The 49775-nt window shown below is 74.7% G+C and carries 45 protein-coding genes; 22 read left to right on the top strand and 23 right to left on the bottom strand.

All coding sequences use genetic code 11. The annotated features are described in order from the left end of the window. Nucleotides 1-83: 83 nt before the first annotated feature. From ACERUJ_RS14230 to ACERUJ_RS14190, 9 genes are all read right to left on the bottom strand, one after another. Nucleotides 84-1736, bottom strand: a complete 1653-nt coding sequence (locus ACERUJ_RS14230; protein ID WP_370249327.1) for an ABC transporter permease subunit — start codon at nt 1734-1736, stop codon at nt 84-86. An 86-nt stretch (nt 1737-1822) separates the two neighbouring features. After that, the gene (locus tag ACERUJ_RS14225) at nt 1823-3346 is read right to left on the bottom strand and encodes an ABC transporter substrate-binding protein (RefSeq protein WP_370249326.1); all 1524 of its coding nucleotides are present in this window, start codon (nt 3344-3346) and stop codon (nt 1823-1825) included. Further along, nucleotides 3343-4155, bottom strand: coding sequence for a dipeptide/oligopeptide/nickel ABC transporter ATP-binding protein (locus ACERUJ_RS14220; protein ID WP_370249325.1), 813 nt, complete (start codon nt 4153-4155; stop codon nt 3343-3345). The genes ACERUJ_RS14225 and ACERUJ_RS14220 overlap by 4 nt, the downstream gene beginning before the upstream one ends. After that, nucleotides 4152-4874 (bottom strand): ATP-binding cassette domain-containing protein, encoded by a 723-nt coding sequence (locus ACERUJ_RS14215; protein ID WP_370249324.1) that lies wholly within the window; start codon nt 4872-4874, stop codon nt 4152-4154. Before ACERUJ_RS14215 ends, ACERUJ_RS14220 begins: the two co-directional genes overlap by 4 nt. Before the next feature lie 125 nt (nt 4875-4999). After that, nucleotides 5000-7543, bottom strand: coding sequence for an OpgC domain-containing protein (gene opgC, locus ACERUJ_RS14210; protein ID WP_370249323.1), 2544 nt, complete (start codon nt 7541-7543; stop codon nt 5000-5002). Next, entirely contained in the window at nt 7540-7968 is a 429-nt protein-coding gene (locus ACERUJ_RS14205) for an ATP-binding protein (protein WP_370249322.1), read from the bottom strand. The genes opgC and ACERUJ_RS14205 overlap by 4 nt, the downstream gene beginning before the upstream one ends. Further along, nucleotides 7961-8296, bottom strand: coding sequence for an STAS domain-containing protein (locus tag ACERUJ_RS14200; RefSeq protein ID WP_370249321.1), 336 nt, complete (start codon nt 8294-8296; stop codon nt 7961-7963). The genes ACERUJ_RS14205 and ACERUJ_RS14200 overlap by 8 nt, the downstream gene beginning before the upstream one ends. Continuing rightward, nucleotides 8293-10446, bottom strand: a complete 2154-nt coding sequence (locus ACERUJ_RS14195) for a glycosyltransferase family 2 protein (protein WP_370249319.1) — start codon at nt 10444-10446, stop codon at nt 8293-8295. The genes ACERUJ_RS14200 and ACERUJ_RS14195 overlap by 4 nt, the downstream gene beginning before the upstream one ends. Next, the gene (locus ACERUJ_RS14190) at nt 10446-11639 is read right to left on the bottom strand and encodes a PP2C family protein-serine/threonine phosphatase (RefSeq protein ID WP_370249318.1); all 1194 of its coding nucleotides are present in this window, start codon (nt 11637-11639) and stop codon (nt 10446-10448) included. Before ACERUJ_RS14190 ends, ACERUJ_RS14195 begins: the two co-directional genes overlap by 1 nt. 211 nt (nt 11640-11850) lie before the next feature. On the opposite strand from ACERUJ_RS14190, the gene ACERUJ_RS14185 reads away from it, so the two are divergent. The 6 genes from ACERUJ_RS14185 (at nt 11851) to ACERUJ_RS14160 (ending at nt 17341) form a co-directional block, all read left to right on the top strand. Further along, the gene (locus tag ACERUJ_RS14185) at nt 11851-12552 is read left to right on the top strand and encodes a response regulator transcription factor (protein WP_370249316.1); all 702 of its coding nucleotides are present in this window, start codon (nt 11851-11853) and stop codon (nt 12550-12552) included. A gap of 324 nt (nt 12553-12876) precedes the next feature. Next, on the top strand, nt 12877-13803 hold the full coding sequence (locus tag ACERUJ_RS14180) for a glucosyl-3-phosphoglycerate synthase (protein ID WP_370249315.1): 927 nt from the start codon (nt 12877-12879) through the stop codon (nt 13801-13803). Beyond that, nucleotides 13804-14667, top strand: coding sequence for a dihydropteroate synthase (gene folP / locus ACERUJ_RS14175; RefSeq protein WP_370249314.1), 864 nt, complete (start codon nt 13804-13806; stop codon nt 14665-14667). Beyond that, nucleotides 14664-15194, top strand: coding sequence for a hypothetical protein (locus ACERUJ_RS14170; RefSeq protein ID WP_370249312.1), 531 nt, complete (start codon nt 14664-14666; stop codon nt 15192-15194). Before folP ends, ACERUJ_RS14170 begins: the two co-directional genes overlap by 4 nt. A 75-nt stretch (nt 15195-15269) precedes the next feature. Continuing rightward, complete coding sequence (locus ACERUJ_RS14165) at nt 15270-16217, top strand: SGNH/GDSL hydrolase family protein (protein ID WP_370249310.1); 948 nt, start codon at nt 15270-15272, stop codon at nt 16215-16217. Between the two features lie 77 nt (nt 16218-16294). Next, on the top strand, nt 16295-17341 hold the full coding sequence (locus ACERUJ_RS14160; RefSeq protein WP_370249309.1) for a hypothetical protein: 1047 nt from the start codon (nt 16295-16297) through the stop codon (nt 17339-17341). A gap of 69 nt (nt 17342-17410) precedes the next feature. On the opposite strand, the gene ACERUJ_RS14155 is transcribed toward ACERUJ_RS14160, so the two are convergent. After that, nucleotides 17411-18817 carry a hypothetical protein gene (locus tag ACERUJ_RS14155; protein WP_370249308.1) on the bottom strand — a complete coding sequence of 469 codons (1407 nt, stop codon included), beginning with the start codon at nt 18815-18817 and terminating at the stop codon, nt 17411-17413. 114 nt (nt 18818-18931) lie between these two features. Between ACERUJ_RS14155 and ACERUJ_RS14150 the strand changes: the two genes are divergently transcribed. Then, the gene (locus tag ACERUJ_RS14150) at nt 18932-19294 is read left to right on the top strand and encodes a DUF3054 domain-containing protein (protein WP_370249307.1); all 363 of its coding nucleotides are present in this window, start codon (nt 18932-18934) and stop codon (nt 19292-19294) included. 21 nt (nt 19295-19315) lie between these two features. Here the strand turns inward: ACERUJ_RS14150 and ACERUJ_RS14145 are convergent, their stop codons facing one another. The 4 genes from ACERUJ_RS14145 to ACERUJ_RS14130 form a co-directional block, all read right to left on the bottom strand. Then, nucleotides 19316-21061 (bottom strand): ATP-binding protein, encoded by a 1746-nt coding sequence (locus ACERUJ_RS14145; protein WP_370249306.1) that lies wholly within the window; start codon nt 21059-21061, stop codon nt 19316-19318. Nucleotides 21062-21113: 52 nt separating this feature from the next. Further along, on the bottom strand, nt 21114-21713 hold the full coding sequence (locus tag ACERUJ_RS14140; RefSeq protein ID WP_370249305.1) for a hypothetical protein: 600 nt from the start codon (nt 21711-21713) through the stop codon (nt 21114-21116). Between the two features lie 81 nt (nt 21714-21794). Beyond that, on the bottom strand, nt 21795-23321 hold the full coding sequence (locus tag ACERUJ_RS14135) for an acyl-CoA synthetase (RefSeq protein WP_370249303.1): 1527 nt from the start codon (nt 23319-23321) through the stop codon (nt 21795-21797). Nucleotides 23322-23427: 106 nt separating this feature from the next. Then, on the bottom strand, nt 23428-23706 hold the full coding sequence (locus tag ACERUJ_RS14130; protein ID WP_370249302.1) for a metal-sensitive transcriptional regulator: 279 nt from the start codon (nt 23704-23706) through the stop codon (nt 23428-23430). 144 nt (nt 23707-23850) lie between these two features. Between ACERUJ_RS14130 and ACERUJ_RS14125 the strand changes: the two genes are divergently transcribed. From ACERUJ_RS14125 to ACERUJ_RS14115, 3 genes are read left to right on the top strand one after another with little or no spacing between them, the layout of a single operon-like run. Then, nucleotides 23851-26013, top strand: a complete 2163-nt coding sequence (locus ACERUJ_RS14125; RefSeq protein WP_370249300.1) for an MMPL family transporter — start codon at nt 23851-23853, stop codon at nt 26011-26013. A gap of 42 nt (nt 26014-26055) precedes the next feature. Then, nucleotides 26056-26223, top strand: coding sequence for a hypothetical protein (locus ACERUJ_RS14120; RefSeq protein WP_370249299.1), 168 nt, complete (start codon nt 26056-26058; stop codon nt 26221-26223). Continuing rightward, nucleotides 26220-26423, top strand: a complete 204-nt coding sequence (locus ACERUJ_RS14115; RefSeq protein WP_370249298.1) for a DUF2892 domain-containing protein — start codon at nt 26220-26222, stop codon at nt 26421-26423. Before ACERUJ_RS14120 ends, ACERUJ_RS14115 begins: the two co-directional genes overlap by 4 nt. Nucleotides 26424-26501: 78 nt before the next feature. Here ACERUJ_RS14115 and ACERUJ_RS14110 read toward each other — a convergent pair whose 3' ends face one another. Continuing rightward, nucleotides 26502-27728, bottom strand: coding sequence for an FAD-dependent oxidoreductase (locus ACERUJ_RS14110; protein WP_370249296.1), 1227 nt, complete (start codon nt 27726-27728; stop codon nt 26502-26504). 175 nt (nt 27729-27903) lie between these two features. Here ACERUJ_RS14110 and ACERUJ_RS14105 point away from each other — a divergent pair, with 175 nt between their 5' ends. Genes ACERUJ_RS14105 through ACERUJ_RS14090 form a run of 4 tightly spaced genes read left to right on the top strand, consistent with a single transcriptional unit; the run spans nt 27904 to nt 31379 of the window. After that, nucleotides 27904-28695 (top strand): GntR family transcriptional regulator, encoded by a 792-nt coding sequence (locus ACERUJ_RS14105; RefSeq protein WP_370249294.1) that lies wholly within the window; start codon nt 27904-27906, stop codon nt 28693-28695. After that, entirely contained in the window at nt 28692-29054 is a 363-nt protein-coding gene (locus ACERUJ_RS14100; protein WP_370249293.1) for a rhodanese-like domain-containing protein, read from the top strand. The genes ACERUJ_RS14105 and ACERUJ_RS14100 overlap by 4 nt, the downstream gene beginning before the upstream one ends. Beyond that, entirely contained in the window at nt 29051-29935 is an 885-nt protein-coding gene (locus ACERUJ_RS14095) for a sulfite exporter TauE/SafE family protein (protein WP_370249292.1), read from the top strand. The genes ACERUJ_RS14100 and ACERUJ_RS14095 overlap by 4 nt, the downstream gene beginning before the upstream one ends. Before the next feature lie 40 nt (nt 29936-29975). After that, nucleotides 29976-31379 carry a rhodanese-like domain-containing protein gene (locus tag ACERUJ_RS14090; RefSeq protein WP_370249291.1) on the top strand — a complete coding sequence of 468 codons (1404 nt, stop codon included), beginning with the start codon at nt 29976-29978 and terminating at the stop codon, nt 31377-31379. A 23-nt stretch (nt 31380-31402) separates the two neighbouring features. On the opposite strand, the gene ACERUJ_RS14085 is transcribed toward ACERUJ_RS14090, so the two are convergent. The 6 genes from ACERUJ_RS14085 to ACERUJ_RS14060 all read right to left on the bottom strand — a co-directional run bounded on the left by ACERUJ_RS14085 (nt 31403) and on the right by ACERUJ_RS14060 (nt 37883). After that, nucleotides 31403-32686, bottom strand: coding sequence for a S8 family serine peptidase (locus ACERUJ_RS14085; RefSeq protein ID WP_370249290.1), 1284 nt, complete (start codon nt 32684-32686; stop codon nt 31403-31405). Further along, the gene (locus ACERUJ_RS14080; RefSeq protein ID WP_370249288.1) at nt 32680-34143 is read right to left on the bottom strand and encodes a type VII secretion protein EccB; all 1464 of its coding nucleotides are present in this window, start codon (nt 34141-34143) and stop codon (nt 32680-32682) included. Before ACERUJ_RS14080 ends, ACERUJ_RS14085 begins: the two co-directional genes overlap by 7 nt. Nucleotides 34144-34145: 2 nt before the next feature. After that, nucleotides 34146-35498, bottom strand: coding sequence for a type VII secretion integral membrane protein EccD (eccD, locus tag ACERUJ_RS14075; RefSeq protein ID WP_370249287.1), 1353 nt, complete (start codon nt 35496-35498; stop codon nt 34146-34148). Between the two features lie 162 nt (nt 35499-35660). Next, on the bottom strand, nt 35661-35954 hold the full coding sequence (locus ACERUJ_RS14070) for a WXG100 family type VII secretion target (RefSeq protein ID WP_370249286.1): 294 nt from the start codon (nt 35952-35954) through the stop codon (nt 35661-35663). Between the two features lie 32 nt (nt 35955-35986). Then, nucleotides 35987-36304 (bottom strand): WXG100 family type VII secretion target, encoded by a 318-nt coding sequence (locus tag ACERUJ_RS14065; protein ID WP_370249285.1) that lies wholly within the window; start codon nt 36302-36304, stop codon nt 35987-35989. A gap of 130 nt (nt 36305-36434) precedes the next feature. Beyond that, nucleotides 36435-37883 carry a hypothetical protein gene (locus ACERUJ_RS14060; protein ID WP_370249283.1) on the bottom strand — a complete coding sequence of 483 codons (1449 nt, stop codon included), beginning with the start codon at nt 37881-37883 and terminating at the stop codon, nt 36435-36437. A 169-nt stretch (nt 37884-38052) separates the two neighbouring features. Here ACERUJ_RS14060 and eccCa point away from each other — a divergent pair, with 169 nt between their 5' ends. Both eccCa and ACERUJ_RS14050 read left to right on the top strand, forming a co-directional pair. After that, nucleotides 38053-42243 carry a type VII secretion protein EccCa gene (eccCa, locus tag ACERUJ_RS14055; RefSeq protein WP_370249282.1) on the top strand — a complete coding sequence of 1397 codons (4191 nt, stop codon included), beginning with the start codon at nt 38053-38055 and terminating at the stop codon, nt 42241-42243. Nucleotides 42244-42331: 88 nt separating this feature from the next. Next, nucleotides 42332-42811, top strand: coding sequence for a hypothetical protein (locus ACERUJ_RS14050; RefSeq protein ID WP_370249281.1), 480 nt, complete (start codon nt 42332-42334; stop codon nt 42809-42811). 29 nt (nt 42812-42840) lie between these two features. On the opposite strand, the gene ACERUJ_RS14045 is transcribed toward ACERUJ_RS14050, so the two are convergent. Next, entirely contained in the window at nt 42841-43311 is a 471-nt protein-coding gene (locus tag ACERUJ_RS14045) for a nuclear transport factor 2 family protein (protein WP_370249280.1), read from the bottom strand. A 116-nt stretch (nt 43312-43427) separates the two neighbouring features. Between ACERUJ_RS14045 and ACERUJ_RS14040 the strand changes: the two genes are divergently transcribed. The 4 genes from ACERUJ_RS14040 to ACERUJ_RS14025 all read left to right on the top strand — a co-directional run bounded on the left by ACERUJ_RS14040 (nt 43428) and on the right by ACERUJ_RS14025 (nt 45325). Next, entirely contained in the window at nt 43428-43664 is a 237-nt protein-coding gene (locus ACERUJ_RS14040) for a hypothetical protein (protein ID WP_370249279.1), read from the top strand. 283 nt (nt 43665-43947) lie between these two features. After that, nucleotides 43948-44250: a type II toxin-antitoxin system VapB family antitoxin gene (locus ACERUJ_RS14035; protein ID WP_370249278.1), complete on the top strand. Its 303-nt coding sequence runs from the start codon at nt 43948-43950 to the stop codon at nt 44248-44250. Then, nucleotides 44247-44753, top strand: a complete 507-nt coding sequence (locus ACERUJ_RS14030) for a LytR C-terminal domain-containing protein (protein ID WP_370249277.1) — start codon at nt 44247-44249, stop codon at nt 44751-44753. The genes ACERUJ_RS14035 and ACERUJ_RS14030 overlap by 4 nt, the downstream gene beginning before the upstream one ends. Continuing rightward, entirely contained in the window at nt 44750-45325 is a 576-nt protein-coding gene (locus ACERUJ_RS14025) for a DUF1697 domain-containing protein (protein WP_370249276.1), read from the top strand. Before ACERUJ_RS14030 ends, ACERUJ_RS14025 begins: the two co-directional genes overlap by 4 nt. 13 nt (nt 45326-45338) lie before the next feature. Here the strand turns inward: ACERUJ_RS14025 and ACERUJ_RS14020 are convergent, their stop codons facing one another. Further along, the gene (locus ACERUJ_RS14020) at nt 45339-46832 is read right to left on the bottom strand and encodes a potassium/proton antiporter (protein WP_370249275.1); all 1494 of its coding nucleotides are present in this window, start codon (nt 46830-46832) and stop codon (nt 45339-45341) included. A 113-nt stretch (nt 46833-46945) separates the two neighbouring features. Between ACERUJ_RS14020 and ACERUJ_RS14015 the strand changes: the two genes are divergently transcribed. Both ACERUJ_RS14015 and ACERUJ_RS14010 read left to right on the top strand, forming a co-directional pair. Then, the gene (locus ACERUJ_RS14015) at nt 46946-48457 is read left to right on the top strand and encodes an FAD-binding protein (RefSeq protein ID WP_370249274.1); all 1512 of its coding nucleotides are present in this window, start codon (nt 46946-46948) and stop codon (nt 48455-48457) included. A 72-nt stretch (nt 48458-48529) separates the two neighbouring features. Continuing rightward, complete coding sequence (locus ACERUJ_RS14010; protein WP_370249273.1) at nt 48530-49714, top strand: pyridoxal phosphate-dependent aminotransferase; 1185 nt, start codon at nt 48530-48532, stop codon at nt 49712-49714. Nucleotides 49715-49775 lie beyond the last annotated feature (61 nt).

Below are 49775 nucleotides of genomic sequence, written 5' to 3'. Positions count from 1 at the left end.
CTGCGGCTCCCCGCCTCCCGTCGTCACCCGCGGAATGCACCGGTTCGGGGCGGAAACGGGGGCATTCCGCTGGTGACGTCGGGCTACCGAGACCGGGGCTGCCACACCGACGCCGCCACGGCGGTGACCGCCACCAGGACGAGCGCCCCGAGCGGGGCGAGCACGGTCCACGGGGCCCGTTCCAGGTAGGGGCTGCCCTCGGCGAGCAGGCGACCCCACTCCGGCGACGGCGGCTGCGACCCGAGACCGAGGAAGCCGAGCGAGGCCAGCGCCAGCGCCGTGGCGGGCAGCCGGACGACGGCGTGGCGGGCGAGGGGCGGCAGCACGGCGGGCAGGACGTGGACGACGAGGCCGCGCACCCGGCCGACCCCGAGCACGGGCAGGAGCGCCACGTGGGGCTGGGCGCGGCTCTCGGTCACCAGGGCGGCGGCGTGCGCGGCGAGCGGGGCCCAGCCCACCGCCACCACGGCCACCACGGCACCGGGCAGGGAGGGGCCGGCGATCGCCGCGACCACCAGTCCCGCGAGCACCGGCGGGGCGGCGTTGGCCACCTCGGTCGGGCCCGTGCCCACGCGCTGACACACCCCGACCACCAGGCCGAGGAGCAGGCAGGCCAGCACGGCCAGCACGGCGGCCCCGAGCGTGCTCAGCGCACCGTGGGCCACCCGGGCCAGGAGGTCGCGGCCGCTCGCGTCGGCACCGAACGGCAGCGCCGCCGACGGGCTCGTGAGTCGGCCCCGGTCCGGAGCGAACGGGTCGCGCACCAGCCCGGCGCCGAGGATCACGAGCAGCACGGCGAGCCCGAGCAGCGGGACGACGGCGTCGCGACGGCGCACCACCACGACCGGCGGGGGCAGCGGCAGCGCACCGGCCCCGACCGCCGGCCCGAGCAGCGCCCGACGCAGCAGGGCCACCAGCAGCCCCACCACCAGCGCGGCGGCGAGCACGAGCACGAGCGAGCCCTGCAGGGCGGGCAGGTCCTGGGCGATGGCCGCCCCGAGCATCGCGCGCCCCAGCCCGGGGACCGCGAAGACCTGCTCCACCGCCACCGCGCCGCCGAGCAGCCCGACGACGACCAGGCCGAGCTGGCCCAGCACCGAGGGCAGGGCGCGCTGCAGCAGGGCGCCCGCCAGCGCCGGCGCGGGGCAGCGGGCGACCCGCCACGCGGCCACCCAGGGCTCTCCTGCCACGCCGGTGAGGGCGGTGGCCAGCAGCCGTCCGAGCAGCCCGCCGGCCGGCAGGCCGAGGGCGAGCGCCGGGAGGACGACGTCGGAGGGGCTGTCCCAGCCGTAGGGATCGAACCAGCCCAGCCCGACCGCGCCCACGAGCAGCAGCGCGAGGGCGAGCACGAACTCCGGCACCGCGGTGAGACCGACGCCGATCGCGCCGACGCCCCACCGCGGACGTCCCCGCACCGCCGCCCGCAGCGACGGGAGCGCGAGGAGCACCGCGAGGACGAGCGCCACGCCGAGGGCGTGGGCCATGAGGGTGAGCGAGACCCCGAGGGCGTCCAGCAGGCCGGCGGTGACCGGGCGGCCGCTCACCCACGAGGTGCCGAGGTCGCCGCGCAGCAGGCCACCCAGCCAGTCGCCGAGGAACGCGAGCGGCCCGGCGTCGAGACCCAGCTCGGCCCGCACCGCGGCGACCGCCTCCGGGGTGGCCTCGCGTTCGGCGTAGCGCGCCCGAAGCACGGTGGAGGCGGGGTCGGTCGCCGCCACCCACGGCAGCAGCGCCACGAGACCGATCAGACCGGCGATCGCCCCCGCGCGGGAGGCGCCGACGAGGACCGCGCCACCCAGATCGGCCCGGGACCCTCCCGCCGTCACCGTGCGGTGACGGCGGAGATCGACGTCACCAGCTCCCGCTCCCGGGGATCGCGGGCGACGTCGGCGACCCCGGCGGCCTCGCCCTGCAGCACCCGCTCGTGCAGCAGCGGCACCACCGCGTCGCGGGCCAGCAGCAGCGACTCGATCTCCATCGTGGCGGCCTGCCGCTCCGGCCCCGGCGCGAGCCCGGCGGCCCGCTCGATGGCGGCGTCGACCGCGGGGTCGCACAGCTGGGCGATGTTGAAGCCGCCCTCGCAGGAGAAGTCGCTGGCGAAGTAGGCCACCGGGTCGCCGGTGTCGAGCAGGGTGGCGCGGGAGAGCACGAAGGCGTCGAACTCCCCGGCCAGGGCGTCGGCCTCGATGAACTGGTACTCACGCACGTCCTGGGTGACCTCGAACCCGGCCACCTCGAGGGCCTGCTCGATCAGCACCGCGACCTCGGGCAGCTCGGCCCGGTCGGTGAAGGTGCCCAGGGTGATCTCGGCGCCGCCGACCTCGGCGGGGCTCGCGGGCTCCGCACCGGCCACGGGTGCGCGCAGCTCCGCCGCCCAGGGGATGGCGGGCCCGAGCAGACCCTCGGCGACGTCGGCCCGCCCCTCGTAGACGTCGCTCACCAGCAGCGCCCGGTCGATGGCCGCCCGCGCGGCCGCCCGCACGGCGGGGTCGGCGAACGGGCCGGTGTCGTTGTTGAGGTAGAGGGTGTTGGTGCGCGGCATCGCCACCTCGTGCAGCAGGTCGTCCCCGATCGCGGCGGCCTGCGCCACCGGCACGGCCTCGACGACGTCGGCGGTGCCGGTCCGCAGCGCGGCCGCGCGCGCGGTGCCGTCGGGCACGAAGGTCACGTCGATGCCGTCGAGCACCGCGGGCTCGCCCCAGTAGTCGTCGTAGCGCTCCAGCGTCGCGCCGGTCGTGCCGGCGACCTCGGTGAGCTCGAACGGCCCGGTACCGGTGCCGACCGGGTCCACCGGCCCGCCGTCGTAGGCCGCCGGGCTCAGGATCGTCAGCTGGGGGCTGGAGAGCCGGTTCGGCAGCAGCGGGTCGGCCACGGCGGTGGTCACGGCCACCGTGTCGTCGTCCACCGCGGCGGCCTCGAGGTCGACCCCGTCCAGCACCCGCGGGACCGGATCGGCGGCGGTGACGGCGTTGAGCGCCGTCACGACCTCGGCGCTGGTCAGGGCGGTGCCGTCGTGGAAGGTCACCCCCGCGCGCAGGTCGAGGTGCCAGGTGCGCGGGTCGTCCTGCTGCTCCCAGGCGGTGGCCAGCACCGGCTGCGCGACGCCGTCGGCGTCCAGGCGCACCAGCGTCTCGCCGGTGCTCCAGCGCGAGAGCTTGAAGGCGTCGTCGCTGAACGGGCTCAGGCCGGAGCGGGGCGGCAGCAGCATCGCGAGCCGGAGCCGCTCCTCGCCGGCCGCGGCCGGCTCCTCCTCCCCACCCACGCAGGCGGTGAGGGTGGTCAGGCCGAGCAGGCCCGTCAGGCTCAGGGCGGCGGCGCGAGCGCGGGAGGCACGGCGTCGGTTCATGGGTTCTCCTCGGAGTGGGCCCGCGCCGCGGCGGCGCAGGCGGATCGGGGGGTGAGGCCGCGCGGCAGCGGCAGTGCGGCCGCCACGAGCGCGGCGGTGGCGGGGTGCGACGGGGCCTCCACCAGGCCGGGGCCGCCGCGCTCGACGACGACGCCGCCGTCGAGCACGACCACCTCGTCGGCGCAGCGGCGCACCGCGGCGAGGTCGTGGGAGACCAGCAGCAGGCCGAGGCCGCGGTCCCGGCGCAGAGCGACGAGCAGGTCGTGCCACCGGTCGCGGCGCACCGGGTCGAGGGCGCTCGTGGGTTCGTCGGCCAACAGCAGGTCCGGGCCGGTGACGAGGCTGCGGGCCACGGCGGCGCGCTGCGCCTGCCCGCCGCTGAGCCGACCGGGCTGCAGGGCGGCGAGGTCCGGGTCCAGCCCGACGGCCTCCAGCGCGGCCGACACCGCGCGGCGCGCCTGCGCCGACGACCCACCGACGAGGCGGTGCCACGGCTCGGCGATGCTGCGCCCCACGCTCCAGCGGGGGTCCAGGCTCAGGCCGGGGTCCTGCGGCACGTACTGCACGCGGGCCCGCAGGCGCCGCGCCGCGCTCCCGCGGCCCACCGGCAGTGGCGCGCCGTCGGCCTCGACCCGACCGGCCGCCACGGGCTGCAGCCCGAGCAGCACCCGCAGCAGAGTGGACTTGCCGGCCCCGGAGGCGCCGACGAGGGCGACGGTCCGACCCGAGCCCACTGCGAGGTCGACGTCCTGCAGCAGGGTGCGTGCCCCCACCCGGACCGTGACGCCGTGGGCGGCCAGCAGCGTCACCGGGCCCCACCCGCGAGTCGGTGGGTGGCCTCCAGCAACGCCGTGGCCGCGGGCGCCCGGGGCGTGTCGTGCCACCGCCGCCAGTCGACGTCGTCGACCAGCCGGCCGTCGTCGAGCACCAGCAGCCGGTCGCACAGCGCGGCGGCGAGGGCGAGGTCGTGGGTGATGAGCAGCAGCGCGGCGTCCAGGCCGTCGAGCGCCTCGCGCACCCGCGCCGCCGCGACGCCGTCGAGGGCGCTGGTGGGCTCGTCGGCAACCACCACCCGGGCCGGGAGGGCGAGCGCGAGGGCGATCCCGACGCGTTGGCGCTGGCCGCCGGAGAGCTCGTGGGGGAAGGCGCGCAGGGTGGGCTCGGGGTCGAGGCCGAGCCGCTCCACCAGGCGCGCGGCAGCGGCGCACGCGGCGGCGGGCGAGTCGCCTCGCGCCCGCAGCGGACGGCGCAGCTGGGACCCCACCCGTCGCAACGGGTGCAGCACGGCCGCTCCCGACTGCGGCACCCAGGCCAGCGCCGAGCGGTCGACCTCCACCCGCCCGGAGACCCGCAGGTCGGGCGGGAGCGTGCCGAGCACCGCCCCGGCCGTGACCGACTTCCCCGACCCCGACGCCCCGAGCAGCGCCACCCGTTCACCCGGGGCGAGGGTGAGCGTCAGGCCGTGCAGCAGCCGCGCGCGCGGGGCGTCCACGCACACGCCGTCGAGCAGCAGGGCAGAACCAGGCACCCGCAGATGCTAATGGGAATCACTCTTATCAGGCGAGTGGGGGGTACGGCTCCCCGTTGTCACCAGCGGAATGCACCATTTCCTGCCGGAAACCGGTGCATTCCGCTGGTGACAACGGGAGACGGCTACCGCGGGATCACCTTGAAGAGGAACTTCGAGCGCACCATGGCCCAGATCAGCAGCACGACGACGGTGTGCACGGCGGTGCCGACCCAGTAGTTCTCCACGGGGAGGAAGGTGAGGCTGCCGACGGCGATGACGAAGAAGACGTGGACGATGAAGACGTAGAGGCTGTTCTCGCCCAGCGGGGTCCAGAACCAGCCGACGGCCTTGTCGATCGGCTTCCAGCAGGTGGTGAGCACCGCGTAGGGCACCACGATCATCAGCAGCAGGTCGAAGAGCCGGCCCGGCTGGAGGAAGACCCGGATGTAGGCGTTGTCGTAGAGCCAGAGGTAGGTCGAGTCGGGCAGGAACACCGGGCTCCAGCCCTCGCGGAAGCACACCCACAGCCACACCAGCACCGCGGCGTAGGCCACGACGACGAGGCCGACCAGGATCTTGCCCCAGCGGCTGGTGAGGGCGGCGGTGATCTCGCGGCGGTACCAGCCGATCACGAGCCCGTGGGCGAAGGGCAGCTGCCAGATCAGCAGCGGGAACACGAACTCGAACTGCGAGTTCAGCGGGTGGTAGTCGGTGATCGTGCCGACGACGTAGGCCGTCCACGACAGCGCCAGCAGCGCCCACCACAGCCGCCGCTTGATCAGCACCATGAGCAGCGGCAGCAGCAGGCTGAGCACGACGAACAGGCCCATGATGTTGAAGACCCAGGGACCGATCTCGAGCAGCAGCAGCGAGCGCACGGCGTACCACGGCGGCGGGTAGTCGAGCAGCCGCTCGACGTTGGGGTAGAGGTCGTAGACCTGGCCCAGCGCGGCGGCCCCGTTCTCACCGGTGCCGCGGTCGGTGAAGGTGCTCACGACCTCGGCCCTGACGTACGGGATCAGCCCCAGCAGCGGCACGAGCAGCACCACCACGACGGCGGTGACGTACTGCTTGCGGGCCCGGCGCCACATCGTGACGGCGGTGACCCACTCCCCCATCCGGCGCACGGCGGGCCGGTAGACCATGCCGAGCACGATCCCGGAGAGGAGCACGAACAGCTCCGCACCCGTGATGGCGCCGATGCCGTTGAGGGTGAGGTAGCTCCACAGGCCGTTGACCTCGGTGTGGGTCACGACCACCGCGATGATGATCCACCCGCGCAGCAGGTCGAGCCGGCGGTCGCGGGAGGCGTTCTCGTCGGGGTAGCGCCACGACGGGACGAAGCGCCCCGCGAGCCCGGCGAGCAGGTAGAGCACCGCGAGCGCGGCGGCGCAGAACACGATCCACCCCATGCCGGTGGCGGCCCCGGAGTCCTCGCCCTGGGGCAGCCGGCCCTGGGCGGTGGCCAGGGAGTTGGTCTCGGTGTCGAGCACCCGGGTGACCGCCCCCAGGGTGAGGTCGCCGGCCTCCAGCCCGGCCCGCAGCGCGGAGGCCAGCTCCTCGGTGCGGGTGGCCTCCCAGGAGGCGCGGTCGTCGTCGATCTCGGCCTCGGGGCGGGTCAGCTCGAGCCAGCTGATGCCCCGGATGAGGGGGTAGTCGCTGTCGGCGTCGAAGACCTGCTCCCACCAGGCGCGCTTGATCGCCAGGTCGCCGGGACCGACCGAGGCCTGCAGGTTGAACAGGGCGGAGGTCTCGACCAGCATCGGCAGGTCGCGGTCCTCGGCGTAGCGCTCGTAGAACGGCTGCCGCACCCCGCCCGTGCCGTAGCCGGCGGTCTCCTCCAGCCGGTCGCGGTACTCCGTGGGGTCGGGCAGGGTGTTGGGACCGAACGGCGGTGCGTCGCCGAAGCGGTACAGCGACAGGCCCACCCAGTCCACGGCGTCGTCGCCGGGCCAGTAGGGACCGTAGGCGTCGTCGGCCTCGGTCACCTCGCCGTCGCCGTCGGTGTCGAGCAGGTCGGTCTCGCGGGGTCCGGCGGAGGGCACCTCGCCGTAGGCCGCGCCGTAGGGGTAGCCCGACCCGTAGGCCGGCGACCACACCATCGCGGCGTGCTCGGTGGCGGCGTGCACGGCGTCGGCGACGGTGCGGAACGCCGTCTTGAACTGGCGGGGCTGCTGGCCCCAGATCACCCAGGTGCCGTTCATCTCCGGGGCGAAGCGCACCAGGAAGTAGACGTCGTACTCGGTGTGGAGGTCGGCCAGGATCCCGGCGAACCGGGTGGCGTCGGCCTCGGTGAGCTGGTCCAGCGCGAGCTGGGGCTCCATGCTCACCACCGCGACGGCGCCCTGGCTCGCGGCCTGCTGGGCGAACTGGCGCAGGAACTCCTCGTCCTGGGACGTGACCGGGTAGTGCACCCGCTGGGCGTAGAGCGAGGGCGTCGTGCCGAGCCGGTCGGCGTAGGCCTGGGCGGAGTCGGCGCTCCAGTCCAGACCGGGGCCGAACCACGGCCGACCGGCCTCGGGCAGGGCCGGCACCGGGTCGGGCGAGGGGTCGCCGGCGTCACCCGCGGCGGCACCGGCGGGCGGGGCGGCGAGGCCGAGCGCGAGCGGCATCAGCACCGCCAGGGCGGCCAGCAGCGCCAGCAGCCGGGCGGGGACGCGAGGGAGTCGGGTGGGGGGCGTGGTCACCGCAGGCACACCAGCGACCAGCGGTTGCGTTCCCCGTCGCGCTCGTAGCGCAGCTCGTCCAGCGCCGCCAGGGCCATCGCCAGACCACGGCCGGACTCGGCGTCGTCCTCGGGCAGGGCCACGGTGGACAGGTCGATGCCGGTGGGGCGGCCGTTGTCCCACGCCGAGGCCGTCACCCGGCCGGGGGCGACCTCCACCACCACGGTGATCTCCCGGCCCGTCTCGGCGGGGTCGTAGGCGTGCTCGACGATGTTGGCCACGATCTCGACCAGCCCCAGCTCCAGGCGCAGCGCCACGTGCGGGTCCACCGCACCCTCGCGCCACAGGGCGACCAGTCCGTCCTGCACGGTGTCGACGACGGCGGGCTCGGCGGGGGCGGTCACCTCCCACCGCAGCGGGCCGCCCGGCGGGGCGTGGTCAGACATCGAAGGCGGTCTCCGCGGACTCGCGGGGACGCAGCACCTTGTCGAGGTTGGTGAGCTGCAGGACGGCCAGCACGGCGTCGGTGGGGGAGGCGATCCGCAGGTCGCCCCCGGCCTGCCGGCAGGTCTTGAGCCCGGCGATCAGCGCCCCGAGGCCGGAGGAGTCGAGGAACGTGGTCTCGGAGAGATCCACCACGACCTTGGGGGCCCCGCCCGCCACGAGCTCCTCGACGGCGGTGCGCAGGCTGCGGGCCGACACCATCGTCAGCCGCCCCTGGGGGGTCACGACGCCCACGCCCCGGCCATCGATCCTCACGGCGAACTCGGTCATGCTGCTCCTCGGCTTGCAGGTCCGCCGGCCGCTCCTGCGGCGACCGGCTCGTGGGGATCGGGGGCGGCGCTGGCGGGCTCGAAGCCCTTGTAGCGCGCCGCGCGGATGATGACGGAGAAGATGGCGAGGTCGAAGACGACCCAGACCATGTTGAAGATCGTGCCGAGCGGGCCCGCCTGCCCCACCGCGATCCGGATCGAGCCGACGACCAGGGCCAGCACCAGCAGGCCCATCGCGATCAGCTGGGGCCGCACGAGGTCCCAGCGCGGACCGGTGTCGGCCTGCTTGGTCTTGGGGGTGACGGCGAAGTCGAGGTCGCGGCCCAGCACGACGTTGCCGAACGCCGAGGTCACCGAGGCGATCCAGGTCGGGAACAGGGCGAGCGAGTACTGCTGCCCCCGCCAGGTGGGTCTGCCGTCGGCCACGACGAAGAACAGCAGCTGGTTGACGATCAGGAACGGGATGAGCCGGACGAAGAAGTCGGTGCTGATGGCCTGTACGGGCAGCACCCCGATCATCAGGTAGGTGATGGGGGCGGCGAGGTAGACCAGCGCGGCGAAGCCCGAGAGGTAGCTCCACATCGTGGCGAAGTACATCAGCCGCTGCGGCCAGCGCAGCCGCGACTGCGTGAGCGGGTTCTCGCGCAGCAGCACCTGCATCGTGCCCTGCGCCCAGCGCAGCCGCTGGGTGAGCATGGTCTGCAGGTCCTCCGGCGCGAGACCGTGGGCCAGCACCTCGTCGTGGTAGGCGCTGCGCCAGCCCAGACCGTGCATCCGCATGCAGGTGGCCATGTCCTCGGTGACCGAGATCGTGGCCATCGGCATGATCGGCTGGGCCTCGCCCGCCCGGCCCACGTCGACGGCGTCGACGAGCGCGCGCACGGCGTCGATGGCCCCCAGCGGCGACCACGCCCGGTGGGCGATGGTGTCCAGGGCGCTCTCGCTGACGTCGGCCAGGGAGTCGGTGGGGTCCTCCGCGACCGCCTCGAGCTGACGGATGAAGGCCAGGTCCTCCTGCAGCGCCTGCACGTCGGCGGCCACGAGCTGGCGGTGCACGTCGTCGACGCGGCGCTGGAAGCGGTAGGTGACGTCGAACAGGGCGACCCCGCGGGCCAGCTCGCGACGGGCCTTCTTGACGTCGTACTCCAGGGCGTCGAGCGCGGGCGCGAGGTGCTGGTCCTCCGGGGTCAGCGCGGCCCGGGCCTCCTCGAGCACCGCCCCGGCCGTGCGCAGCGCCTTGCCGACGCCGACCTCGATGTCGTGGGCGTAGCGGGAGACGCCGATCTGCATCAGCGCCTCGCGGCGGATGACGGCGTTGGAGCCGCAGAAGAAGGCGGCGTTCCAGCCGTCCTTGCCCTGCTGGATCGGGCCGTAGAACAGCGGCGCCTGGCTGCCGAGCGGGTCGTGGTCGGGCACGTTGACGAAGTACTGCGGGGTCTGGACCAGCCCCATCTGCTCGTCGGTGAAGTAGCCCAGCGTGCGGTCCAGGATCTCCGGGGTCGGGATCTGGTCGGCGTCCAGGATCATCAGGAACTCACCGTCCGTGGCGAGCAGGGCGTTGTTGAGGTTGCCGGCCTTGGCGTGGCGCGGCATCCCGACCCAGTCGGCGGAGCGGTTGATGACGCCGATGCCCTCGGCCTCCGCGGCGGCGCGCATCTCGGGCCGGTTGCCGTCGTCGAGCACCCACGTGCGGTGGGGGTAGCGGATCGCCTTGGCGGCCCGCGCGGTGGTCATCACCAGCTCGATCGGCTCGTTGTAGGTGGTGATGAAGACGTCGACGGTGAGCCCCTCGGGCGCCGGCGGCGGCTCGCCGCGCTCGCGCAGCCGCCAGACCGTCATGCCGAAGAGCAGGGAGTCGATGAGGCTGTAGGTCTCGGCGATCACCAGCGGCACCGCGATCCACCAGTAGGGCCAGTTCACCGAGAACAGCCAACGCCAGGCGACGTAGTTGATGCCGAGCAGCGCGGTGAGGATCACGATGATCCGGATGAGCAGCAGCCGGCGCGTCAGCGGGAGCCGCTCGGGGCGGCCGCGCTCGGCCACCAGCGCCGCCACGCGCCGCTGCTGGTCGCGGCTGACGCCCGCGGCGTCGCGGTCGTCGGCGGGACCGGGGGACGGCTGGGCGTGGCGACCGCCCTCGCGGCGGGCCATCAGCCGTCCTGCTCCGGCTCGCGGATCACCGCGATCACGGTGACGTCGTCGGTGGCGGGGGCACGGCCGTTGAGGTGGGCCACCTCGGCCAGCAGGTCGGTGGCCGACCCGGCGCCGCGCAGCATCGCGCCCAGCTCGTTCCACCACTCCAGGGGCTCCTCGAGCAGGTCCAGCAGACCGTCGCTCACGACGGCGAGCCGATCGCCGGGCGCCAGCGTGGTGCCGTGCTCGGTCCAGTAGGAGTCCTGCAGCACCCCGATCGGGAGGTCCTCGCCCCCGAGCTGCTCGACGGTGCCGTCGGCGCGCACGACCACGGCCAGGCCCAGCCCGGCGTCGACCCAGCGCAGCCAGCCGTCCTCGACCTCGATCGCGGCGCTGAGGATGGTGGCGAAGGAGTCGGCGCGCTCGAGGTCGGCCTGCAGCACCCGCGCGACCTGGGTGGTCGTGACGCCGAGGTCGACGCCACCGGCGACCGCCGCCCGGGTGCCGCGCAGCGCGCTGCGCACCCCGGCCCCCACCAGCGCGGCGCCGGTGCCCTTGCCCATGACGTCGCCCAGCACGAGGGTGATCACGCCCTGGTCGACGGCGTAGTCGAAGAAGTCACCGCCCACCGCGGCCGCCGGCAGGCACAGGCCCGCGATGTCCCAGCCGGGCACGGCGAGCACGTCGCCGGGCAGCATCGAGGCCTGGACCCGCCCGGCCGTGGCCATCTCGTGGGAGGAGATCAGCTCGGTCTCGGCCCAGGAGGCCAGGTCGAGCAGGCCCTGGGTCAGCTCGGGGCCGACCTCGCGGGTGCGCTGGTCGGTCACGCAGAGCACGCCGAGCACGGTGCCACGGCCGTCGCGCAGGGGGGCGCCGGCGTAGAAGCGCACGCCGTCCTCGACGACCATCGGGAGGTCCTGGAAGCGCTCGTCGCGCTCGGCGTCCGGCACGATCATGACGTCGTTGACCATCGTGGTGGTGGCGCAGAAGGTGTCCAGGCGCGGGAGCGGCTCGCCGTCGAAGCCCTGGGCACCGAGGTAGCGGGCCTGGTCGCCGTCGAAGACGGTGATGGTGGCGACCGGCACGTCGAAGAGCTGCCTGGCCACCCGGGTGACGCGGGCGAACCGCTCGACCGGGCCCTCGTGGTCGATCAGCCCGTAGGCCTCGACCGTGCGCTGACGGACGTCGTCCGACCCGGGAACCGCAACCACGTCGCCATCCTGACAGGACCGAGGCGGGTTGCGCACGACCGAACCCCGAGTGTGACCGGATCGTGAACCCCGGTCCACCGGACGCCGACCGCAGATCACCCGGAGAACGCCCGGGGATCCTCCGGACCCCGCCGCGGCACAGGGGCGGTGATGGCACCATGGTCCCGGCACGGCACCACCGGGGGCCGCGGCGACGAAAGAGGACCAGGCAGTGACACAGGAGCGGCGCCGGGCGCTGGTCATCGACGACGATTCCGAGATCGCCGACCTCCTCACCATCACCCTGGGCCGCGCGGGCTTCGACGTCGACACCGCCTCCTCCGGCGACGCCGCCCTGGAGCACGTGCGGGTGCAGCCGGTGGACCTCATCACCCTCGACCTGAGCCTGCCCGACATGGACGGCACCGAGGTGTGCCAGCGGCTGCGCGAGTTCAGCGACGCCTACATCGTCATGATCACCGGTCGCAGCGACGAGGCCGACCGGCTCGTCGGCCTCGACGCGGGCGCCGACGACTACCTGGTCAAGCCGTTCTCGCCGCGGGAGGTGCGGGCCCGCGTCGCCGCCCTGCTGCGTCGTCCCCGCGAGCGCAGCGCCCCTGCCGCGGAGGTCATCGACGTCGGCGGCGGGCTCGTGATCGTGCCGGCCGCCCGGTTGGCGCTGCTCGAGGGCAGCCCGCTGCCGCTCACCGGCAGCGAGTGGGACGTGCTCGCCCTGCTCGCCCGCACGCCCGGCTCGCCGTGGGCCCGCGCGGCGCTGGTCGAGTCGGTGTGGCGCGGGGAGTTCATCGAGTCCGACTACCTCGCCGACCTCACCGTCGCCTCGCTCAAGCGCAAGCTGCGCCAGGCCGACGGCGGCCGCTCCTGGATCGCCACCGTGGGCGGCTCCTCCTACCAGCTGACACCGCCGGCCTGAGGCCGGTCGCGCGCACGCACCGGCGCTCAGGCGTCCGGCAGCAGCAGTCGCATCCCCAGCGACAGCACCGCCGCGACAGCGATCAGGACGAGGAGCAGGACGGGTCCAGCGGGAGGGGCCATGTCCCCCACTCCACCCGCCCGCGGGGGTGTATCGCCAGAGCGCCGCGACCATCCTGATGCGACCCTGACGGCCCGTGCGCCGCGTCCTGACGGCGTCCGGGCCACCCCGAGCGGACCCCCGGCCCGGCCGTGCGCCCCACCCCGAGGGCGGACATCCGAAGGGATGGGGGCGCGGCCCGCGCGGGCTGCCTAGGCTCGTGAGGTGCTCACAGGCCGCTGGAACGACTGGTCGCTGGCCGACCTGCAACGCCTCAAGGGCGGGCTGCGGGTCTCGCTGGTCGTCCCCGCGCGCAACGAGGCCGCCACCGTCGGCGACGTCGTCACCCGCAGCCGCGAGGCGCTCATGGAGTCGGCGCACCTGGTCGACGAGATCGTCGTCATCGACTCCGACTCCACCGACGCCACCTTCGACGTCGCCACCGACGCCGGCGCCCGCGTGTTCCGTGCCGCCGAGATCCGCCCCGACCTCGGCAGCTTCCGCGGCAAGGGCGAGGCGATGTGGAAGTCGCTGTTCGTCACCACCGGCGACCTGTTGGTGTTCATGGACGCCGACCTCACCGAGTGGGACACCCACTTCGTGCCCGGCCTGCTCGGGCCGCTGCTCACCCACCCCGAGGTGCTGCTGGTCAAGGGCTTCTACGAGCGCCCCGGCGAGCACGGCGCCCTCGACGGCGGCCGGGTCACCGAGCTCGTCGCGCGCCCCCTGATCTCCCTGCTCCACCCCGACCTGGCCGAGCTCGTGCAGCCGCTGGCCGGGGAGTGGGCGATCCGCCGTGACCACTTCGCCTCCCTGCACGTGCCCACCGGCTACGCCGTCGAGCTCGCCGCGCTCATCGACACCGTCAACCTCGCCGGCCCCGGCGCCCTGGCCCAGGTCGACCTCGGCCGCCGCGCCCACCGGCACCAGCCGCTGCTCGACCTCGCCGCGATGGGGCTGCAGATCACCGCCGCCAGCCTGGCGCGCTCGGGCCTGCCCACCAAGAACGACGACGCCCCGGTGCTGCGCCAGTTCCACCCGCGCCGCCCCGGCGGCACCCCCGCTGCTCCCTCCGCCCTGCCGGCCGTGCACCCGCACGACCGGACCGTCGACGTCACCGAACGGCGTCCCGCCCAGGAGTTCCTCGACTAGATGACCCTCCAGCTGCGCCGTCACCAGTTCGCCGACGAGGACACCCTGGTGATGGCCATCGTCAACCGCACGCCCGATTCCTTCTACGACCAGGGCGCCACCTGGGCCGAGGACAAGGCCTTCGAGCGCGTCGCCACCGTGGTGGGCCAGGGTGCGGAGATCGTCGACATCGGCGGCATCAAGGCCGCGCCCGGCGTCGAGATCGACGCCGCCGAGGAGAAGTCGCGCGTGGTCGACTTCGTCGCCCGGGTGCGCGAGGCGTTCCCGCAGGTCGTGATCTCGGTCGACACCTGGCGCGCCGAGGTCGGCGACGCCGTGTGCCGCGCCGGCGCCGACGTGCTCAACGACGCCTGGGGCGGGGCCGACCCCGAGCTGGTCGACGTCGCCGCCGCCCACGACGCCGCGATCATCTGCACCCACACCGGCGGCGTCACGCCCCGCACCCGCCCCTACCGGCTGGAGTACGACGACGTCGTGCGCGCCGCGATCGACGACACCCTGGCCTACGCCCAGCGGGCGCTGGACGCCGGCGTCAAGCGCGAGGCGATCGTGATCGACCCCGCCCACGACTTCGGCAAGAACACCTTCCACTCCCTGGAGATCACCCGGCGCCTGGACGAGATGGTGGCCACCGGCTACCCCGTGCTCGTGTCGGTGTCGAACAAGGACTTCGTGGGCGAGTCGCTCGACCGGCCCGTCGGGGAGCGCCTGATCGGCACCCTCGCCGCCACCACCGCCTGCGCCCTCGCCGGGGCGCGCATCTACCGGGTCCACGAGGTCGTCGAGACCCGGATGACCGTCGACATGGCCAACACCATCGCGGGGCGTCGTCTCCCCGCCCTCGCGATTCGAGGACTCCAGTGACCGAGCTGATCCCCACCCCCGAGGTCGTCTCCACCCCGGACCGCGTGGTCCTCGTGCCGGGCGCCCTCGCGCTGCTGCCGGCCTACGCCGCCCAGCGCGACCCGCTGGGTGCGCTGCGCACCGCCGCGCTCACCGCCGTCACCGCCCTCCCGGCCGAGGTCGACGTCATCGCCACGCCCCAGGGCGCGCGGGTGGCCGAGCACCTGCTGGCCGCCACCGCCGGCGCCCGCAGGGGCGCGGGCCGAGGGCTGCTCGTGGTCGGCAACGGCTCGGCCAAGCGCACCGAGAAGGCCCCCGGGCATCTCGACGAGCGGGCCCACGCCTTCGACGACGCCGTGCGCGCCTGGCTGCACGGCGACGGCGAGGCCCCCGAGGCCGGCCTCGGCGAGGAGCTGTGGGCCGAGGTCGACCCCCTGCTGGCCGCGGCCAAGCTCGTCTCCTGGGCCCCGGCGCGGGTGGCCTACGACGACGACCCCTACGGCGTGCAGTACTGGGTGATGACCTGGGACGGCCTCAGCCCCCGCTGACCTCCGGGGCCGGGTGCGGCCACGATCCACCTCGGGACGGGGACGGCGCGGCGCTCCATGGGTGAGGATGGCGGGGTGACCCGCCCCTCGCCGCGCCCCTCGTCCCCCCTGCCGACCGTGCTGCTGAGCGTGCTGCTCCTCGGCACCATGCTCGGCGCGCTGCTCGCCCCGACGTCGACCGCCGCCGCGCCGTCGTCGCCGCGCGCGGGTGAGGAGCGGATCGACTACGTGGCGATGGGCGACAGCTACTCGGCGGCCTCGGGCGTGCTGCCGGTGGCCACCGACGCACCCCTGCAGTGCCTGCGCTCGACCCGCAACTACCCCGCCGTGATCGCCCGGGTCACCGGCGCGGTGCTCACCGACGTGACCTGCGGCGGCGCGCAGAGCAAGCACTACTTCAGCCGCTTCTACCCCCAGACCCCGCCGCAGCTGGCCGCGCTGAGCGCCCGCACCGACCTGGTGACGATGACGATCGGCGGCAACAACAACGGCGTGTTCATCGGCTCCATCCGCGACTGCGCCGTGGCCGGACTGAGTGCCGGCTACCAGGGCCGGCCCTGCACCGAGCAGCACCAGGCCGACTACCTGCGCACCGTGCGCACCCGCACCTTCCCCCAGTTGGTGAAGGCGTTCCGGGCCGTCCGCGCCGCCGCCCCGAACGCGACGATCGCCGTGCTCGGCTACCCCTGGATCACCCCGGAGCGCGGCTCGTGCGTCGGCCTGCCGATCGCCCCCGGCGACTTCCCGTTCCTCCACCGGCTGCAGCGGGTGCTCAACGACACCATCGAGCGCGCCACCCGCCGGGCCCGCGACCTCACCTTCGTCGACTTCTCCCGCGTCTCCCGCGGCCGCGACGCCTGCGCGCCGGTGACCCGCCGCTGGATCGAGCCGGTCGTCGGCACCACCAACCCCGTCGTCGTGCACCCCAACGCCCGGGGCGAGGCGGCGATGGCCCGCCACGCCCTCGACGTGCTCGGCCTCGACGACGGCGTCGTCATCACCGCCCCGCCGCTGCGCCGCTGACCCCGGATCTCAGCGGCCGACAGGCCTGCGGCGGCGACCCTGGACAACGAAACGAGAACACGTTCTACTCAGCGTCCATGAGCGCCTCCGACCGCCCGCTGCGGGTGATCCAGTGGACCACCGGGAACATCGGCTCCCGGGCCCTGCACGCGATCCTCGCCCGCCCCGACCTGGAGCTGGCTGGGGTCTACGCCCACAGCCCGGACAAGGTCGGGCGCGACGCCGCCGAGCTGTGCGGCTGGCCCGAGCCGACCGGCGTCCTGGCCACCGACGACGTCGACGCGCTGCTGGCACTGGCCCCCGACGCCTGCAGCTACAACCCGCTGTGGTGCGACCTCGACGAGCTCGAGCGGCTGCTCGGCGCCGGGATCAACGTCGTCTCGACCGCGGCCTGGATCACCGGCGGACGTCACCCCGAGGCCGACCGGGCCCGGATCGCGGCGGCGTGCGAGCGGGGCGGCGCGACGATGTTCGGCTCCGGCGCCCACCCGGGCCTGACGAACATGGTCGGGATGGTGCTCTCCGGGGCCTGCGAGCGGGTGGACGAGATCCGCATCACCGAGTCCGTCGACTGCTCCACCTACGAGTCGGCCGGCACGATGAGCCACATGGGCTTCGGCCGCGACCCCGGCACCCCGGGGCTGGCGGACTACGTCCGCACCGAGTCGGAGGTGTTCGCCGAGTCGGCCGCGATGATGGCCGACGCCCTCGGCGTCACCCTGGACCGGATGACCTTCGACGTCGTCTTCACCCCCGCCCACACCGACGCCGACCTCGGGTTCATGACGATCCCCGCCGGCACGGTGGGCAGCGTGTTCGGCTACCACCGCGGCTGGGTGGGCGAGCGCAACGTCGTCTCGGTCGGGTTCAACTGGACGATGGGCCTGGTCGACCCGCCCAAGCCGTTGGCCCACGGCCACGTGGTCCAGGTCTTCGGGCGCCCCAACTACCGCACGGTGCTGCACTGCCTGCCGCCGCAGGACTGGGACGAGCCCGGCTTCATGGGCGCGGGGATGATCTACACCGCGATGCCCGCGCTCAACGCCGTCCCGGCCGTGGTGGCCGCACCGCCCGGCGTGGTCACCCTCCGCGACCTCCCCGTGGTCACCGGCCGCCACTACTGACGCCCCGCGTCCCGCGAGGCGCCGGTCCGAGCGTCAGTCCGGGCGTCGGTCGGGCGCGTCAGCGGTCCGTCAGCTCCGCACGCGCAGCGTGGCCGTGGCCGGTGCGTAGTCGCCGGCCTTGGTGGCGCTGACCCGGAGGCGGCCCGGGCCCCGCGGGGCGAAGGTGAGGGTGCACTTCCCGTTGGCGGCGGTGGTGCAGCGGGCACCACGCGCGCTGATCCGCACACCGGCCACCGGGGCTCCGGCATCGGTGGCCCGCGCGGTCACGCGGGTACGGCGGTCGCCGTCGAAGGAGCGCGGCGACACGCGCAGCGTGAGGCCCGGCAGCACCTGCTGGTGGAAGACGTTGCCGTCGGTGACGGCCAGCAGGTCCAAGCGCGTCGGCTGGGCGTCACCGCCGATCGGGTCGACGGTCTCGGGCAGGGCCTGCAGCCGCCGCAGGGCGCCGAAGGTGAAGCCCGTGCGCGAGGTGCGCACCGCACGGACGATCCGGTCGCTGCCCACCCACGCCACCCACAGCCGGCCCGGAGCGTCGACGGCGAGCATGATGTTGCGGGCGTCCGCCGAGCCGGGCACCTTGACCACCTTCGTGCCGCCGGCCCACAGCCCGACGTAGTCGCAGTCGGGGTAGCCCACGCAGTAGGCGCGCACGACGCTCGAGCCGCGCACCACCGCCGGCACCGCCTGCTGGTTGCCGCTGGCCGCCCCGCCGACGCTGGAGCTCGGCGCCTTGATCGGGTCGCTGACCCAGAAGGCCACGTTGCGCGTGAAGGTGCCGGTGGTGCCCGGGGCACCGCCGTTGAGGGTGTAGGTCAGGTCCACCGACTCGTCGGCGAGGGCGGTGAGGGTGACGTTGTCGATGCAGGCGCCGCAGGGCGAGGCGAAGGAGCTGGGCATCTGGGCAGGGCCGTCGACGAAGACCGTGCTGGCGTCGGAGTACCCGGCACGGGAGGAGCCGCCGGGCGTCGCGACGACGCTGAGGGTGTCGGTGCCGTTGGGGACCGTGTCACCGAAGGCCGAGGACACCGCCCCCCAGGTCAGGCCGCCGTCGGCGCTCGACGCCGACCAGATCGCGTTGACCCCGGCCACGTCGGGGTCGTTGCCCACCCAGTAGGCGATGAGGCCGTTCCCGGGCTGGGGCAGCAGCTGCACGGTGGAGGCGATGGCGTCCCATCCGCTCACGATGACCGACTCCGAACCGAGCACCGCCCGGCCCTGGCGGTCGATCGTCACGTGCGTGAGGCGCTTGCCGCCGCTGGTGTCGCCGACGGCGACGACGTGCAGCCGGCCGTCGTCGCCACGCGCGGAGGCGATGCTGCGGCCGGTGGCGGCGACGTTCTCGAGCACCCTGCTCCACGTGCCGGGCGGCCCCGCCTGCACCGGAGCGGGGAGCAGCAGCGTCGAGGCCGCCAGGGCGACGGCACTCACGAGGACGGCGAGGCGCCGCGTCGTCGGACGGGGGCGGAGCAGGCTCATGGGGCGATCCTTCGTCGGCGCGCCGGAGCCCCTCGCCCCGGCGTGGCGCCCAGCCTGCCGTGCCCGACGGGGCCGCGGTAGGGGGGAACACACGGATGTTGGGAGGATGGCGGCATGTGGTGGTTGCCGATCGACGTCGTGGCGGTCCTGCTCTTCGCGGCCGTGGGCCGCAGCAGTCACGAGGAGGGTCTCAGCGTGCCCGGCGTGCTCGAGACCGCGGGCCCCTTCCTCCTCGGCCTCGCCGTGGCGTGGACCGCGCTCGTCGTCGTCGGCCGCCCGCGCGGCTGGCACCCGGCCGACCTGGCCCCCGGCCTACTGGTCTGGATCGACACCGTGGTGCTCGGCATGATCGCGCGCCGGGTCGCCGGCGAGGGCACCGCGACGTCGTTCGTCGTCGTCACCACCGTCGTGCTGGGCGTGCTGCTGCTGGGCCCGCGGCTGCTGCGGCGGGGCCGCCGGTCGTCCCGGCCGGCCTGAGCAGGGACCGGATCGGGGAGGTCAGCCGCGCAGCTGCGGCAGGCTGAAGCGGAAGGTGGCGCCGGGGGTCGTGCCCTGCTCCAGCACCTGCAGGTCACCGCCGTGGGCGCGCGCGATCTCACGGGCGAGGTAGAGCCCCAGCCCGAGCCCCGGCGCCCGCCGGTCCAGGCGGGCGAACCGCTCGAAGACCCGCTCGCGCTCCGCGGTCGGGATCCCCGGCCCGTGATCGGCGACGTCGATCTCCATCCGGTCCTCCACGGCCCGCAGGGTCACCTCGATCGGCGCGTCCGCGGGTCCGAACTTGGCGGCGTTGCACACGACGTTCTCCAGCACCTGGCTCACGCGCAGCGGGTCGGCGGCCACCCAGCCGCCGGACTCCTGGCGCAGCAGCAGCCGGTCCCGGGTGAGCAGGTGGCCGAGGTCGCCGGTCACCCGGTGCACGAGCAGGGCCAGCTCGACCGGCTCGACGACGATGTTGAGGGAGCCCGCGCCCGCCCGGCCGGCGTCGACCATCGCCTCGACCAGCTGCTGCAGACGGCGTCCGCTGCCGCGCGCGCGCTCGACCAGCCGGCGGTCGGCGTCGACGAGGGTGTCGCCCTCCAGCAGCAGGTCGGCGCACAGCAGCTGGGTGGTCAGGGGCGTGCGGAGCTCGTGGGCGTAGAGCGCGACGAGGTCGGGGTCGCCGCCGCGGGCGGCCGGCGACACGGGCACGCTGAGCGCACCGGCCCGGGTGCGCTCGGGGAAGAGCTGGTCGATCACGGCGGCGAAGCGGCTCAGTGCCCCGCCCTTCTCGAGGTAGGCCGAGGCGCCGTGGCGCAGGGCCTCGCCCGCGACCTGGGCGCCGGCGTAGCCCGAGAGGGCCACGATCCGCACCTCGGGATCGTCCCGGCGCATGGCGCGGATCGCGCCGAGACCGTCCAGCCGCGGCATCGAGAGGTCGCACAGCACCAGGTGCGGCCGCAGCCGACGGGCCGCCTCCACCGCCTCGACGCCGTCGGCCGCGACGCCGACGATCTCGACGCCCTCGATCGAGGCCAGCACGGCCTGCACCTGCGCCCGCACCACGGCGGAGTCGTCGGCCAGCAAGGTGCGCACGACGCCGCGGTGCGCGGAGGCACGGGCCGTCCCGGGATCCACCGCCCCCGCAGCCTCACCGGTCGCGGCGCGACGGGGCCGCGAGGCCCGGAAGGGGGCGGGCAGCGACCGCAGGATCCGGCGCGCGCCGAGCGCCGCCCGACCGATGGCGTCGGCGACGTCCTGGTGCTGCCCGCGCTGGTGGGCGTAGGAGGCGGCGGCGAGGTCCTGCAGCACCGCGTCGTTGATCTCCGCGATCGCGGCGGGCACCCCGGCGTCCTCACGCGGCTCGACCTCGCGCAGCCACACCACGACACGACCCGGGATCCCGGCGTCGGCGAGCCAGATGCGCACCGGAGTGACGGCGCCGTCGGGGTGCAGCAGGGCGACCTTGAATCCCGCCGCTCGGCGGCCGCCGACCGCGGCGGTCCACTCCACGCGCTCGCCCAGTCGCGCGCGGTACTCCGGGGCCACCAGGTCGGCCAGGCACCGGCCGCGGCAGTCCGCGGGGTCGCGCCACAGCAGCCCGGCGGTGCGGCTCGAGGCGTGGTGCACCGTGCCGTCGGAGCCCACCAGCAGCGCGGCGTCGGGGGCGGAGTCGAGCAGGTGGAGCAGGAGGTCGGCCGGATCGGCCGGCACCGCCGCCGCGGCAGGGCCCGCCAGGCAGGCCGACGACGGTGGGGCGAGGGTCATTCCCCCTCGATCGGCTCGCGCGCGATCGATCTGAGGGGTCCCGCCGGGCGCGTCACACCAGGGCGTGCACGAGGAGACCGAGCCCGACGCCGAGGCCACCGAGGACGACGTAGGCCAGCAGCCACCGGGCCCGGATCCCGCGCGCCGACGGCGCGTCGCCCGGGCGCGCGCGCAGCGCCGCGAGTGCCAGGAGGAGACCCGGCAGCGCCATCACCAGGAACACCCCGCCGACGACGCTCGCCGCGGTGCCGTCCTCCTGCAGCAGGCCGACGCCGAGGGTGCCGAACAGCCCGGCCCACATCGGGAAGGCCGGCAGCGGGGTCCGGCTGCCGGCGGCGGTGACCAGGCCGAGCATCGTGGCGACGATGAGCAGCGGGATCGCCGCCCCGAGCCAGCCCGCACCGCTGGGGCACGCGGCGCGGCTGACGTACGGTCCGCCGCTCGCGCAGGCGCCCCCCACCTCGGACAGGGCCTGCTGCCCCAGCGAGACGAACACGAGTGCCATCCCGAGGACGACGGCACTGAGCGCCTGCACCACCACCGCGGTGCGGGGTCGCTCGGCGTTCGCCAGCGGCCCGGGTCGTCCGCCGCCACCGGAGGGAGGGGCAGCGGTGAGGGCGACGACGGGGTCGGCGGCGGGGTCGAGCGTCATGGGGGACCTTCCGAGGCGGGGGACGCCCCGGAGTCAACCACAGCCCGAGCGCAGATTAAAGACGGGTCTTAATGAGGCCGGTCACGCCGTCAGGGCCTCCAGCCGACGCTTGACCAGCTTGCCCGTGGGCGTGCGCGGGATCGCCTCGAGGAACTCGACCTCCCGCGGCACCTTGAACCCCGCGATCCGCTCGCGCACGTAGCCGCGGATCTCCTCGGCCAACTCGGGGGTGCCGACGACGCCGGCGCGCGGCTGCACGTAGGCCCGCACCCGCTGGCCCATCTCCGCATCCGGCACCCCGATCACCGCGACGTCCTCGATGGCCGGGTGCAGCGCCAGCACGTTCTCGATCTCCTGGGGGTAGATGTTCACCCCGCCGCTGATGATCATGAACGCCTTGCGGTCGGTGAGGTAGAGGTAGCCGTCGGCGTCCACGAACCCGATGTCGCCCACCGTGGTCCACGTCGGGTGGGCGGGGTGCTGCGCGGCGGCGGTCTTGCCCTCGTCCTTGTGGTAGGCGAAGGGCACGGCGTCGCGCTCGAAGTAGACGGTGCCGATCTCGCCCGCCGGCAGCTCGGTGCCGTCGTCGTCGCAGATGCGGATGACGCCGAGCAGCGCCTTGCCCACCGAGCCCCGGTGCTCGAGCCACTCCGCGGAGCCGATCATGGTCAGGCCGTTGGCCTCGGTGGAGGAGTAGTACTCGACCAGGATCGGCCCCCACCAGTCGATCATCGCCTGCTTGACCTCGGGCGGGCACGGCGCCGCGGCGTGCACGGCCATCCGCAGCGTGTCGACGTCGGCGGCCGCGCGACGCTCCTCGGGCAGGTGCAGCAGGCGCACGAACATCGTGGGCACCATCTGCAGCAGCGTGACGCCGTGGGCGGCGATGGCGTCAAGCGCGGCCTCGGCGTCGAAGCGCTCCATCATCACGACCGTGCCGCCGTTGGCGTGCACCGAGCCGCACCAGCGCAGCGGCGCGGCGTGGTAGATCGGCGCGGCGCTCAGGTAGACGGTGTCGGGCCCCATCTGGAACGCCATCCCGAGCAGGGCGTACACGGGGTCGCCGGGCTCGTCGACCTGCAGCGGCATGAGCGCGGCCCGGATGCCCTTGGGCCGGCCCGTCGTGCCGGAGGAGTAGAGCATGTCGGCGCCGCGGGGCTGGTCGACCAGCCGCTCCCCGGCTCCGGCGACCAGGGCCTCGTAGGAGGCGTGGCCCTCGATCGGGTCGCCGACGACGAAGCGGTGCCGCACCCGCGGGGTGAGCGGCACGATCGCCGCGGCGAGGTCGGCCAGCCCGTCCACCGCGATCAGCACGCCGGCGTCGCTGTCGTCGACGATGTAGGCCACCTCCTCGGCCGAGAGGTGGTGGTTGATGGCGGTGATGTAGAGCCCCGAGCGCAGCGCCGCCCAGTACATGACCAGCGCCTCGGGACGGTTGTCACTCAGCATCGCCAGCACGTCGCCGGGGCGCAGGCCCAGGTCGTGCAGGGCACGCGCGAGGCGGGCCGAGCGGTCGTCGAGGTCGCGGTAGGTGAGGGTCTCGCCGCTGCCGGCCATGATGACGGCCGGCTTGTCGGGGGTCGTCGCGGCGAAGGTTCCGGGGTACATCGATGGACTCCTGGAGGGCTCGGGGCGGGCTCGGTGCGGTGAGCCCCGAGCATCGCCGCCGCCGCGCGGCGACACAAGGGTCCCGAGTCCCCGATCAGGCCCGCGCTCAGGCCAGGGACAGGAAGAGCTTCTCCATCTTCGCGATCTTGGCCGGGTCGACGCCGTCCTGCCCCTCCTCGACCTCGGCCAGGCACTGCTGCATCCCGGTGGCGACGATCGCGAAGCCGCTGCGGGCGACGGCCTTGTTCACCGCGGCGAGCTGGGTCAGCACCGACTCGCAGTCGGTGCCCTCCTCGAGCATCCGGATCACCGATCCGAGGTGGCCGTGGGCGCGCTTCATGCGCGTGATGATCGCCTTCATCTCGGCGGGGTCGAGGTCGGTCATGGCGGGGCTCCCGGGTCTGGGTGAGGGTCGCGCGCGGGTCGACGGCGTCGTCGCACGCATCGATTGTACAACCCCCCGGGGGGTTGCTACGGTCACCCAGGAAGCTAACCCCCCGGGGGGTTAGGAGCACTCACTGGAGGATCCATGACCACCACCCGACCCGCGCCGGTCGATCACGAGGCGCACCACGGCGGACGACCCGGCCCACTCGGCCGGCTCGGCGTCGCCGTCACCCACCACCGCAAGGCCGTCGCGCTGATCTGGGTCGCCCTCGTCATCGGTCTGGGGATCTTCGCCCCGCGGGTCGAGCAGGACCTCTCGGGCGCCGGCTGGCAGGCCGACGGCTCGGAGTCGGTCGCCGTGCGCGAGCTGGCGCGCGCCCACTTCGGCGGCAACGCCTCCTCGGCGATCCAGGTGGTGCTGCGCAGCACCGACGGCACCCCGCTCGATCAGGGCGACGGGCCCGCGGTGATCGCGGACGTCACCGCGCTGCTCGAGCGCGACGACCGCATCGCGACCGTCGTGGCTCCGCAGCCCGGCGCCACGGTCAGCCCCGACGGCACCACGGCGGTGATCCTGGCCGGCGCCGGCGCCGACACCAACGAGATGGTGCGCGCGGCCACGGACCTCAAGGAGGAGCTGGTCGCCGCCGGCACCGACCGGGTCGAGGTGACCCCGACCGGCGCCTCGCTGCTCTGGAGCGACTTCAACGAGGCCAACCTCGAGGCGATGCTGACCTCGGAGATGCTCTCCTGGCCGGTCACCCTCGGCATCCTCGTGCTCGCCTTCGGCGCGCTGGTCGCCGCCGGCCTGCCGCTGCTGCTCACCCTCGCCGGCCTCGTCGCCTCCGCGGGGTCGCTCGTGCTGATCAACGAGCTGGTGCCGGTGTCGATCTGGGCCATGAACTTCGCGATGATGTTCGCCCTCGCCCTGGGCATCGACTACGCCCTGTTCCTCGTGGTCCGCTACCGCGCCGCCCGCTGGGGCTCCGGCCTGGAGCCGCGGGCTGCGATCGCCGAGACGATGGACACCGCGGGCAAGGCCGTGCTGCTCTCCGGCCTCACCGTCCTGGTCTCGCTCTCGGCCGTGATGCTCGTGCCGAGCCCGTCCTTCCGGTCGATGGCCGGCGGCATCATGCTCTCGGTGGTCTTCGTGCTCGCCGCCACCCTCACCTTGCTGCCGCTGGTGCTGTTCAAGCTCGACGACCGCATCAACAAGCTGGCCCTGCGCTGGGTCCACACCGGCGAGCACCGCTCCGCCCGGTTCGCCGCGTGGGGCGAGCGGCTCTGGAAGCGACCGATCGTCTGGGGCGCCGGCTCGCTGCTGCTCCTGCTGGCCCTCGCCGCGCCGATCCTGGGCCTGCAGACCGCCATGCCCTCGATCAAGGTCCTGCCCGAGGACGCCTCCGCCCGCGTCGGCTACGACCGCGTGCAGGAGGCCTTCGGCGAGGGCGCCCCGGGCGCGCTGCAGATCGTCGTCCCCGCGACGCAGGCCGACGCCGCCGCCACGGTGCTGGCCGCCGACCCCGGCATCGCCGGCGCCATGCCCGCGCAGCCCGCGGCCGATGCCAGCGGACTGGCCCTGATCCAGGCCGTGCCCACGGTCGACCCCTCCGACCCCGCCCTCGCCGCGACCGTCGACCGGCTGCGCGCCGACCTGCCCGACCGTGCCCAGGTGGGCGGGGCCGCGGTGGAGAACCTCGACCTCAAGACGCAGCTCGACGAGTCGACCCCGCTGGTGATCGGCGTCGTGCTGGTGCTCGGCTTCCTGCTGCTGCTCATCGCCCTGCAGGCACCGCTGATCTCCCTGCTCGGCACGCTGGCCAGCCTGCTCTCCACCGCCGCCGCCTTCGGCGTCGCCCGGCTGATCTTCCAGGAGGGGCACGGCGCCGGCCTGTTCGGCTTCGAGCCCCAGGGGTTCCTCGACGCCTGGGCGCCGGTGTTCTTCTTCGCCATGATCTTCGCCATCGCGATGGACTACACCGTCTTCCTGCTCGCCTCCGCCAAGGAGCACTGGGAGAAGTCCGGCGACCCGAAGGAGGCCATGGTGGGTGCCGTCGCGCACTCCGGTCGCGTGATCTTCGCCGCCGGTGCCGTGATGGTCGCGGTGTTCTTCACCTTCTCCCTCTCCGGCCCGATCCCGCCGAAGGAGATGGGCATCGTGCTCGGCGTCGCCGTGCTGCTCGACGCCTTCCTGGTGCGCCTGGTGCTGCTGCCGGTCATGCTGCGTCTCACGGGCCGCGCCGCCTGGTGGACCCCGGCCTGGCTGCGGCGCGTGCTGCCCCGCATCACCTTCTCCCACGGCTGACCCGACCCCGTCCCACCACCCCTCGTCACGAAGGAGAGACCCATGTGTCGACCCACCACCTGCTCGACCTGCCACAAGACCACCTGGGCCGGCTGCGGCCAGCACATCGCCTCGGTGACGGCCGGCGTGCCCGCCGACCAGTGGTGCGACAAGTCGCACCCCGACGCCCCCGCCCGCGGCGGCCTGCTCGCGAAGCTGTTCGGGCGATGAACGTCGACCGCGCGGTGCTGGCGATGGCCGGCACGATGACGCTCGTCAGCGTGCTGCTCGTCGCGCTCGTCTCGCCCTGGTGGCTGCTGCTCACCGGGTTCGTGGGCGCCAACCTCCTGCAGTCCAGCATCACCGGCTTCTGCCCGGCGGCGATCGTGTTCCGCCGGCTCGGGCTGGACCGGGGCTGCGCCTTCGGCTGAGCCGCCGGTCACGGCGACGGCGAGGCCGGCTCCCCCGCGGGGGAGCCGGCCTCGCCGTCGTCATGGAGCAGGAACCGATCAGGCACGGCCCCGCATCATCGCGTTCCAGTACATCGCCGGAAGCAGTCGGCGCTTGAAGACCCCACGGTCCCGGCGCTCCCGCAGGGTGTCGATGACGGGCAACGTGGGGTGCGGCTCGAGGGTGTAGTCGAACTCGGCGAGCAGCAGACGGTCCCGCGCGGTCGTCAGCGGGCAGGAGGCGTACCCGTCGTAGTGCGCGCCGAGGTCGCGGCCCGCGAGCGAGTCGAGGACGTGGGCCGCGACGACGGGGGCCTGCTTGCGGATCGCCGCCCCGGTCTTGGAGTTGGGGGTCGACCCGGCGTCGCCGAGCGCGAAGACCTCCGGGAACCGGACGTGACGCAGGGTGTGCTTGTCGACGTCGACGTAGCCGGTCGGACTGTCGGGGACGGCCAGCTCGGTGGCTCGCAGCCAGTCCGGCGCGCTCTGCCGCGGCACGGTGTGCAGCAGGTCGTAGGCCAGCGCCTCCTTGGTGCCCGCCGCGTTGTCGGCCACGATGACCTCCTGCGCGTCCGGGTGGAACTCCACGGCCTCGCTGTTGAACCTCACCTCGATGCCGTACCTCTCGACCACCCGCTCCAGCTCACGGGCGAAGACCGGGACCCCGAACATCCCGGGCGTCGGCAGCACCATGACGATCCGGATCCGGTCCAGCACCCCCTCGCGTCGCCAGTGGTCGGCCGCCAGGTAGGCGATCTTCTGGGGCGCGCCGGCGCACTTGATCGGGTTGGCCGGCATCGTGAACACCGCGGTGCCCTCGCGCATCCCGCGGATGAGTTCCCAGGTCTTCGGGGCCAGGGTGGGCGAGTAGTTGGACGAGGCACGGGGGCTGTGGACGGCCTCCCCCATCCCGGAGAGCTCGTCCCAGTTCAGCTGGATGCCCGGCGCGACGACCAACCGGTCGTAGCTCGCCTGTGCCCCCGACGCGAGGTGGACCACCCGCTCACGGGGATCGATGGACGCCGCCGCATCGCGGATCCAGTCGACCCCGGCGGGGATCAGGCGACCCATCGGTCGCGCACTGGCCTCCACGGGGGCGAGTCCGCCGCCGACGAGGGTCCACAGCGGTTGGTAGTAGTGGGTGTCCGACGGCTCGATGAGCGCGAGGTCACCGCCGTCGATGCCGCCGCGCCGCAGACGGGCCGCGACGGCGATGCCGGCCGTGCCGCCGCCGATGACGACGACCCGGTGGTGGGTGCGCCGTGCCGCTGGTGAGTGGGAGGACATGAGGGGCTCCGTTCTGGTGCGGGCGACCTCCGGGGCCGCTGGTGGTCCGGACGGCCGACCCGACGTGATCTGCTCCACAGATCGCGATCTTGCCTGCATGTCCGTATGTCCGTACATTTGGATCAGGAGAAGGATCCCCCCCGGGGGTCCCGACGTCAAGAGATGGGGTGACCCGATGCCGACCCGACCCGATCGCCGCGACCCGCTGCCGCTGTGGGCGCAGGTGCAGCGCGACATCACCGCGCGCATCCAGCGCGGCGAGTTCGACGACGTCTTCCCCGGCGAGCTGCACCTGGTCGAGGAGTACGCCGTCAGCCGCCACACCGTGCGCGAGGCGCTGCGGGCACTGCGCGCCGACGGCCTGCTCGACGCCGGCCGGGGCCGCCCCACCCGCGTCGCCCCGGCCCCGATCACCGCCACCCAGGGCGTGCTCTACAGCCTGTTCTCGGCCGCCGAGGACGCCGGCCACACCCAGCGCAGCATCGTGCTGGCGCTCGACGCCCGCGCCGACGGCGTCATCGCCCGCCGGCTCGGCCTGGAGGAGTCCACCCCGCTGGTGCACCTGGAGCGGCTCCGCCTGCTCGACGACGCACCGCTGGCCCTGGACCGCGTGTGGCTGCCCGCGCGGATCGCCGCACCCCTGCTGGAGGCCGACTTCACCCGCACCTCGCTCTACGCCGAGCTCGACGCCCGCTGCGGCGTGCGCCTCACCGGCGGACACGAGCAGGTGCGCGCCGTCATCGCCCGCGAGCGCGAGCAGCGGCTGCTCGAACTGCCCGTCGACCCCGCCGACCCGGCCGGCCGCGCGAGCGTCGCGCTGCTGCACCTGGAGCGCGTCGGCGAGCTGCGCGGTCAGCCGATCGAGTGGCGCCAGACGGTGATCCGCGGCGACCGCTTCGCCCTCGACACCGACCTCTCCTCCCCCGACCGCATCACCGCGCGTCCCGTCGGCGGGAGCCCCCGATGAGCCCGATGGACACCGGGGCCCCGATCCCGGAGTGCGTCGACGTCGTCGAGGCGCAGCGTCGCGGCGCGGCCGGCTGGGTGCTGCTCGACGTGCGCGAGGACCACGAGTGGGCCACCGGCCACGCTCCCGGCGCGCACCACCTGCCGTTGGGCCTGGTCGACGCCGACACCGTGCCGGCGCAGGGTCCGCTGGTGCTGGTGTGCCGCTCGGGCAACCGGTCCGGCCAGGCCTGCGAGCGGTTGATCGCCGCCGGGCGCACCGACGTCGTCAACATGAGCGGCGGCATGCTGGCCTGGGCCGAGGCGGGGCTCCCGATCGTGCACCCCGAGGCGCCGAGCACCGGCGGGCCGGCGTCATGACCTGGCTGGTGGTGCTCGGCTTCGGCCTGGCCATCGGGCTGGTGCTCGGCGGCCTCGGCGGCGGTGGCGCGATCCTCACCGTGCCCGTGCTGGTCTTCGCCCTCGACGAGTCCGCGGCCGCCGCCACCACCGGCAGCCTCGTGATCGTGGGCCTCGCGGCCGCCACCGGCGCGATCGCCCACGTCCGCGCCGGCGGGGTCGACTGGCGCACGGGACTGCTGCTCGCCGGAGCCGGCGTCCCGGGCGCCTGGCTCGGCGCGCACCTCGCGAGCGTCGTCGACGAGCGCGTGCTGCTCACCGGCTTCGCCGCGCTGATGGTCCTGGCCGGGGTCATGATGGCCAAGCCGGAGTGCGGCCGGCGCTGCCGTGCGGCCCGTGCCGCCGAGGCCGCCCGCGACGCCGCCTACCGCGCGCTCACCGCCCCCGACACCACGCCCGGGACCGCCCCCGACACCGCACCCGGGGCGACCGGTGCCACCGCGGTCCTCGCACCTCCCGCCGCCACCACCCGCGTGTCCTGGCGGGCCCTGCTCGCCGTCGGCACCGCCATCGGGTTCGTCACCGGTTTCTTCGGCGTCGGCGGCGGTTTCGTGATCGTGCCCGCCCTGGTGCTGGTGCTGAAGGTGCGGATCCGCCTCGCAGTGGGAACGAGTCTGGTCGTGGTCGCCCTCAACGCCCTGATCTCGCTGGCCGCCCGTGCGGCCACCGCCGAGTTCGACTGGGCCGTGATCCTGCCCTTCGCCGCCGCCGCCATGGCCGGCACCCTGCTCGGCCGCACCGTGGCCGACCGTCTCCCCGCTCCCGCGCTGCGCCGCGGCTTCGCGCTGCTGCTCATCGCCGTCGCCGCCTACACCGCCTGGCAGAGCCTCGCCGGCGCCTGACCTCCCGATCCCGCACCACGCTCTGGAAGGAGCACCGACCATGTACTTCGCCCAGCACTACCTCGACTGCCTGTCCCAGGCCTCCTACCTCATCGGCGACGAGGCCTCGGGCCGCGCCGTGGTGGTCGACCCCCGCCGCGACGTCGACGTCTACCTCGCCGACGCCGCCGAGCACGGCCTGCGCATCGAGGGCGTCCTGCTCACCCACTTCCACGCCGACTTCCTCGCCGGCCACCTCGAGCTGGCCGAGCGCACCGGTGCATGGATCGGCTACGGCACCGCCGCCACCACCGACTTCCCCGTGCGGCACTTCGCCGACCACGAGCGGCTGGTGCTCGGCGAGGGACCCGACGCCGTGGCCCTGGAGGTGCTGCACACCCCGGGCCACACGCCCGAGTCGATCTCGGTGCTGGTCTACGAGCGGGCCGCCGACGAGCGCGCCTACGGCGTGCTCACCGGCGACGCCCTGTTCATCGGCGACGTCGGCCGTCCCGACCTGCTCGCCTCGGTGGGCGTCACCGCCGACGAGCTGGGCGCGATGCTGCACGACTCGGTGCAGCGCACGCTGATGGGGCTGCCCGACGAGGTGCGCGTGTTCCCGGCCCACGGGGCCGGGTCGGCGTGCGGCAAGAACCTGTCCACCGAGAAGTGGTCCACGATCGGGGAGCAGCGGCGCACCAACTACGCCTGCCAGCCGATGTCGGTCGAGCGGTTCGTCGAGATCGTCACCGAGGGCCAGTCGGTCGCGCCCGCCTACTTCGCCTACGACGCCATGCTCAACCGCCAGCAGCGCGAGACCTTCGACCCCTCCGGCGTGGCCGAGCTCGACCTCGCCGGTCTGCGCGCGGCCGTCGACGCCGACCCCGCCGCCACGTTGCTCGACGTGCGACTCGCGGAGGACTTCAACGCCGGTCACCTCGCGGGCTCGGTGAGCATCCCGCTGGACGGCCGGTTCGCCGAGACCGCCGGCATGGTGCTGCGCCACGACGAGCCGCTCGTGGTGATCGCCGACGACGCCGCGGCCCGCGACGAGGCGGTCGTGCGGCTGGCGCGGATCGGCTTCGACCGCGTGGTCGGCTCGCTCGTCGACCTCGACGCCGTGCTGCCCACCGTGCCGGCCGACAGGGTCGGTCACGGCAGCCGGCTCACCCCGCTGGCCCTGGACGGGATCCTCGCCGCGCGCGACGACGTCACGCTGGTGGACCTGCGCAACGCCGCCGAGCTCGAGCAGGGCGGCGTCCCCGGCGCCCACCACCTGCCGCTGGCCCAGCTGCGGGACCGGATCGCGGAGCTGCCCACCGACGCCCCCGTGGTGGTCTACTGCGCCGGCGGCTGGCGCTCCTCGGTGGCCGCGAGCTACCTGCGCAGCCGGGGCCTCACCGACGTCTCCGACATCCTCGGCGGCTTCAACGCCTACCAGCTGACCCGGACCCCGGTCGCCTGAGCGTCGGCGGCTCCCGGGAGACCTCAGCGGCGGCGGGTGAGCAGGGGGCGCAGCACGAGGGCCACCACGAGGCCGGTGAGGCCGACGGCGCCCCACCACACCGCGGAGCGGCGGGTGCCGGCCAGGACGTCGGGCGGGGGCGGGGGCAGCACGACCGGTCTCGCCGGCGGGGGGCTGGCGACCGGCCGCTGCGCGCCGTCGCGCTTGATCTCGAGCGGACGGGTGAGGGCGTCGACGGGCTGCACGACACCGGCCCCCAGCCGCAGGTCCGACGCACCCGAGGCACCCGGCTGGCCGGCCGCGGTGGCGACCAGACGGGCCACCAGCTGACGGGGGGTGTCGCCCGGGAACACCTGCGCCAGCAGGGCCAGCACCCCGGCCACCTCACCGGCCGCTGCGGAGGTGGAGATCGCGGCGTTGGTGCACGGCGAGCCGTCCAGGGCGTAGGAGTCGACGCCGGCGGTGGGCACCGCGACGGTGATCGCCGAGCTCGGCAGCACGGTGCCGTAGTCGGCCACCCCGTCGCCGTCCACCGCACCGGTCGTGCCGGCCGTGACGACGAGCGGGTCCGTGCGGCTGTAGCCGGCCGGCCAGAACAGGTCGGCGGCGTCGCGCAGCCCGTCCGCCTCGTCGGCACCGAACTCGCCCTCGGCGGGGCGGTTGCCCGCCGAGGCCACCAGGATCCCGCCGGCGTCGGTGATCGCGGCGACCGCGTCGTCGAGCTCGGGGGTGCGCGGCACGGCCAGCGCCACGACGACGATGCGGATCGCGCCCTCGCGCACGGCACCGAGGATCCCGCGCAGGCCGCGCGCCACGAGGTCGGAGGTCAGCGGGACCGCCTCGTCGGTGTCGGCGGCGGTCGGGGCCTCGTAGACCTTGACGTCGGCGAGCGTCGCACCCGGCGCGATGCCGATCGGATCGCCGCCTTGGGCGGCCGGGCGCGGCGCCCCCGCGACGACGCCCGCGACGTCGGTGCCGTGGAAGTAGATCGGGGCCCCGGGCGAGCCGGTGACGTCGACCTGCCCGGAGGCCTGGGGGATGCCGCTGATCCGCTGGATGCCGGAGTCGACCACGGCGATCCCAATGCCCGCCCCCGGCTCCTGCCCCGTGCGCGCCCGCACGACCTCCCAGGCGCGGTCGAGGTCGAGCGCCTCCAGGGGAGCGCTCGGATCGTCGTCGGCCACGGTGTCCGTGGCGTCGGCGCGCACGCTCGCGCAGTCGCTGCCGGCCGCGAGCGCGGGCACACCCGGCACGAGCACGAGCCCGGCGCCGAGCACGCAGGCCGCCAGGCCGACCCGGATCAGCACGTGGACGACCCCGCGGTCGTCGCCGCGGTCGCGGCGCCGGTGGTCGGCGGACAGCGGGCGGCCTCGATGCTCAGCGGCACGCCGGTGGTGAACAGGTCGAGCCACGAGTCGGGCACCACGGGCAGCGGGACGTCGCCGTAGCCCAGCTGGGCGCGCTCGGCGGTGCCGAGCACCTGGTAGGCGAACCCGCGGTCGTCCACCAGGGTGTCGACGCTCTGGCCGGTGGCGTCCCAGTCGCCGCGCAGGACGTAGGCACCCGCGCCGGGGGCGATCGTGCGGACCACGGCGTCGGCGGCGAGGTCGGGCGCCGCGGCGGCCGGCGTGCCGGTGGTGGTGCCGCCCAGCCGGACGCCGGGCTGTGCCCCGGGCACGGCGTCGAGGACGGCGCAGATCTCGGTGTCGGCCGAGGCGGTGGGGACCTCGGTGGGCCACGCGGCCACCCCGAGGTCGGCCCGGTCGGGGGCGTCGAGTGCCGGCGCCTGCTCGGTGCGCGTCGCGGGACGACCCGCCGCCGGCAGCGCGTTCCACAGCTGGGCCGCGAACGGGGTGAGCAGGTAGACGCCGGTGTCGGCCACGAGGAACGGCCCGGACGGGGAGTCGTAGAGCTGGCCGACCCGCACGCGGCGGTCGGCGCCCGGCTGGTCGACCGGCGTGCCGAGCCGGTCGCGGGTGATCCCGAAGGACTCCAGCGAGAGCGACGGGCCGGCCGGGAACAGCCCCACGAACCGCTCAGGCACCTCCAGGGCGTCGTCGCGGCTGACGTTGGCGACGGTCTGCAGCACCCGGTCGATGACGTCGGTGTCGGGCACCTCGTAGGCGGTGGCACGGGGGGTGGGGCGGTCGCTGCCGGGCGCGATCGCCTCGGCGATGAGGTAGTAGCGCCCGCCAGGGGTGCGCACCACCACGCCCGTGGTCGGACGGGGCACGACACCGCGGGCGGCCGCGTCGTCGCCGAGACCGACGGCGATGCCCAGGCCGTCGCCGGTGCAGGCGGACCAGCCGGACTCCACCAGCGCGGACGCCGCGGGCGGCACGGCGGGGGCGTCGAGGATGCCGATCAGCCCGCCCTGGCGCAGCCCGGAGTCGGCGATGTTCTCGGCCGTCACGAAGGTCGGGCTCACCCCGGACCCGAAGAGCAGCATGGCCGAGGTGATGTTGGTGACCGGGCGCAGTTCGAGGGCGCCGTCGGCACCGGGCACGACGACGTAGTCGTCGCCGCGCTCCTTGGTGCTCACCAGCTGCACCTGGTCCCACACGGGGGCGGCGGGCTGCTTGATGAGCCCGACGACGACCGCACCCACGACCACGAGCACGGCCAGGGCCACACCACCGGCGATCGCCCGACCGGGCCGTGCGGGTTCGACCTCGCGGCCGCCGGGCGCGCCGGAGACGAAGGCGGTGACGAGGCGTCGTCGGCTGAAGGAGTAGGCCTCGACGAGGTCCTTCTTCGTGGCCACGCTCAGCTCCCCGAGAAGCGGACCGCGACCACGAGCAGCGGGACGAGGGCGAGCAGGGCGATGGTCTCCAGGACGTCGCCGACGCGCCCGCGCCGCACCGAGGCCGCCCCCGGCACGAGGGTGGCGGCCAGCATGAGTGCACCCGCCGCGGCCAGGACCACGGCGGTGGCGGGGCGCCAGTCGGGCCAGCGCAGCAGCACGCTCGCCGCCGTGGCGGCCAGCGTGGCGATGCCCGACAGCAGGCCGACCCGCACCTCCGCCCCGGTGCGGTACTGGCGGGTGCGGATCATCAGCACGACCGCGGCCGTGACGACGAGCAGGGTGCCGGCCAGCCCGCGGTCGACCGCGAGCCGGGTGGCGAGCACCAGGAGCAGGCCCACGGTGGCCGAGATGGCCACCAGGATCTCGTGCCCGAGCCGGGCGTCGGCGGCCACGCGGTCGGGGTCGATGTCCTCGGGGTCGGCCACGAGGTCGGCCACGGAGTACCACGCCTCGACCCGGGTGCCGGTGACGCTCAGGGCGATCCAGGGGAACACGCTGCCGACGAGCACCATCACGGTGGCGACGACGAGGGCGGCCGCGCCGGGGTCGACGTCGCTGAGGGCGATCACCCCGCCCCACACCGCCACGAGGGCCCCGAGCACCACCAGCGGCAGCACGAGCGGACGGCGGGCCGCCAGCCCGAGCGCGGCCACGGTGCCGACGAGCAGCACCGCTCCCCCGGTGCTGACGGCGGCGACCCCGGGGTCGGCGTCGGCGGGGGCGAGGACGAGTCCGGCCACGGCGGCGTAGGCCCCGCCGAGCCAGGCGACGGTGACCGCGGCCTCCGGCTCGCCCTGCGCGCGGCTGAGCACGACCGCGGCCGCGACCAGTGCCGCCGCCACCAGCGCGGCGGCGGTGCCGGGGAGCGCCGCGGTGCCGCCGAGGCCCTGCAGCGCCAGGGCGATCGCCCCGAGGCCGAGCAGCACCACCGCCGCCGCGAGGGCGGTGCGCCGCCCCGAGGCGGGGTCCCACGGGGCGAGGTCGCGCTCGACGATGTCGGTCATCGCCTCCACGACGTCGTCGTAGACGATCCGGTCGGGGGCGTCGACGCCGGCGGCGACGGTGAGCACCGCACCGTCCTCGACGCCCTGGAGGGTCAGACCCGCGTCGTGGGCCAGCTGGCGCCCCTCCGCGGTGACGACGCGGTAGCCGCCGTAGACGGAGGAGGCGTCGAGGAGCCCGACGCTGCGCGCGAGCTCGGGCACGAGCTCGGCGACGGGGATCGCTCCGGGCAGGACGAGGTCGACCCGGCGGGTGCCGGAGGCGACGCTCACCCGCACGAGACCGGGCGCGCCGGCCGGGGCGTGGGTCATGGACGTACTCCTCGGGGGTCCTGCAGCGGTGCGGAGGTGAACGGAGGGCCGGCACACGGGGTGCCGGCCCTCCTGGGATCACCCTGGGGTGGTCGTGGCGTGCTCGCGGCGCGGGCGCCGGATCAGCCGTGCCCGGAGACCGGGCGGGTGCTCACCCCCGGATCACTGGAAGTGGGCGGCGCCGCGGGCGTCGGCCGCGCGGTAGTCGTCGTTGGACTGGCTCACCGACTGGTGGGTCTCGGTGAGGAGGTCGCGCATCTCGGAGATCGCCTGGTCCCACTTGGCCTTGGCGGCCTGGTAGGACTGCTGGGCCGAACCGGACCAGTCGCTCTTGAGGGGCGCGAGCTCGGACTCGAGGCGGTTGAGCCGGTCGTCGATGTCCTTGACCGTGCGGGTCATGTCGGCGGCGGCCTGCTCGAGCGCGGCGTGGTTGACGCGGATTCCGTCGAGGTTCATCTCAGGGTGCCTTCTTCCTTCTCGAGTCGGGCTCAGGAGAGCCGGGAGGACAGACGCCCGAAGTTGGCGCCCTGCTGGTCGTCGGTGCTGACGTTGTCGCGCTCGGTGGTGGTGAGCGAGTTCGCGAAGTCGTCGAGGGCGTTGATGATGGTGCGCTGCTTCTCGCTCCACGCCTGGTGGAGGGTGAAGAAGGCCGTGGCACCCTGGCCGCCCCAGCGGCCCTGGACGGCCGAGATCTGGTCGGTGAGGCGCGACGAGATGGTGGTGAAGTCGCTGCGGGCGTCCGAGACCAGGCCGGCAGCCCGCGAAAGAGTGCCTTCTCCCTGTCCGTACTCGGGGGCGTTCGACATGTCGCCTACTCCTTGATGAAGGGCGGCCGGGACCGCCGAGAGGAATGGTGGGGACCGGACCGGAAACCCCACGCCCGCCCGAGACCGAGCGGCACGACCGGCTGATGCCCGGGGCGTCGGGGGGTAAACCTCAGCCGGTGAGTTTCCACAGGGCCGCCACGGCACCGCTGGCCGGCACGAGCGCGGCCACCACGGCGGCGCTGCACACGGCCTCCGCGACCTCCGCGCGCCGGGCCCACCAGGCCGAGCGCCACCCGCGTCCGGCCGCCACCGCGACCAGCACCAGCACGGCGCCGCCCACGACCAGCCAGGCGGTGACGACGGCGAGCAGACCGCCGCCCCCGGCGAGGTCGCGCGCCCACCACACCACCCCGGCCACCCCGGCAGCCCCGAGCCCCGCGGCGCGCAGCGCGGCGCGCGCGAGCCGGTGGCGGAAGCTGCGGGCGGCGAGCAGCAGGGAGGCGGCGGCGAGCGCGACGAGCACCAGCGCCCCCACCTGGTCGACACGGCGGTCGGTGGCCGCGAGCAGCAGGGCCGACGACGCCGGCGCGAGCACCGCGACCGCCACCGCGGCGGCGTCGACCGAGCGCCCGGCGCGACGCGCCACGGCGGCGACGTCGTCGACGGGGACGACCGTGCGGGTGCGCCGACCGCGCGGCCGCTCCCGGGCCGACCAGGCGGTGACGGCGAGCCGCTCGAGGTCGAGCAGGTACTGGTCGGGGACGTCGACGGCGAGCAGCGGCACGAACCGGGCGGCGAACGTGGCCGCCACGAGCACCACGGCGAACACCCCCTGCGGGGGCACGTCGAGGAGCGCGGCGAGGAAGGCGACCGCGAACACACCGGTGCCGGCGACCATCCAGACCCGCAGCCCCTCCTCGGCGCGCAGGTCGAGCGCACGCACGACGGCGGCCGCCAGGGCCGCGGCGAGGCCGGCGATGCCCAGGGCGGTCGGCAGCCGCTCGGGCGCGGGATCGTAGGAGACGACGATGGCCGCGGCGGCCGCCGCGGCGGGGGCGCTCAGGGCCCGCGCGGCGTGCCAGGGACCGATCGGCAGCAGCGCGAGCAGCACCGGCACGGCCAGGCACAGCACCGCCGCGCCTGCCGCGCCGGGCGGGAGGAGCGCGTCGCCCCGGGGGGCGGCCGTGAGGGCGGCGACGGCACCGGCGAGCACCAGCGCGACGGCGGCCACCGCACACCACCCGGTCACGACCGCGGGCGCGACGGGGGCGGCACGCCCGGCCGCCCGGCCGCTCCGGTCCGCCCGGTGGCCCCGGCCGCCCGGACCCCGGGCACCGGGCGCCACCCCGGTGGGCGCCGGGGGCGGGGCCAGCACCAGCACGGTGCCGCTGACGACACCGGCGGCCGCCAAGCCCGTCTCGACGGCGAGGCGCTGGCCGGTGCGGGTGTAGAGCACGCCCGAGGGGGGGACATTGGCCCACCGTGAGTACTCCGTCGCCACGTCACCGATCGCCGCGCCGTGGGGCACCCGCAGGTCCACGACGCCTCCGGGACCGTGGACGGTCAGCGACAGCGCATCGGACGCCGGCGCACCGGCGGACGTCGGACCTGCACTCACCCGGGCTCCTCCTGCTCGGCCCCGCACGGGGGCGCTCGACCGGCCGACGGCGCGGCCACGGGGCCGGTATGCCCACTTCCCCGGCGTCTCTACCCTCGTCGGCGCCCGGCTCCCGCCCGGCCCCGCACGCCGCCCGACCCACCCCCTCGGACCTCCCGGAGTCCCGCGCATGACCACGACCGACCCCGCCGTGCCCGCGACGAGCAGCTCCTCACGCGCCCGCGCCGGCCGGGGCGCCCCGCCGGGTCCGCCCCCGGGGCTCCCTGCCGGCCCCGCGACCGGCCCCACGACCGGCCCCGCACCGTCGTCGTCGGGCGGGCCGAGCACCCTGCGCGGCAGTCGCACCGACGAGCCGGCCATGCCGAGCGGCGAGCTGCAGCTGCAGCCGCCGCCGCAGATCCAGCCCAGCGAGGGCGCCGGCGGCATCGCGATGAACGCGATCCCGATGCTCGGCAGCCTGGGCTCGATCGTGCTCGTGGCGACGATGAGCCGCGGCGGCGCGAGCGCCGGGGGCGGCAGCAACGCCACGCGGTACCTCGCGGCGGGCATGTTCCTGTTCGCCACGGTCGGCTTCATCCTCGTGCAGATCGACCGGCAGCGGAAGCAGCGGGCCGCGCAGGTCAGCGGCTCGCGCACCGAGTACCTGCGCTACCTCGGCACCGTGCGCCAGGTGGCCCGCGACGCCGCCCGCCAGCAGCGGCGCGCGCTGCTGTGGCACCACCCCGACCCCACCGCGCTGCCCGGGCTCGCCGAGGAGCGCAGCCGGATCTGGGAGCGCGGCGGCGGCGATCCGCGACACCTGCAGGTGCGGTACGGCACGTGCGCCCAACCGCTCGCGCTCACCCTCGTGCCGCCCGAGAGCGCGCCGATCGACGAGGTCGACCCCGCCGCCGCCTCGGCCCTGCACCGCCTGCTCGTCGTGCACCGCACCCAGCCCGACCTGCCGGCCTCGCTGGACCTGCGCGCCTTCGACCGCATCGAGGTGTGCGGCGAGGAGGACGTCGTGCGCGGCCTGGCCCGGGCCGTGGTGTGCCAGGCGGCGGCGTTCCACTCCCCCGACCAGCTGCGCATCGCCGTGCTGGCCGCCGACGACGCCCTGCCGCACTGGGACTGGGTCAAGTGGCTGCCGCACGCCGCCAGCACCCAGGCCAGCGACGCCGTCGGGCCCCGGCGGCTCGTCTCCACCTCGCTCGCCGAGCTGGGCGACCTGCTGCCGCCCGACCTCGCCGAGCGGCCGCGCTTCGGCGGGTCCGACCGTCCCGCGACGCCCCACGTCCTGCTGGTCACCGACGGCGCCAGCCTGCCGCCGGGCAACCACGTCGTGCCCCCCGACGGCCTGCACGGCGTCACGGTGCTCGACCTCCCCAGCCGCTGGTGGGAGCTGGAGGACCCGAGCCGGCTGCGGCTCGACCTCACCTCCGCGACCGCCGCGACCGGCGCCCAGGTGCCGCTGGAGGCGCTGCGGCTGCGCGAGGAGCCGATCCGCGCCCGCGGCGACCTGATGGACCTCGCCACCGCGGAGGCGTTCGCACGCCGGCTGACCCCGCTGCACACGGTGGCGGTGGCCGGCGCCGACACAGGCACCGGGGAGCCCACCGGGCCCACCGACTTCATGGAGCTGCTCGGCCTCGACGACGTGCGCACCTTCGACCCGTCCTCGGCCTGGCTGCCGCGACCCGCGCGCGACCGCCTCCGCGTGCCGATCGGCGTCGGGGACGGCGGGGCGCTGGTGCACCTGGACATCAAGGAGTCCGCCCAGCAGGGCATGGGTCCGCACGGCCTCGTGATCGGCGCGACGGGATCGGGCAAGTCCGAGTTCCTGCGCACGCTGGTGCTCGGCCTGACCATGACCCACTCGCCCGACCAGCTGAACCTCGTGCTGGTCGACTTCAAGGGCGGCGCGACCTTCGCCGGCATGGCCGAGATGCCGCACGTCTCGGCGGTGATCACCAACCTCGAGAACGAGCTGACCCTCGTGGACCGCATGCAGGACGCGATCACCGGCGAGATGGTGCGCCGGCAGGAGCTGCTGCGCGACGCCGGCAACCTCGCCTCGATCCGCGACTACGAGAAGGCGCGGGCGGCCGGCGAGCCGCTGGCCCCGCTGCCCACCCTGTTCGTGGTGGTGGACGAGTTCTCCGAGCTCCTCGCCGCCAAGCCCGACTTCATCGACCTGTTCGGCACCATCGGCCGGCTCGGCCGCTCGATGGGCATCCACCTGCTGCTCGCCAGCCAGCGGCTGGAGGAGGGCCGGCTGCGGGGCCTGGAGTCGCACCTGTCCTACCGCGTGGGTCTGCGCACCTTCTCCGCCCAGGAGTCGCGCACGGTGCTCGGCGTCCCCGACGCCTACGAGCTGCCGGCCGTGCCCGGGCTGGGCTACCTCAAGCCGGACCCCACCACGATGACGCGATTCAAGGCGGCCTACGTCTCCGGCCCGCCGGCGACCACGCGCCGTCCGGTGCAGCGCGACGAGGGCGGCCACGTGCGGGGCATCCTGCCGTTCACGATCAGCGAGGTGGTGCACCTCGAGCCGGTGGCCGAGGTCCCCGAGACCCCCGACCCGACGCCGCGCGCCGCCGAGGGCGAGGGCGCCCAGGCCTCGCTGCTCGACATCGCGGTGGAGCGGATGCGCGGGCACGGCTCGGAGGCCCACCAGGTGTGGCTGCCGCCGCTGGACCTGCCCGACACCCTCGAGGCGCTGCTGACCGACCTCGCCGTCGACCCCGAGCTGGGCCTGGTGTCGCGCCGGTGGCGCTCCGCCCCCGGGCTCGCCGTGCCGATCGGCGCGGTGGACCGCCCGCTGGAGCAGCGCCGCGACACCCTGACCCTCGACCTGTCGGGCGCGGGCGGCAACGTCGCCCTGGTGGGCGGGCCGCGCAGCGGCAAGAGCACCCTGCTGCGCACGATCGTCACCAGCCTGGCGCTCACGACCACCCCGCTGGAGTCGCAGTTCTTCGTGCTCGACTTCGGCGGCGGCACCTTCACCGCGCTCACCGGCCTGCCGCACGTCGCCGGCGTCGCGACCCGCGCCGAGCCCGACGTCGTGCGCCGGGTGATCGCCGAGATCACCGGCGTGGTCGACCGCCGCGAGGCCTACTTCCGCGCCGAGGGCATCGACTCCATCGAGACGTACCGGCGCCGTCGCGCCGAGGGCCGCGCCGACGACGGGTACGGCGACCTCTACCTCGTCATCGACGGCTGGGCCACGCTCCGCTCGGACTTCGACGACCTCGAGATGCAGGTGCAGCAGCTGGCCGGCCGGGCCCTCACCTTCGGCCTGCACCTGCTCACCACCGCCGGCCGCTGGGCCGACTTCCGCGCCGCCATGCGCGACCTGCTCGGCAGCCGGATCGAGCTGCGGCTCGGCGACGCGATCGACTCCGAGGTGGACCGCAAGGCGGCGGCGCTGGTGCCCGTCGGCCGGCCCGGGCGCGGGCTCATCGCGGCCTCCACCAAGGGGGCCAAGCCGCTTCACGTGCTGGGCGCGCTGCCGCGCATCGACGGCGACCCGAGCGCCGCGACGCTGGGCGACGGCGTCGAGCACCTCGTGGCGCAGGTCGCGGCGGCCTGGACCGGACCCGCGGGCCCGAAGCTGCGGCTGCTGCCCGAGCGGGTGGACCGCGACGAGCTGGTGGCCGCGGCCCGGCGCCACGGCACCGGGGAGGAGCGACTGCTGCTCGCCCTCAACGAGAAGGACCTGGCCCCGGTGGGCCTGGACCCCGACACCGAGCCCCACCTGCTGCTCTTCGGCGACGGCGGCTCGGGCAAGAGCGCCTTCCTGCGCACGATGGTGCACGAGATCATGCGCACCCGCACGCCGCAGCAGGCGCAGATCGTCGTCGTGGACTACCGACGCTCGCTGCTCGGGGAGGTGCCAGAGGAGTACCTGCTGAACTACCTCACCTCGGCGGCCGCCGCCGAGCCGGCGCTGCGCGACCTCGCGGGCTACCTCGGCAACCGCATCCCCGGCCCGGACGTGACCCCGGAACAGCTGCGCAGCCGCACCTGGTGGACCGGCGCGGAGGTGTTCGTCGTCGTGGACGACTACGACCTCGTGGCCACCGCGCAGGGCTCGCCCGTGGCGCTGCTGCAGCCGTTGCTCGCCCAGGCCCGCGACGTCGGCCTGCACCTCACGGTGGCGCGCCGCTCGGGCGGTGCGAGCCGCGCGCTCTACGAGCCGGTGATCCAGACGCTGCGCGACCTCGCCATGCCGGGCCTCCTGCTCTCGGGCAGCCCCGACGAGGGCCCCCTGCTGGGCAACCTGCGCCCGCAGCCCGCACACCCGGGCCGCGGCCGGCTGGTCACCCGCGAGCGCGGGCTCGAGGTCGTGCAGACGGCGTGGGTGGAGCCCGCCCTCTGAGCCCTCCGGGGCCATCCGAGTAGGTGCACGCCCGCGACCGGGTACCGGTACTCAGGCGGACACCGCTCGGCGCAGCGAGTCTGGAGGCATGAACCCGACCACGACCACCCGCCATCCCGACTCCACCGGCCCGTCCGGACTCGCGGGGCGCCCTGCTGCCCCCGGCATCGGCGAGCACACGCTGCTCGCGCTGCTCCCCCTGCTCGCCCTGCTCGCCTGGGTCGGCCTGAGCGCCCTCGCGATCCGTACCGAGGTGGCGAGCACCGCCGAGGAGGGCTGGGGCTGGTTCGCCTACCTCGGCCTGCTGGCCGCGGTCGTGCCCGGCGTCGTCGTGGTGCTCACCGCGTCGATGGCGCTGGCCACGCGACGCATCATGAGCGGGCTGGGATGGGCCGTCGGGGGCGCGGCCGCACTCGCGGTCTCGATCCCGCTGCTGTGGTACGTGCAGAACCCCGAGTACCTGGACGCCGAGACCGGACGACTGCTCACCTGGGCCGGGCTCCTCGCCTGCGGTGTGCCGCTCGTGGCCGTGGCCGTGACCGGCCTCCGGAACGTGACGCGACGCTGACCGGGGCGGCCGGCCCGCCGGCTTCGGCGTCAGTGCTTGTGGACGCCGGGGCCGGTGACCTTCAGGTGCGGCTGGTCGCTGAGCCGGTAGTGGATCTCGTGGGTGCGCTGGTAGCCCGTGTGGGAGACCCGCCAGCCGGCGTCGGTGCGCACGTAGCGGTCCTCGTAGAACGACGCGCCCTCGAGCATGAAGTCGAACGCGGCCACGACCACCCGGTCCTGGAGGTACCAGCGGCCGGTGGCGGTGTCGCCGTCGACCTCGATCTCGGGGTGGTGCACCTGGTGCAGGGTGAGCATCCCCTCGCCGAGGTTGGCGCGCATGTAGTCGACCAGCGCGGCGCGGTCGGGGAACACCAGACCGTTGTAGTCGCCGGTGGCCTCGGGCAGGAAGCACTCCTCGAAGGCCGCCCAGTCCTTGGTGTCGAGGGTGCGCAGGTAGCGGTACTTCAGCTGCTCGATGGCCCGCAGGTCGAGGAGCAGCTGGACGTCGGCGTCGGTCACGGCGGTCACCCTAGACCTGATCGGCGGCGATGGTGTGAGCGCCATCACGCGAGACGGAACATCCCTGTAACCCGGGATCAACCTTCCCGCGATGTGGCTCGCGCACAGTGGACGACATGACCCAGAACGCGACGCCGTCGGGGGCGACCCCCACCGAGGCGACCTCCACCACGTCCCTGTCCGGTTCCGCGACCTCGCTCGACAGCACCTTCGAGCAGCGCCTGGCTCAGCGCGCCGCCCTGCGCCACCGGCACTCGCAGAGCCTGGTGCGCCTGATGACCGAGCGCGACGACCTGCGCGGCGTGCACGCCCTGGCCGACCTCGTGGACGAATCGATCCGCTGGACCGCCTGACCACCGCCCCACCCCTCGGCCTCCCGGGCCCGCGCCGCACGCCGGCGCGGGCCCGGTCCCGTTCCCGGCGGGGGCCGAGGGCGGTGGCGCCGTCGGTGGGTGGACCGAGGGCGTGTCTCCCGACTCGGCGTGGATGCCGCCGTCGTTCGGGTGGTGGTCCGGCAAGGCGCCGGTCCGAGCGCAGACCGGGCGTCTTCGAAGGATCGGCAACGATGCCGGAGGCCGCTCGGGCGGCGTCGGCGCCGCGCATCCGAGTCAGGAGACACGCCCTAGACTCCGGTGCGTGATCTTCAAGCGGGTGGGCGATCACCGCCCCTATCCCCCGCACGGCCTCAGCGCGAGCGGCTGGTCGGCGCTGCCGCCGCGCCAGATCCGGCTGGACCACCTGGTCACGACCAAGGACACGCTGCAGCTCGCAGCGCTGCTCGACGAGGACTCCACCTTCTTCGGCGACCTGTTCGCCCACGTCGTCGAGTGGCGCGGGGAGTTCTACCTCGAGGACGGGCTGCACCGCGCCCTGCGCGCGGCGCTGCAGCAGCGCCACGTGCTGCACGCCCGGGTCCACCGGCTGGAGGAGGACGGATGACCGATCGCGCACGTGCGGCCGCGACCCTGGGGGTGCTGGCGCTGCTGCTGGTCCTCGGCGTGCGGTGGGGGCTCACCCAGGTGACCGAACCGTTCCCCGAGACGGTGAGCGCGCCGTCGATCTGCACCCCGACGCTGGTGACGGCCGGGCAGACGCTGCGACCCGAGGACATCACCGTCAGCGTGCTCAACGCCAGCACCGTCGGTGGCCTGGCCGGCAGCACGATGGAGAAGCTGGTCGACGCCGGGTTCGGTCGCGGCGAGATCGGCGACGCCCCGGACGCCGGGGTGCGCACGGTGCAGGTCTACGCCGCCGACCGCCGGCGCAGTGACGTCGCCCTCCTGCGCAGCTACCTCGGCCCGCGCCTGGACGTGGTCGACACCGAGTCCACCCGGCCGGGTCTCGTGATCGTGGTCGGGCAGAAGTTCGCCGGCGTGCGCTCCGGGCGGGGGATCATCACCGCCCGCGACGACCTCACCGTGTGCCGGCCGCTGCCGGAGTGAGCGCCACGGGCGCCGCCGACGGAATGCGCCGGGGCACACGGTGGGTGGCGCTGGTGCGCAACGTCAACCTCGGACGCCAGGGACTCACCCGCGACCTCCTGCTGGACGCCGCCGCGAGTGCCGGCGGCCGCGACGTGCGCTCCTACCTCACCACCGGCAACCTCACCCTCACCGCCGACCCCGCCGCCCTGGACGGCCCGGACGGCGTCGTCGCACGGCTGGAGGACGGCCTCGCGCAGGTGCTCGGACGCCGCGAGCTCGTGGCCGTCCGCTCGGTGACCTGGCTGCGCGAGCTCCTCGCCCTGGACCTGTTCGCCGGGGTCGACGGCGCGGCCTGGACCACCGAGGTCGCCTTCCTGCGCCACGACGCGGTCCCGCTGGATCCCGCCCGGCTCGGCGACACCCGTCGCACCCGGGTGGTCGCCGTCCGCGAGCGCGAGCTGGCGGCCTCGCGACCCCGCGAGGGCAGTGCGGCGCCGGCGGTGAACCCGCTGCTCGAACGCGCCACCGGCGTGCGGTCCACGGCGCGGGGGTGGTCGACGCTGTCGCGGATCGCCGCGGACCCGGGCTGAGGGACAGGACGCGTCAGTCGGGCAGCCACTGGGCCAACCGGCCCTTGGCGCTGATCTGGCGCAACCGCTCCTCGGTGCGTTCGCGGGCCCGGCGGGGGGTGACCACGAGGAGGTCGTCGCCGCGACGCAGCACGGTGCGCTTCTCCGGCACCAGGGTCTCGCCGTCGCGGATGACCATCGAGATCGAGGCGCCGCGCGGGAGTCGCAGCTCCCCGACCTCCACCCCGTGCAGCCGCGAGACCGGGCTGATCGTGAGCTGCAGCAGGTCGGCCGCGATCCGTTCGAGCGGCGCCACCTCGAGGTCGAGGTCGCGGGGCTCCGAGCGCCGGGTCACGCGCAGCACCTTGGCCACGAGGGGGAGCGTCGGACCGGTGAGCAGGGTGTAGACCACCACCATCACGAAGACGATGTCGAAGAGCCGCTCGGCGTCGGTCACCTCCTCGGCCAGCGGGATCGTGGTGAGCACGATCGGCACCGCACCCCGCAGGCCGGCGTAGGACAGGAACGCCAGCTCGCGCGGTGGCATGGGTTGCACGACGGCGCTCACGACCACCGACAGCGGTCGCGCGAGGAAGGTGAGCACGAGCCCCGCCACGAGGGCCGTGACGACGACGTCGAGGGTGATCCGACCGGGTGAGAGCAGCAGGCCGAGCATCACGAACAGCCCGATCTGGGCCAGCCACGCCACCCCCTCGGCGAAGGAGCGGGTGGCCAGCCGGTGGGGCAGCTCGGAGTTGCCGAGCACGAGGGCGGCGACGTAGACGGCCGCGAAGCCGCTGCCGTGCAGCGCCGCGGTGCCGCCGTAGGCCAGCAGCGTCATGCACACCACGGCGAGCGGGTACAGGCCCGAGGCCGGCAGCGCGACGCGGCGCAGCAGCCCGGCGCCGCCGAAGCCGACGGCCAGGCCGACGACCACGCCCAGCACGAGCTCGAAGACCACGATGCCGAACGCGCCGAGGACGCCGTAGTCGGCCACCGCGCCGGTGGAGACCAGGGTGACGATCACGACGGTGGGGGCGTCGTTGAGACCCGACTCGGCCTCCAGCGAGGAGGCCAACCGCTGCGGCAGCGGCACCACGCGCAGCACCGAGAACACCGCCGCGGCGTCGGTGGGAGAGGTGACGGCGCCGAGCAGGACGGCCAGCTCCCACGACAGCCCGAGGGCGTAGTGGGAGACGACCGCCACGACCGCGATCGAGACGCCCACCCCGAGGGTGGCCAGCGAGAACCCCAGCCGCATCGCGGGCCGGGCCTCGCGCCAGTTCGTGGTGAGACCGCCCTCGGCGAGGATCAGCACCAGGGCGGCGAAGCCGAGCGCATGGGCGAGCTCGGCGTCCTCGAAGGGGATGCCGATGCCGGACTCGCCCAGGGCGATGCCCATGAAGAGGTAGAGCAGCAGGCTGGGCAGGCCGGCGGAGGCGGACACGCGGACCGCCAGGATCGCGACCAGGGTGACGGCGGACCCGATCAGCAGGAACGTCTCGAGTTCGTGGACGTCGAAGGTCATGGGGCCTTTTCGGATCGGGGGGTCGGGTGCCTAGGTTACCGGTCCCTCGTTTCGGCCCGGTGGCGCGCGGATGACCCGTTCCGCTCGACTAGAACATGTTCTAGTCTTGGCGCGTGAGCAGCACCGAGAGCACCGAGAGCCGGGCCACCCAGGTCCCGGCGGCCCTGCCCCTCGCCGACGTCGACGCGACGACGGCCGAGCGCGTCGACGTCGTCGTCGTCGGGTTCGGGATCGCCGGCGGGTGCGCCGCCCTCGAGGCCGCCCGCACCGGGGCCCGGGTGTTGCTGCTCGAACGGGCCGCCACCCACGGCGGCACCTCCGCCATGTCGGGGGGCCACTTCTACCTCGGCGGCGGCACGGCGGTGCAGCAGGCGACGGGCCACGACGACACCCCGCAGGCGATGTACGACTACCTCGTGGCGACCTCCAAGGAGCCCGAGCACGACAAGATCCGCGCCTACTGCGACGGCTCGGTGGAGCACTTCGGCTGGCTGGAGGCGCTCGGGTTCGAGTTCGAGCGCAGCTACTACCCGCACAAGGCCGTCATCCAGCCCGGCACCGAGGGGCTGATGTTCACCGGCAACGAGAAGATGGTGGCGTTCAAGAAGATCGCCGCGCCCGCGCCCCGCGGGCACAAGGTGCCCGTGGCCGGCGACACCGAGGGCACCAAGATGGTGATGGACCTGCTGCGCGACCGGCTCGCCGAGGCGGGCGTGGAGGTGCGCTACGAGACCGGTGCCACCCACCTGGTGGTGGACGGTGAGGGCACGGAGCAGCGGGTCGTCGGCGTCGCCTGGAAGTCCTTCGACACCACCGGCGTCGTGCTCGCCCCCGCCGTGGTGATCGCGGCCGGCGGGTTCGTGATGAACCGCGAGATGGTGGCCGCCTACACCCCCGCGCTGGCGGAGAAGCCCTTCGTGCTCGGCTCCACCTACGACGACGGCCTCGGCATCCGGCTCGGCCAGTCGGTGGGCGCGGAGCTCAAGCACATGGACGAGCCGTTCATCACCGCGCCGTTCTACCCGCCGTCCTCGCTGATGTTCGGGTTCATCGTGAACAAGCACGGCCAGCGGTTCGTGAACGAGGACGGCTACCACTCCCGCACCTCCCAGTTCGTGATGGAGCAGCCCGACCACGCGGCGTACCTGATCGTGGACAGCAACCACGTGGAGTACCCCAAGTTCCCGCTGGTGCCGCTGATCGACGGCTTCGAGACCATCGCCGAGCTCGAGACCGCGCTCGACCTGCCCGCCGGCTCCGTGGCCGCCACCCTGGAGCGCTACAACGCGATGGCGGCCGCCGGCGAGGACACCGAGTGCGGCAAGGCGCCCGAGTGGCTCGCCCCGCAGGACACCGGCCCCTGGGCGGTCTTCGACCTCACCCTCGGCAAGGCGATGTACGCGGGCTTCACCCTCGGCGGCATCCGCACCACCGTCGACGGCCGCGCCCAGCGCCCCGACGGCTCGGTGATCGAGGGCCTCTACGCCGCCGGCGCGTGCGCCTCCAACATCGCCCAGGACGGCAAGGGCTACTGCTCCGGCACCCAACTGGGCGAGGGCTCGTTCTTCGGCCGGCGCGCCGGTCGCCACGCCGCCGACCTCGCCCGCACCACCACCCCCGCCTGACGCCGGTCCCGGGGTCGTCGTCGTACCAACCGGGCGCCGTGACGCTCCCGACCGCGCCGTAGGCTGCGCGACGTGAGCCGCTTCGAGGCCGCCGCGCGCGCCGCCGTCCCGCCCTTCCACGTGATGGACCTGCTCGCGGCCGCGGCCGAGCGCACGCGCACCCACGGCGACCTCCTCAACCTGCTGGCCGGCCAGCCGAGCAGCGGGGCGCCCGCGCCGGTGGTCGCCGAGGCGACGCGACTGCTCGGCAGCGGCGATCCGCTGGGCTACACCCCCGCCACCGGCCTCGTCGAGCTGCGCGAGGCGATCGCCGGACACTACGACCGCCGCTACGGGCTCGCGGTCGACCCCGACGACGTCGTCGTCACCACCGGCAGCAGCGGCGGTTTCCTGCTCGCCGTCCTCGCCGCGTTCAGCGCCGGCGACCGCGTGGCCATCGCCCGCCCCGGCTACCCCTGCTACCGCAACGTCCTGACGGCGCTGGGCTGCGAGGTCGTGGAGATCCCGACCGGACCAGAGACCCGGTTCCAGCCGACGCCGGAGCAGGTGGCCGCCGTGCCCGACCTCGCCGGACTGGTGGTGGCCAGCCCCGCCAACCCCACGGGCACGATGCTGCGGCCCGAGGAGCTGGCCGCGCTCGCCGCGCACTGCGAGTCGCGCGGGGTGCGGCTGATCAGCGACGAGATCTACCACGGCATCGAGTACGCGCCGCTGGAGTCGGGGGATCCCGCGGCGGCCTGGTCCCGCAGCGCGTGGAGCACCAGCCGCACCGCGGTGGTGTTCGGCTCGTTCTCCAAGTACTTCGCGATGACCGGCTGGCGCCTGGGCTGGATGCTGGTGCCCGCCGACCTGCGCCGCGCGGTGGACGTGCTCACCGGCAACTTCACGATCTGCCCCCCGGTGCTCTCCCAGCGCGCCGGCATCGCGGCGTTCCACGAGGACTCCTACGCCGAGCTCGACGCCCACGTGCGGCGCTACGCCGCCCACCGCGCCATCCTGCTCGACGGCCTGCCGCGCCTGGGCATCGACCGACTGGCCCCGGCCGACGGCGCCTTCTACGTCTACGCCGACGTCGGCCACCTCACCACCGACTCCCTCGCCTACGCCCACGAGCTGCTCGCCCGCACCGGCGTCGCCGTGGCCACCGGCGTCGACTTCGACACCGCTGACGGCGGCCGCTACCTCCGCTTCAGCTTCGCCGGCCCCGGCGCCGACCTCGAGGCCGCCCTCGACCGCCTCGCCGGCGTCCTGGGGTAGCGGACTTCCCGTCGTCACAAGCAAACGGCAGGCGATTCGACGAGAATCGCCTGCCGTTTGC

The organism is Nocardioides sp. (assembly GCF_964228225.1).
GTDB lineage: Bacteria > Actinomycetota > Actinomycetes > Propionibacteriales > Nocardioidaceae > Nocardioides.
This window is presented reverse-complemented; position numbering and strand designations above follow the sequence as displayed.

Coding starts and splice junctions, on each gene's coding strand:
- ACERUJ_RS14225 (WP_370249326.1), bottom strand. CDS start 3,346: ATGAACCGACGCCGTGCCTCCCGCGCTCGCGCCGCCGCCCTGAGCCTG.
- ACERUJ_RS14205 (WP_370249322.1), bottom strand. CDS start 7,968: ATGTCTGACCACGCCCCGCCGGGCGGCCCGCTGCGGTGGGAGGTGACC.
- ACERUJ_RS14200 (WP_370249321.1), bottom strand. CDS start 8,296: ATGACCGAGTTCGCCGTGAGGATCGATGGCCGGGGCGTGGGCGTCGTG.
- ACERUJ_RS14195 (WP_370249319.1), bottom strand. CDS start 10,446: ATGGCCCGCCGCGAGGGCGGTCGCCACGCCCAGCCGTCCCCCGGTCCC.
- folP (WP_370249314.1), top strand. CDS start 13,804: ATGACCCTCCAGCTGCGCCGTCACCAGTTCGCCGACGAGGACACCCTG.
- ACERUJ_RS14160 (WP_370249309.1), top strand. CDS start 16,295: ATGAGCGCCTCCGACCGCCCGCTGCGGGTGATCCAGTGGACCACCGGG.
- ACERUJ_RS14155 (WP_370249308.1), bottom strand. CDS start 18,817: ATGAGCCTGCTCCGCCCCCGTCCGACGACGCGGCGCCTCGCCGTCCTC.
- ACERUJ_RS14150 (WP_370249307.1), top strand. CDS start 18,932: ATGTGGTGGTTGCCGATCGACGTCGTGGCGGTCCTGCTCTTCGCGGCC.
- ACERUJ_RS14145 (WP_370249306.1), bottom strand. CDS start 21,061: ATGACCCTCGCCCCACCGTCGTCGGCCTGCCTGGCGGGCCCTGCCGCG.
- ACERUJ_RS14140 (WP_370249305.1), bottom strand. CDS start 21,713: ATGACGCTCGACCCCGCCGCCGACCCCGTCGTCGCCCTCACCGCTGCC.
- ACERUJ_RS14135 (WP_370249303.1), bottom strand. CDS start 23,321: ATGTACCCCGGAACCTTCGCCGCGACGACCCCCGACAAGCCGGCCGTC.
- ACERUJ_RS14130 (WP_370249302.1), bottom strand. CDS start 23,706: ATGACCGACCTCGACCCCGCCGAGATGAAGGCGATCATCACGCGCATG.
- ACERUJ_RS14125 (WP_370249300.1), top strand. CDS start 23,851: ATGACCACCACCCGACCCGCGCCGGTCGATCACGAGGCGCACCACGGC.
- ACERUJ_RS14120 (WP_370249299.1), top strand. CDS start 26,056: ATGTGTCGACCCACCACCTGCTCGACCTGCCACAAGACCACCTGGGCC.
- ACERUJ_RS14115 (WP_370249298.1), top strand. CDS start 26,220: ATGAACGTCGACCGCGCGGTGCTGGCGATGGCCGGCACGATGACGCTC.
- ACERUJ_RS14110 (WP_370249296.1), bottom strand. CDS start 27,728: ATGTCCTCCCACTCACCAGCGGCACGGCGCACCCACCACCGGGTCGTC.
- ACERUJ_RS14105 (WP_370249294.1), top strand. CDS start 27,904: ATGCCGACCCGACCCGATCGCCGCGACCCGCTGCCGCTGTGGGCGCAG.
- ACERUJ_RS14100 (WP_370249293.1), top strand. CDS start 28,692: ATGAGCCCGATGGACACCGGGGCCCCGATCCCGGAGTGCGTCGACGTC.
- ACERUJ_RS14095 (WP_370249292.1), top strand. CDS start 29,051: ATGACCTGGCTGGTGGTGCTCGGCTTCGGCCTGGCCATCGGGCTGGTG.
- ACERUJ_RS14090 (WP_370249291.1), top strand. CDS start 29,976: ATGTACTTCGCCCAGCACTACCTCGACTGCCTGTCCCAGGCCTCCTAC.
- eccD (WP_370249287.1), bottom strand. CDS start 35,498: ATGACCCACGCCCCGGCCGGCGCGCCCGGTCTCGTGCGGGTGAGCGTC.
- ACERUJ_RS14070 (WP_370249286.1), bottom strand. CDS start 35,954: ATGAACCTCGACGGAATCCGCGTCAACCACGCCGCGCTCGAGCAGGCC.
- ACERUJ_RS14065 (WP_370249285.1), bottom strand. CDS start 36,304: ATGTCGAACGCCCCCGAGTACGGACAGGGAGAAGGCACTCTTTCGCGG.
- eccCa (WP_370249282.1), top strand. CDS start 38,053: ATGACCACGACCGACCCCGCCGTGCCCGCGACGAGCAGCTCCTCACGC.
- ACERUJ_RS14050 (WP_370249281.1), top strand. CDS start 42,332: ATGAACCCGACCACGACCACCCGCCATCCCGACTCCACCGGCCCGTCC.
- ACERUJ_RS14040 (WP_370249279.1), top strand. CDS start 43,428: ATGACCCAGAACGCGACGCCGTCGGGGGCGACCCCCACCGAGGCGACC.
- ACERUJ_RS14030 (WP_370249277.1), top strand. CDS start 44,247: ATGACCGATCGCGCACGTGCGGCCGCGACCCTGGGGGTGCTGGCGCTG.
- ACERUJ_RS14020 (WP_370249275.1), bottom strand. CDS start 46,832: ATGACCTTCGACGTCCACGAACTCGAGACGTTCCTGCTGATCGGGTCC.